The sequence below is a fragment of the Neoaquamicrobium sediminum genome, assembly GCF_013240295.1.
Taxonomy (GTDB): domain Bacteria; phylum Pseudomonadota; class Alphaproteobacteria; order Rhizobiales; family Rhizobiaceae; genus Aerobium; species Aerobium sediminum.
The window spans coordinates 56,889-114,299 of sequence record NZ_JABETK010000006.1 but is presented as its reverse complement, the minus strand read 5'-3'; the positions used below and the strand labels follow the sequence as shown (position 1 = coordinate 114,299).

Genomic DNA, 57,411 nt, shown 5'->3' with positions numbered 1-57,411 from the left:
GTCGGATGAAGGAAAACAGCTTCTCTGTTTCCTTCTCGGTCAGTGAGGCGGTCGGCTCGTCGAGTATCAGCACCCGCGCCTTGGCTTGCAACGCCTTAGCGATCTCCACCATCTGCTGCTGGGCGCGGGAAAGACGCGCAATCGGAGTGCGGACGTCTATTTCGAAGCCGAGTTCGTCGAAGAGCGCCTTCGTGCTCTCCTCCATTGCCCTGCGGTCGACAAAGAGACCGCGTCTGGGTTCCTTGCCGAGATGTACGTTTTCGAACACGGACAACGTGGGAACTAGCGAGAATTCCTGGAAGACAGTGCCGATGCCGGCGGCGCGTGCTTCCTGGACCGAGCTGAGTTCGATCTCTTCTCCATCGATGCGCAGCGTTCCCGCTGTGGGCCGATAAACCCCGGAGAGGATCGAGATCAGGGTCGATTTTCCAGCTCCGTTCTCGCCAAACAGAACATGGACCTCGCCGCGCTCAAGGCGAAAATCGACGTCCGACAGTGCCTTAGCGCCGGGGAACTCCTTGGAAACCCCCGTCATTTCTACCAGCGGTGCTTCGCCCATCGATGTCTCTCGTTTCGGGTGGCCCCGCCACGCTGGCGGGACCACCTTGGTGCCTGAAGCTCAGTTGACGGTGAAGACCGGCCGGTAGTTCTCGGGCGGCAGGATGTCGGTCAGAGATACATCGGCGATGTTGTCGGGATCGACCACGAATATCTTGGGTCCGACATGCTTGATGAAGTCTTCGCCCTCCAGGATGCGCACGGCCTGGTCGATGGCGATGCGTCCCTGGATAACCATGGAGTCGGCCGGCGAGGCGAGGATGAAGCCGCGCTGAATGCCTTCATAAACGCCGGGTGTCATATAGAAGGAGAGCAACTCTACCTGGCCTTGCAGGCCGCGCTCGCGGATCAGGCCCTGTGCCGCCTCTGCGGTGGGAGCGGTGCCGACGATGTATCGAACGCCCGGATTGGCCTGCAGGACGTCCTCGACTAGTTTGAGTTGTACTTCCTTACCGGTGTCGCCGAATTTCGGTTCCAGAACCTTTATGGCTGCGTCAGCGACCGCCTCATTGAACCCGGCATGGGCTGCCTCGACCCACCCCGCACCTGCAGGGCCGGGGAACCAGCCTACCTCGACCTCTTCGCTGCCGGCCGGGTGTCTCTTAGCCAGATATCGACCGGCCTCGTAGCCCATGGTGTGAAATGAAACCAGCGACTTTGCCGATATCTCCGGCGAGGAGATGCCGTTGATGACGTCGATGACGGGAATGTCCTCGCGCCGGAGCTCGGCGACGAGATTGTTGAGGCCGTCGAACGAGATCGCGCCGATGACAACCGCCTGGGCCCCGCCGGCTACGCAGTTCTCGATCTGCGAGATTTGGCGGGCAAGTTCGGTGTAGCCGTCGGCTTCGACGAGGTTCATCCTGACGCCGAGCCGTTTGGCTTCCTCAGCCACGCCGTAGCCAACACCGAGCCAGTAGGCATCCTTCATGTGCGGGAAGGACACGCAGATGTTCCAAGGCTGGGAAGCCTTCTCCAGCGGCACGTAAGAGACGTCGACCGACTCACCGTCGGCGGCGAAGGGCGGCTCTACCGCCGCTGCATCGTAAGGAAACCAGTCCTCAGCGAACGCATGGGACAGTGCTGCCATCGAGACGGCCGTGGCAAGCATCAATGCTGACAGTTTTCTCATCGCAGTTCCCCTTCTTCGTTATTGCCGCCGGGCATCTTGACGGCAGTTCGCCCTGTATTTCAGTCGAGTGCGCTCCTGATATTCTGGAGAAGCCGAGCACGATCCGCGCGCGCCTTGAGAGATTCGTCCATGCCGACGCGGACGAAGCGTGCGGAGGTATTCGGCTGCAACTGACCGATAAGGTCCATGTCGGCCGAGATGACAGTGCCGACGGTAAAGTAGCCGCCGCCCGATACCGCGTCGCGATGCAGGATGATCGGTTCGGTTCCGCCGGGAACCTGTATGGAACCGTAGGGATAGCAGCTGTCGACGATGTTCGACGGGTCGGAACCCGCACCGAAGGATTGCTCACGCGTCATGAAAGTCAGCGGCCGCCCTCCGCGAAAGCGATAGCCCATCCGGTCCGCCTCCGGCGCAACCTTCCATATATCCTCGAAGAAGCCGTTCTGCGCATCCTCGATGATACGGTGCGAATATAAGCCGGGCAGGACGCGCAGCTCGGCCGGATTGCCGGGCCCTCGGCGCAGTTCTTCCGGCAGTCTGCGGCCTTCCTTCACGGCGGAGCCGACGCCGAAAGGTAGTTCGTCGTCCTCCGCGATTGCCCTCCCCTTGAAGCCGCCCAGCGCGCCGATCTGATAGGTCGAGCGACTACCCAGCGCCTCCGGAACATCGACGCCGCCAGCAAACGCGATATAGGCCCGCGCGCCGCTCCTGAGGAAGTTGAAAGAAAGTACCTGGCCCTTCCTGACGGCCATCGAGGTCCAGCTGGGCTTTTCCTCTCCGTCGATCTTGAATGGCATGTCAGCACCGGTGACCGCGATCATCGCGTCGGTCGTGAACTCAAGCTCGGGGCCGATGAACACCGCCTCCAGTCCCGCTGCCGCCTCATCGTTTCCTACAAGCAAATTGGCGACGCGCATGGCGAGCCTGTCCATGGCCCCGCTGATCGGAATGCCGAGATGGAAGTAGCCGGGCCGCCCGAGATCCTGCACGGTGGTCAACAGACCCGGCTTGATGACTCTAGCGCCCATGGATCGCTCCTTCCAGACTCGCGTTGTAGCCGTCGATGTCTTTCTGGAACTCCCGCAGGTCGAAGGTTACGTCGCTCATGGGAGGCGTGAAGCGCCCGGCATCCACATCAGCCACCGTTTGATCGTATTCCTCGCGCCCAATCGACTTGAATTTCACGATGTCGCCGGGGCGGAAAAACACCATGAAATCCTGCAGGTAGCCGACCTTTTGTTCGGGATCGAAGATCGGCATCGGAGTGATGCCGAGCATCTGGTAGCCGCCGGCGCCGCGCACAGAGTAGATGGCTGTGAAGCAGCCGCCATAGCCGACGGTCAGCTTCGGCGTGTCGGTGCGCGGCCTGAGATATTTTGGCACCTGGAGCTGCCGCGCCTATCCACCATCTGGTACATAAACGGCAAGCCCGCGACGAAACCCACCATCGACACGAACCATGGCGCGCCAGAGTGAGCAGCGATGAAGTCGTCTACGGTGGCGAGATTGTTGATGCGCGCGGCGTATTCTATATCCGTTGCATTGGGGTCCTGATGCCGTTCACGAAAACGCATCAGTGTCTCATGCGTCCATGGGTCTTGATAGTAGACAGGCATTTCGATGATGCGCGTGCGGATAACAGGCTCAGCCTTGTCTGCGGCGCGCTCGATGGCCTGCACCTCGCGCAGGAGATCTTCGTGCGCGATCACGTCGGGATCGAACTTGATCTGGAAGGAGGCGTTGCTCGGGCATATCTCGGTAATGCCGCGTATGCCCGCGTCCCTCACTGCGTTGGTCGTCGACAGGCCCTTGAAGAAGGCCTCCAACGACATGCTCTCATCACACTCCACGAACAGGTGTTCGTCGCCTCCGAAGCTATATCGGCACTGCATCAGGCCACCTCTCTCTTGCCGCCCGCCCCGGCGAACTTGCTTTCAAGCCAGCGCTCGAGGAAGCGCGTATGGATATCGCCGCTCGCCACCTGCGGATCGGCGGCCAAAGCGCGGTGGAGCGGGATCGTTGTGGGGATGCCTTCGACCGCGAGAGCCTCAAGCGCGGCGGAAAGCCGGCTCAGGCATTGTTCGCGCGTCCGTCCATGAACGATGAGTTTGCCCAGCAGCGAGTCATAGAAGGGCGGGACTACGTAGCCTTCGTACAGCATGGAGTCGAAGCGCACATGTTCGTCTTGCGGCACCGAGAGCTCCTCCACCGTTCCGGGCCATGGCTGGAAATCCCTGAACGGGTCCTCCGCATTGATACGGCACTCGATGGCGTGGCCGGCGATGGCGATATCTTCCTGCCGCATCGAAAGCGGCGCGCCGCCCGCGATTTTTAGCATCTCCTGCACCAGGTCGATGCCAGTGACCATCTCGGTGACGGGATGCTCGACCTGTATGCGGGTGTTGACCTCGATGAAAAAAAAGTTCTGTGTCGCGTCGTCGTAAAGATATTCGACCGTGCCCGCACCGACATAGCCGACCGACCGAGCGAGGTCGGCGGCGCTTGCGCACAGTCGCTGGCGCACGGACTCCGGCAGGCGGAACGCGGGCGCTTCCTCCCATACCTTCTGGCGTCGCCGCTGGAGCGAGCATTCACGCTCGAAGCAATGGACGAAGTTGCGGCCGTCGCCGAGCACCTGGACCTCCACGTGTCGGGCGGCCGGGATGACCTTCTCGACATAGAGCCCGCCGTCTCCGAATGCGGCCTCGGCCTCCGTCGACGCCTGCAGGAATTGCTTCTCGAAATCGTCAGCGTCGTGGATGATGCGGATGCCGCGCCCGCCACCCCCGCCGCGGCCTTGATCATCACGGGAAAGCCGATATCCGCAGCGATGCTTGCCGCCTCGGCAGCGCTCGACATGCGGCCGTCGCTCCCGGGCACGGTCGGCACGCCGGCCTTGCTAGCCGCCTCCCGCGCCGCTACTTTGTCGCCCAGCAACCGGATAGAGTCTCCGGAAGGGCCGACGAAACGCATGCCCGCCGCCATCACGGAGTCGGCGAAATCGGCGTTCTCGGCCAAGAAACCATAGCCGGGGTGAACCGCATCGGCACCCGTTTGGCGCGCCGCCTCGATGATTGCCGGGATGTTGAGATAGGACTTCTTCGCCGCCGCTGGCCCGATCGCTACCGCCTCGTCGGCGAGCCGGACAGCGAGCGAATCCGCATCGGCCGAACTGTGGACCTGGATAGTACGCAAACCGAGCGCCTTCGCTGCACGAATGATGCGTACGGCGATTTCACCCCGATTTGCGATAAGAACCGATCTAATCATCATGCTTCGATTTCCGCAAGGACATCGCCCGCCATGACTGCGTCCTCGTTGTCGACAAGGAAGCGGATCGCGCTGCCGCTCACGTCAGCCTTGATTTCATGGAACGACTTCATCACCTCAACGAGGCCGATGGTGTCCCCGGCTGCCACCAGATCGCCGTTGTTCTTGTAGGGGGCGTATCGGGCTTTGCACTACGATAGAAAACTCCGGGCAACGGCGACCTTATCTCTTGCTTACTCATACAGTTCTCCTCGATATGTTCCTGTGGCTTTCGGCAATCTGCGATACTGATGCGACGCACCAGGTGTTCAATGCGAGCGCCACACGACTCTCCCTAAGAATGCCGCGAACCGCCTCGTCTTCGACACCTTTCCGGCAATCCAGGACAAGGCAAGTCAACACAGAACCGCACTGGCGGTATCTGCGATCCGCGAAGAATTGTTCCCCGCGAGCACCCAATCTCGACACGAATGGGAACTGCAGCACCGATCCCATCGGCAAGAACCGTCTGGTATGATGGCGCTAGGAGTTGATGGAGTCGCTTCAAAGCTCTTGGTTCGTCGTCGAATACGTATAGCCCGCTGTTTGACCGAAGTGGCCGAGCTACTACCGCAGAGTGAAACGTGAACTCGCGGATCGCTTGCGCATCGAAATCGATCGACGACAGTCCCATGACGGCGTACCCCGTCTCTGCAGCGCAGTTGTGCGCCGGTGTTCCCTTGTTGTTGGCGAACGCTATCAACGGACGGTGGCAATAGAAAATTCTATTCTTTCATATTGCCCATATAAAGTTCAGATACCCTCGACCCGTTGCGTGCACATTCTCCGCGATCTCAGCCGCAAGTGCATTCCGAACGTTCGGACGCGGGCGGTCGCTGCAATCGTCCTGCGGGACGTTGGTTCGGATACACTCAAGGGCGCATCATCAACGCCTACCAACGCCGTCGCGAGAACCAATCGCCCTGCCTACTCGCGATCGGTCGCTCCAATGAACTCGCCTAGGCAGGTGCGAGGCCGATTGAAGCGCGTGTGCCGTCTGCTAACCCGAGACAACTGATCCTCATGCCCTGTGAGCAGGCCCGATGTCTCCGCGGCAGAGGCCGAAATCACCTGGATGGCGCAAAAATGGCAACATCGCGCAGGAACTGATATTGCTTAGCAAAAAGAAAATTGTCTATTCTGATTTTGATGAACTCGACATGAGCGGCTAGCTACGCCGGTGCCGGATCACATGGCTCTCACGGTATTTAAGCATAAGCTGATATACCACGTCAACGGTGTATAAGAGTATGTCTATCTCTTTGAAACAACTCCGTTATTTCGTGGCAGCGGCAGAGGTAGGTCGTATCAGCCAAGCGGCGTCGGAACTCAACATTTCTCAGTCAGCTGTAACGATTGCAATCCAGCAGTTGGAAATGACCGTAGGCACGCGACTGCTCGTGCGCAGTCATGATGGAGTGTCTGTTACTCCGGCGGGAACCCGCTTCCTATCGCGTAGCCGCGATATCCTGTCTGCGGTGGAAGAATGTGTGAACGAGACGCGCAGATCGACAGCGCTTATAGCGCGCACGTTGCGGGTCGGGGTCTCCCCACCGTCGCAGGCTACTTTTTGCCGCGATATCTCGCGAAATTCCAGACGAACGCCCTTGGCATTGGTACCGAGCTTTTCGAGGGCCCACGGTCGATGATTGAACAGCGACTGATCGACGGGGAATTGGATCTGGCGGTGATGCTCATCTCGAATCTGGTGCTTACTGAGCAGTTATCCAGCAAAATGCTGTTGCGCTCGGTTCGTCGATTGTGGGTCGCACCATCTCATCCGATCACCCGGCTTAGATCGATAACCCTTACCGAAGTAGCGAAGTACCCTTACGTCATGCTCACCACCGACGAGTCGAGCAGCACGACGCTCCGCTACTGGACAGCTCAAGGCCTCAAACCAAAAACCGTCTTCCGCACCTCCTCGATTGAAGCCGTGCGATCCATGGTCGGTAGCGGCCTTGGAGTCACGATACTCTCCGAGCTCATCTATCGACCTCGATCGTATGACAATCAGCGTATCGAATTGCTTGACTTGGCCGACACTGTGCCGACGATGGATATCGGCCTAGTTTGGCGAACGGATTCGGATTTACCACCGTTAACCCAGGCTTTCTGCGACTTCCTTCAGTTTTCTTCATCTGGCGACGACCGAGCCGCCATGGAGGTACACAAAGGACAGCGTCATTCGGCGTGAGATATTAAAAAATAGGATAGTGGGCCTATTTTTTTCGAATTTGACGCCAGCTTCGGCTCTCCCTAGAAAAATAGGGCTAATAAATCCTTGGGAGTAGAAACGATATGGCGCAAAGTAAAGGTGTAACTATCAATTGCGATATTGGTGAAGGTTTTGCCCTTTATCGATGTGGCGACGACGCTGGCATAATGCCCAACATCCATATCGCGAACGTTGCTTGTGGTTTCCATGCTTCAGACCCTGTTGTTATGCGCGACACGGTTGAACTCGCAGCCAAGAACAACGTTCCTATCGGCGCCCATCCCTCGTTTCCGGACAAACAGGGCTTTGGGCGGCGCGACATGATCATGGGCCGTGAAGAACTCGCCGCCTGCGTTCGCTACCAGGTCGGCGCTCTGAAGGGCTTCCTCGATGCTGCCGGCCTCAAGCTCAACCATATCAAGCCGCACGGCGCGCTGTTCGGTGCCGCCACGCGCCGTGAAGAGGTGGCGAATGCCATCGCCGATGTCGCGCTTCAATACGGCGTTCCTGTGATCGGAATCACAGGAACGGTTGGCGACCAAGTGTACAAGGCCCGCGGCGTTCCGTTCATTTCCGAGTACTATGCCGACAACGACTATGATGCCTCTGGCGCCCTTATCGTAACGCGTGGCCACGAAGCGCGCGATCCAGTCGAGGTAGCGAACCGCGTCGTGCGCATGCTCAAGGAAGGGAAGGCTCCAACGATCGAAGGCCGTGACTTCGAAGTGCAGGCTGAGACCATTTGCATCCATTCCGATACGCCGAATGTGGTCGAGATAGCTCGCGTACTCAAGGATGCGATTCGGCCTTGGTCTTCTTGACGAAGGTTGAACTGCACGACTGACGCGGTGCCTTCGGCGAAGGTCGTTCTCGCTTGTGTAAGCAAAGAAATACATCGCCGCTGCCGCACCTGAATTGGTGCCCAGCGGTGATCGGTGCAGACAGCGTGCGAGAACGAAGTCGACAAACGAGGCCTCTGAAATGCCGCTCGTGACGATTGATCTTTATCCTGGTCGCTCGCTAGCCCAGAAGCGCGAAGCGGCAGAGGCAATAGTGCGTGTGGTCGTAGAGAAGCTGGGCTCCCAGCCGAAGGACGTGACAATCATATTCAATGATAGACCGGCCCATGATTGGTACGCAGGGTGCGATTCGACGCTTGCCGTGCAAAATGGTGAAACGGCGAAGGCGCCATAGCTCCTTTGGTGAAGGCGTACTTACCCAGGCGGATGTAGACTTTCTCGATGGTCGGCAGCCGAAGCCGGACTTCCGAGATCGACGATTGTCGTCCGATGTGCTTGGCGCAGTGCTATCTCCATGGCGATTACCACTGAGCGTTACGTTCACGCAGGACGCGCGTGGAAGTGCCTGGGTTCAACATTCCGAGCTATCTTAATGACGGTGAGTGGCCTGCAATCGGCCAGCATCGATCGACAATTCTTTCGGATAGAAGCAATCCGAATTATCCGAGCACGGCCGAAAGTGGTTATACCATATGTGGAACGACCCCTTTGGGCCAAGGTAGGGATGGCAATTCTTCCCCCTGGCTGTCCGCCCATATGTCCGGCCTTTCGGTGCGGCACATGTGGCCGCTGGCCTCGATGAAGTCCGCGTCGCGGGCAGCCAAACAACGGCTCGCACTTGAGGGTGCGTTGGTATAATCGGCTTGTCTCGCGTCGGGATTTCGGCCCGTGGGGTCATCGTCGTCATTCTGCACCTTGGTCCTTTCGGCGCGCTGCGGTTGACCGCGCCGGAAGCCTGTTCGTCCTTCCTCATTTCAAGCGGCGGCTGACTCCATTCCTTTGGTCCATTCAGGTTTTCTGTATTCACCGCCCTTGGTCAGAAGCGCGAAGATGATCCTGGCCATCTTGGTGGCCAGCGCCACCGCCACGACCTTGGCCGGGCGCCTTGCAAGCAGCCCGATCAGCCATGCCGGTCCGTTCGCCGCGCTGCGCACGTGGCGCAGCACCGATGTGGCGCCGACGACCAGCAGGGTGCGCAAGGTGGCGTTGCCCATCTTCGATATCGACCCCAGTCGTTCCTTGCCGCCGCTCGAGTTCGGCTTCGGGTCAGTCCTAGCCAGGCGGCGAAGTGGCGGGCGGACGTGAAGCCGGCAATGTCGGGCACCAGAGCCTTGACGGCGGCCGCCGTGATCGGCCCGACACCGGGGACGGTCGTCATCCGGCGCATCTCGTCGTCGCGCCGGACTGCGGCGACGATCTGGCGCTCCAGGCCTTCGACCTCTGCCGTCGGCCTGTCGATCTGGTCGGCCAGGGAGGTAAGCGCAAGCCTGGCCGCCGCCGGTAGCCGATCATCCTGCGGGTTGCGCACGATCGCCACGAGGCCGGCGACCTTCGCCACCCCTGTCCCGGCCACGACGCCCAGTTCGCCGAGATGGGCGCGTAGCGCGTTGATGGTCTGCGAGCGCTGGCGCACCAGCAGATCGCGGGTCTTCAGCACCATCGCACTGGCTTGCTGCCCGGCGCTCTTGACCGGAGCGAACCGCATCGTCGGCCGCGTCACCGCCTCGCAAATGGCCCCCGCATCCGCCGCATCGGTCTTGCCACGCTTCACTAATCACGAGGCCCCCATAATGCGGAGGAGCGCGGCCTGATCGTCGGATTTTCGCCGTTTTCGGGTCGACTTGCTTTGCATTAGAGCATCAGACATTTAACCGGACGCACAGCCGCATTCGCCGCCTGCTCGCCGAGATGCGGGAGGAATGGACCATACTACCGGGGGCAAGCCGAGACTGCTCGGCATCTCCAAGCGCGGCAACAAGTATCTGCGCACCCTTCTGATCCATGGTGCCCGGGCAGCGTTACCTTCACTGGCCAGAAGTTCGACACCGTTGGGAATGTGGCTGCGAAACCTGCTCGCAAGGCGGCATCGAAATACGGTGGTCGTGGCGTTGGCCAACAAGCTCGCCCGCATCGCGTGGGCAGCACTGCGACGTGGCTCTGCCTTCGATGTTGGACGAGCCTCAGCATTGGCGGCCTGAAGCAATCGGTCAGTGACAGCGTTTAACCGACGCCGCCTGACCCATTAGGTCTGCGGGAGGACTTTGAAAGATGGCCTGACGGTCGAGCCGACGTACCGGAAACCTGATTCAAAAGATGGCGCTGCGACGCCGTGAGTTTTATGAGGCCCGGAACGTGCGGATCTCCATCTTGGCGACGGCAATCAGCCGATACGCCGTATACGTTGATGCCGACCATTAGTTGCCATCAGAAATAACCCTCTTGCCGACGGGCGGGCCATACGTTTTTGAATGCCTCGATGATATGGGTATCCTACGCCGGATGCTGCGGGCGCACGCTCAATCTCGCGAAGCCGAGCCTGTCCAGAAGTTTCCCGACATAGAGCGTGTCGTAGTCCACGCCGAAGCGCTCCTTGATGACGCGCTTCTGGTTGACGCGTCGCCAGCGCACCACACCCTCAACCGCGCAGTCCGGACCCTTCTCCACGATCGCAGCCAGTTCGGCCTGCTGCTCGCGCGACAGCCGAGACGGCGGACCAGGCGACCATTGATCGACAAGACCTTCGGGGCCTGCGGCATTGAACCGATGCACCCAGTCGCGCAGCGTCTGGCGATCCATGCCGCCGATCCGCGCCGCATCGGCTCGGCTCATGCCGTCCAGGACCGCCGCGAGTGACAACAACCGGCTGCTCTGACGCACTTCCTTCGAAATCCGAGCCAATCGGCGAAGCTCGCCGGCCGAATAGTCACTCCGCAACTTCACCGCTGATCCCATCGCCGAATCTCCTTCGGCAACACGGAATCACGGACCGCAAACCACGCAAAATCACGAATGAGTCAGCAGCCGAGACCGTTGGTATTACTCACCCGCATCCCGAAGTCGCCATGGCTAGCGTCATGGCAGCAAGCGTGTTAGCCCATGCTGCGGTTCGCGGCTCGATTGTCGTGCTGGATCTTGGATAGCTCGCTCCCTGCTCGTACGATCGGCAATCTTTGGTGGTCCAATCGAACCTGCGGAAAAATGGCAACATGATTTGAACATTTCGGTTGTCCTGCTTAGGTTGTTTTGCTGCACTTAAATGCAATCTGGTTACAAAGGGTGCAGGATGCAGACGCCGTTACAGACCCGGATCTTCGAGCAGCTTCGGTTGCATCTAATTGACAATTTCAATCCGGGGGACCGCATCAACGAAGCAGAAATGGCTGAACGGCTGGGGGTGTCTCGCACCCCCATCCGGCGTGTACTCATGAAGTTGCAGTCTGAAGGAGCACTGACGTTCGAACCACGCCGAGGCTTCGTGGTCAGGGATCCGGCGGTCTTTTCCGGTGACCAGGAAGATTCGACAGACGCTTTCCTCGACGAACGGGTGATGCGCGACATGGCGATTGGCGATCTGAGAGGCGTGATCAGTGAGCGGGCCATGATGCAACGTTATTCAGTTCCGAACGGGGTCCTTGTCTCGACGCTGCGACGTTTGACGCGGGATCGTCTCGTCGAACCCTCTCCCGGAAGAGGCTGGATATTTGCGGATGTCAGTCCGAGGGCTCTGGACGAAAGCTACCGGTTCCGTCAGATCCTTGAACCAGCCAGCCTCTTGTCGGACGGCTACAAGGTCAGTGTCGAGGTCTTGCAGCGGCTCGACGCAGATCATGTCTACGCGATCGAGAACATCGAGGATATGGGACGGCGCCGGCTGTTCGATCTCGATGCGCGGTTTCACCGAGAAATTGCCGAAGGCGCCCAAACCGCGGAGCTGTTGAACGCGGTAGAACGCCAGAACAATATGCGCCGGGTCGCGGAGTATATCGGTTTTATTCGACTTGAAAGGATCCGGCAATCAATGTGCGAGCACAGGGATATCATCAGCGCCCTGATTGACGGGAATCGTCAGTTGGCGCGTCTCTGATGCACATTCATCTTCAGATATCCCGTGACGAGACATTTGCGCACATGGACGAAGACCTGCGTGCCCTGCGGTATGGGGGAAATAGATAATTAGGGCATCCTCGTGCGGAAGAGTAAAACTGTCTGGCTCCAGCGGAAACATCTAAGAGTCTCCTTCTGATTGGGATGATTTACGTCAAGCTGCTCCTGTCCATTATTTCGACCGATGGTAGCGTCCGTCAACGTTCTCTAATCGCACTTGTCAAGCTGGAGAGGTACGTCGTGTCGGGCTCATGGTTCTCTTCGAGGTCGGAGCCTATCCGCCTCAGCATGGCGTCGGATGGGTTGAACCGGCCAATGTGGTGTTCGCGGTCGCCGGAGTGGATCCGGCCCTCGCCTGTTGACAGTCGGCACTCGGTTCTCGCCATCGTCCCGGCCCGACGATCTCGGCAGCTTACATCAGAGCAACTCGATCATGTCGCTTGCAGGTTCACGCAGCAGCCGGCTCTGTGACGCCGCTGGTCCAGCGGAAGGCCTCTCCGCTCCTCCACATGGCGTGAAGCACGACGGCAAGCTTTCGGGCGACCGCTACCTTGGCTCGCTTGAAGCCGCTGCGTTTTGCGATGCGCAGGCCCCAGGCCTTGAGAGACGACGGTCTGGCGACCCGAGTGAGCAACGCGTTGGCCGCTTCGTAGAGGCTGCGCCGCAGGAAGTCGTCGCCCCGGCGGGATATGCGGCCCACTCTCATTGTTTCGCCGGATGCGTATACCTTCGGCGTCAGCCCAAGGTAAGCGCCCGTGCTCGCAGATCGGCGGAACCTGGACGGGTTGTCGATGGTGGCGACGTAGCCGAGCGCGGTCACCGCTCCAACGCCCGGCACCATCATGAGATGCCGCACAGCGGGGGTAGCCCGTGCCATCGAGCGGACTCTTGCGTCGAGCGAGGTGACCTGGGCGGCGATGTCGGCCCTGGCCTTCATGAGCGCGTCTACCACGGCGCGGATCGTAGGCGAGGTGTCCAGTTCGCCCGCAACGATCTCTTCCGCGCGTCGGGCGAAGCCTCCGACGCGCTTGCCGAACACGACACCGAAGGTGCGCAAGACACCCCTGATCTCATTTTCCAGATCACAGCGGATCTGGACGAGTTGACTGCGCGCCGCGAGAAGCGCCCGCGCTTCATGGCTCGGGACCGACTTCACGTGAACACTCTTGCACCACCTGGTGCGAACGATCTGCGCCAAGCCGACCGCGTCGTTCCTGTCGGTCTTAGCTGGCATCATCGACAGAGCCGCGTTCGCATGCCGGGCATCCATGCAAATGATCGGCACGCCGGCCACCTTCAGCTCGTTCCAAAGCCAGACCGACAGCGGCCCCGTTTCCAACCCTGCGCGGGTCAACGGGGATGTGGTCAGTACGGCGGCGATCGCGTCGGGACAGGTCGCGACCTTGCGTTCGGCGATGATGCTGCCTTCGGCATCAACGATGCAGATCGATGTCTTTTCCTGGCTGATGTCCAGTCCGGCATAGTATTGCATAGCGCTTCTCCTCACGGTGGCGGCATGGGTTTGTTCGCCGCTGGTCAGTTTGGAGGGCCTTCACCGTCGAGGGGAGGCCTCTCTGCGATTGACGCTACGTGGTGTAATTTCGGGTGTGGAACCGGGCCGTCATGATCAGGCGGCCTTTGGTGTAATCTGAAGCGGCTTTTCCTCCTCGATTGCTGGTGTGTTCAGGTCGGCCATGGCTTCGACCTGCATGTATCGGTGTTGAAGCTGCCACTCATCGTTGGCCTCGAGCAGGACGGCTCCGATCAGACGGACGATGCTTGACGGTTTGGATAGCTGGCAGTGACTCCGAATTGGTTGTCGAACCTGTTTGTACACTCCGGATGTGGACGCAATCTGCCCGCCAGTACCATAGCCGGGGTACAACCTGGACGCCTCCGGAAACTGGTCAAGCGGGCTGATTTCTGATTCCCTGTCGGCATTGAAGCGGCAGGGAAATTTGGATGCAGGGGCAGCGGGGTTTTTGGGACGTTGAGGATCGGCTGAAGGAGCTGTCTGCGGAAGGCGACCCTCTGGAGAAGCTCTCGTCGACGGTGGATTTCGAGATGTTCCGGCCGTTGCTGGAAAAGGCGGTCCGCCGCAGCGGCACCTCGAAGGGCGGTCGCCCGGCTTCGACGTGGTGCTGAAGTTCAGGATGCTGATGCTGCAGGCGTTGCATGGTCTTTCTTTGCAGCAGACCGATTACCTGGTTCGTGACCGGCTGTGCTGGATGCGGTTCTGCGGTCTCGGCCCTGGAGATGCCGTTCCCGACGCCAACACGCTTTGGGATTTCCGCGAGGCGTTGATCAAGGCCAAAGCGCTCGACAGGACTGTTCGAGCGTCTGGACAGAGCGATCAGCAACGCCGGCTATCTGCCGATGTCGGGCCAGATCGTCGACGCCACGCTGGTGGCCGCACCAAAGCAGAGGGACACCGAGGCCGAGAAGGCGGATATCAAGGCTGGCGCGATCCCGGACGTCTGGAAAGACAAGCCTGCCAAGCTCAGGCAGAAGGACCGGGACGCGCGCTGGACGGTGAAGTTCAGCAAGGCCAAGCCGAAGGAGGACGGCACGAAACAGGTCGACATCGCCATTCCGGCCTTCGGCTATAAAAGCCATGTCTCGATCGATCGCAGGCACAAGATCATCCGCCGGCAGAAGATCACCAATGCAACGGCTGCCGACGGCGCGCGCCTGCGCGAGGGGCTGATCGATCCGAACAACACTGCCGGCGACGTATGGGGCGACAGCGCCTACCGCTCCCGCGCCAACGAGGCGTATCTCGACAAGCATGGCAGGACGAGCCGCATTCATCAAAGGAAGCCGCCAGGCAGGCCGATGCCCGAGGCCATGCAGCGAGCCAACGGCAGGAAATCGAAAGTCCGATCCCACGTCGAGCACGTCTTTGCCGAGCAGAAGCACCGCATGGGCCTGTTCGTCAGGACCATCGGCATCGCCAGAGCCGAGGCCGTCATCACATTCGCCAACATGGCCAACAACATGAAGCGATGGTGCTGGCTGGAGCGAAACCCGCAACAGCATGAGAAGACCAGCCTGAAAGGCCGAATTCTCTCCCAACGACCGCGTCCATGAGCCCGGCGCAGCGTGTATATGGCAGCCCCATGCCGGAAATTACTTCACATCAACCCGTTTCCGGAGGTGTCCACCTGCGTTACGAAACAGAACGAACAATCTCGCCATCGGCAAAGACAGAGCGACCTCGGCGAATATCGTCGCGGAATTTTCTGAAGTGACGCACTCCTTCTTCGCCGGAGCGCGACAAACCAGGATCAAAAATCCAAATCAATAACATCATTCAGAGCGATAGCATCGTAGAGGGTCACGATATTGAAAAATACGATACCCAAGTTCTCTTTATTCAATTTGACGCCAAATGAGGCTCGTCAATATTATTACCCAGAATTTGTGAGGGCAGGCAAGACTCATGCCTCTCGCGAACCAATTTGATTCTGGTTGGAATAACGGGTCTCGAGAAAATCGAGCGAACAGAGTTCGGCGCTACGCTTTGTATATCATTCGAGCGAGCAACATTTACGTGGAAGATGTTCGGGGCGAGCCCCTTCCGAAGTGCTCGCCGTGGTCACCACCAATTCGGCAACAAATCCGGTGCTTGTCGGGCCGACAGCTGAGGTCGTGGACCCTACTGAGCGTGTAGCGTTTCGCAAGGACGACGAAAGAGATCCACTAAAGTTCTGCTTGGTAAGGCATAGAAGTTGTCAACTGGAGAACAAAATATGTCTAAACGCGAATTCCTTGAGATACCAAACTTCGCGCTTCAGAAAGGCGGCGTCCTTCCATTGGCGCGCCTTGCCTATCGCACCATTGGCAAGCTGAACGAAAAAGGGACAATGCTGTTCTTATTCCATCATGGTATACTGGAAGTGATGAAAGCAGTGAACTATATATGTGTGGCCCAGACCGAGCCTTAGATCCTGATAAATACTTTATTTTTTACTAACCTTCTTGGAAATGGTATATCTTCTTCCCCTTCAAATACACCAGCGCCTTTCGACAGGGCTCGCTTTCCAAAAATCACTTACTGGGACAACGTTAGTCTTCAGCATCAGCTAGTAACAAAAATGCTTGGCATAGATTCGCTTCGTCTAGTGACCGGTTGGTCAATGGGTGCGAGCCAAGCATTTCTGTGGGCAGCACGCTATCCGGATTTGGTTCGTGCAGCTGCCCCTATTGCAGGCTCTGCAAGAACAGCATCCTACAACAAAGTTTTCCTACTTTCTCTTCGTAGAACGCTCGAATTGGATCCGTCCTTTAAAAGCGGCTTCTATGAACAGCCGCTACTGCAAGGTCTAAAGGCTTTCGCATCAATTTATGCTGGCTGGGGTTTCTCGGAGGAATTCTTCAGAACTGATGCCTTTAGGGTTTTCGGCGCTAAGGACTATGAGCAGTTTGTAGAATATTTTTGGGAGCCATTTTTTACTAGTTGTGACCCTAACAACCTGCTGAGTCAGCTATGGACGTGGGTGGATGGAGATATAAGTGACAATTCGATCTACAATGGTGACTATGAAGCAGCTTTGCGGGCGATCACGGCAAAAACAGTTATCTTGCCGGTTAATCTTGATCGTTACTTTCCACCAGTTGACTCCCAGTATGAGGCGACGCATATACCGAACGGTCGGTGTCATGTTCTAAAGTCAATTTGGGGACACATGGAGCCTATGAATTTGAGCGATACCACTGACCTCGATGGGGTGCTCAATGAGCTCCTGGTCTAGACCTGCTGTCCCTCATCGTGAATTCTCAACGCCCGCAGCGAGATACATCATAGCTGCGAAGTTTTGATCTGTCTTACCTGCACGCAGAGCGCTCTTTGCCGTTGAGATAGTCCTTGGTTTTGTGAACACCCTTCTTCCTGAGTTTGAAACATAGATGCCATGATATTGTGCGTCAAACTCGATGATAACTCTAAGCGCGGTGCGGTCTGAGTAGATCGCCGCGTTGTCTGATTGTGGTCGGCCGAGTCCGGGAATGAGTGTCCGGTCCATTCTGCCGATGTTGTCCTGCACCTCGCGCAACTTCCGGATCAGGGGAAGGAGGGTGGATCGATCTAGTGATCATGTCGTGATCCTCGTCGTCGATGCGCTTGGCGATATCAAGGCCGGCGGTGCTATTCTGCCGCGAGCGGCTCTTCCTTGTGTGAAGTTTTGACCGCCACAATTTGGCGCGTGGCTATTCCGTAATCAGTGCTGTCCACGACATCACGGAGTATTCCTCCGCGCCTCATGCTGCTCACACAGACCCCGCAATACAGCCGATCCGCTACGACGCCCAGCACGGCGTTCAACGGGTGCTCGACCGGCTCGTGAACCAACTCTTCGCGGCATTCCCTGATCCGTAGTCGATAGGATTACCTGCCCAATCGCTGTCGTTCTACTCGTCCTGCGAGGTGAAACTGCCTCATCTGCTTTATCGCGATTGATATTGAAAAACTATATGAAAGGCATCTTTTTTACAATTTGACAGAACTTGATGAGGGTCGATACTATCGGAACTACGCTACCTGACGGTTGGCAGTGGTTGGCAGTTGGCATATGTAATTCTCTCCGCATATGAAGAATAGCTGCTTTGCGACGCATTTTGATATGTCCGTCACCCTATTCGCGCGCGTGTCTTTAGCTTGGACGACAACGGAAATATGGCGATTATCTCCAGCTGACTGCGAGAATACTTTCGATCGAATTATTCTCAAGCGCTGGAGCATTACTGGCTAATGCCGCTTGCGCCTTGCGCCACTTGGAGGTGAAGCTATGAGAGTATTTTCGAGTTTGTTTGTCTTGACATCGATTATCACAATCACCTCGGCGACAGCGGTACTGTCCGATGACGATGAGGTCTTGATAGGAGCTGCGACCTCGTTCAGCGGATGGATGGCTGTTTTCGATACTTCGACTACCCAGGCTGCCGAACTCGCTGTTCAGGATATTAATGCGAACGGGGAGTGCTAGGCAAGAGGGTGCGGCTTGTTCATATCGATACAAAAACAGATGCTGCACAAACCGCGCGCGCAGCTCAGGACTTGGTGAAGCAAGGGGTCAAGATGATGTTGACGGCTTGCGACTTCGATACGGGGGCGCCGGCAGCGCTCGTGGCTCAGCAAGCCGGTGTACTCGCGATATCGAGTTGTGGTGGTGATATGAAGTCTGGCGATCTCACCATCGGCAACAATGTCTTCACTATGGCCACCGATGCTGAAGCTAGCGGCAGAATCCTAGCCGATTGGGCGACAAATAAGATGGGGTGGAAAACGGCATATGCGTTACTTGACACCTTTATCGAGTACAACAAATCCGTATGCCGCGGCTTTGTGGGACGGTTCAGGGAGTTGAACGGCGACGACTCTGTTCTGCTTGAGGACACCTTCAAGAATGCTGATGTTTCAGTGGCCACTCAAATTTCCCGGTACAACGGATTGGCCGAGAAGCCTCAAGTCATGGCGCTCTGCAGCGTACCGCCAGGCCTTGCCAGTGCTATACGACAGTTCCGTTCAGCAGGAATCGACATTCCAGTTCTAATGGGAACCGGCGGCGACGGCAGCGCTTGGCACTCGGCGGTACCGGGGCTCAGTAACTACTACTATATGAACTATTCCGCGGACGCCGGCGTCGAAGAGCCACGCCCTGAAGTTCGCACCTTCAACGAGAAGTTCGAAGCGCAGTTCGGGGAGCGCCCAGATTCCGGAATGGGTGTTACGGGATACAGCGTGGTAGAAGCTTGGGCTCGTGCTGCCGAGCGAGCCGGGAACTTCGATACAGAAAACGTGCGAGCGGAGCTAGAAAAGTTCACTGATGAACCATTGCTAGCCGGGTTAACGACTTTTACGCCACAGCTGCACACAAATCTCAACCGGCCTATGCTGATGATTGAAATCAAAGATACGAAGCCAAATCCGCTCGGTTTTTACGATATTCGTGAAGGCGAGTATGTTGAGTGGTGGTGATGTAATCGCGGGTTTGCAGAGTGGTTTTGTGAGCCCGTCCAACGTTTCGGCTGAATTCGTGCACAAGCTCGAAACACATGACGTCAGCGTTCTATTTGATGGTTTGAAAGCTCTCAGAATCCATCACGATTTCACTGGAGCAAAATGAAATCCTGGGGCTGCTCGGCCCGAATGGTGCAGGAAAGACCACACTAGTTAACGTGATGAGCGGCTATCTACGACCGACTCATGGATCGTTGCTGCTGGATAACGTGACGGTGAACAGATTACCGCCGGAGGAGTTAGCGCACCGTGGTGTCGCTCGCACGTTCCAATCAGTACGTTTGTTTCGCCGGTTAACGGTCTTTGAGAATGTAGAGGCCGCCGCTCTAACCCGCCACGCTCGTCGGGGGCCGCACGTGATGCGGCGCAGGAGGCGCTCAGTTATGTTGGGCTTGAAGAAGTTGCGCAGAGACGCGCAGACGCTCTGCCTTACGCTCACGAACGGCGGGTCGGTATTGCACGGGCACTTGCTCTTGAGCCCCGCTTTCTTTTGCTTGACGAGCCCGCCGCCGGCATGACCGAACTCGAATGCGACGAACTCGCTCGGCTTATTCAACAGCTTCCAAGCAAATTCGGCTGCGGAGTTCTTCTGATTGAGCACAATATGGGCGTGGTGATGACGGTTTGCCAGCGCCTTCATGTACTTAATAATGGACGAACCTTGGCTACTGGTCCGTCCGAAATTGTAAGGCGCGATCCCGAGGTCATCGATGCATATTTGGGGGCTGCGTGAAATGTTGTTGGAAGTCGAGGGCCTCGAAATCCGTTACGGTCGCGTGCCCGCCGTTCGTGATCTTACATTCGGTATCGCCGAGGGCGAGTTCGTCTGCTTCGTTGGTCCGAATGGCGTAGGAAAGTCGACGACAACGCTTGCGGTTGCCGGAGTTGTGCAACCCGCAAAGGGCTCCATCCGATTTGACGGCCATCCATTGGCGGGGACTTTGATCGAAACGATCGTGTCGAAAGGAATTGCGCTGGTCCCTGAAGGCCGTCGGATCTTCGGACGAATGAGCGTTCGGGAAAACCTGGTTGTGGCGAGCGGTGTGCGTGGTGGACTAGGCCGAAAGCGCGCAGTGCTTGATCGCATACTGGAATTGTTCCCCATCCTACGTCAAAGATTTGAGAGCCCGGCAGGTTTTCTCTCAGGTGGTGAACAACAGCAGTTGGCGATCGCGCGCGCGCTCCTGACCGAGCCCAAGCTGTTGGTCGTCGACGAACCGTCGCTGGGGCTTGCTCCAAAATATGTCGAGCTTGTCTATGAAACGTTCAGCCGCATTCGTTCGGAAGGCGTCACGTTACTGATTGTCGAGCAGAGCGTTCGCCGCGCGCTAAAATATGCCGATCGTATATGTTTTATGCAGTCTGGAAGGATTGTCCTCGAGGGAAACACCCCTGATCTTGCTCAGCGAACGGATCTCGAACTTGTATACTTCGGCGAGGGAAAAAGAGATTGACCACGATCCAACTTCTCGTTGATGCTGTCAGCCTCGGCAGTATCTTTGCGCTTGTCGCACTCGGTATCGGCCTTATATTTGGTGTCATGCGCATGATAAATTTTGCGCATGGCGATCTCATTATGCTTGGCGCATACGCTTTGGTGTTGCCAACCGCGGCGGCGTTTGCACCACCCTTAATTGGCGCCTTGCCCGCGGCGCTGATGATCACTGCAATCATCATACTTGTTGCACTAGCAGCGATGCTCACCGAGCGTTTCGCTTTCCGTCCCTTGCGGCGACGCGAAGTGGACGGGGCAACTTTACTGATTTCTTCATTTGCAATAAGTTACCTGTTGCAAAGTCTTGTCTTGTTCATTCATACTGGACGCCCTAAATCGGTCAGCATCTTTCCGGAGCTTACGAAACAAGTCGAAATAGCTGGTATCCGCCTCAGCCTGGTTGACATTGTCACTGTTACGGCGACCGCTCTACTACTCCTAGGTGTAGTTGTTTTTTCTTAGAAGAGCACGATCAGGACTTGAGGTCCGCGCCGCGCCGAAGATTTCACTATGGCGCGATTGCTGGGAGTGAAAGCTGATCGTGTTATCGCGTTAGCCTTTGCAGTTTCGGGTGGACTGGCCGGCATCGTCGCGCTCCTTTTCGTGTCAAAGACTGGTGTGCTTGATTTCCAGATGGGGGTACCGTTGGCCGTGGCGGGGTTCGTCGGAACTGTAGTGGGCGGTATGGGCAGCTTGTTAGGAGCCGTTCTCGGCGGCTTTGCCCTTGGCGTTGCCTCAATGCTGCTCCAAGCACTTCTCCCCACGGATCTGCAGCCGTCGCGCGATGCATTTCTCTATGGGTTGGTTATCCTCGTTTTATATTTCCGACCACAAGGCTTGTTTGCCCCACGCGCGACAGGAGAACGCATTTGATTTCGCAGTCACTCAAGCTTCTCTTTCCAGGTTTAGGGCTCATCGCGATCCTCGTCTTCGCCGCTGTAGTTGTATTATTCATCGGGAGTGGAGAATTAGAAGGTATTTTAACCGAAGCACTCATCTATATGATCATGGTAATTGCATTATCGATCTTTGTGGGCAACTCCGGCGTAATTTCTTTCGGCCATGTCACTTTTGCCTTGGTTGGAGCATATGCATCCGCTTGGCAAACCTGTTGCTCCAGTATACGCGGCGTGTTCATGCCGGGCTTGCCTGAATTTATTCTGCACGCGGATGTACCTGTGGTTCTAGCTGTTTTGACCGCTGCCTTGATTGCAGCCGTTGTGGCGGTTCTGGCGGGTCTTATCATTATGCGGCTTAGCAGTGTTGCGGCCTCAATCGCTCTACTTTCTTTACTTTTCGTGTTCAAGACGATCTATGAAAACTGGGGTAGCCTGACAGCTGGTCAAAGTTCTGTTGTCGGATTGCCTGTATATGTCAATCTCTGGGTAGCTTTGATATGGGTTGCGCTGACGATTACTGTTGCCCAGACTTACATGCGCTCTGCACACGGTTTGCGCCTGCGTGCAGCCCGCGAAGACGAAGTAGCCGCACGGGCCGCTGGCATTGTCGTGTGGCGGGAGCGCCTTATTGCATTTGTGATTAGCGCGTTTTTTTTTCGCTATCGGTGGCGTTTTGTTCGGGCATTTCCTGGGAACACTGGCTGTAAACATGTTTTGGCTCAACATGACTTTCCTCACGTTGGCAATGCTTGTCGTTGGGGGTTACGCAGCCTAACTGGTGCAGTCATCGGCGCCTTGGCAGTTGCGTCCATCCGTGGCGTTCTGCGAGCCTTCGAACAAGGCGTCCAAATCGGCGGGGGACGCTGCAGATCCCACAGGGGATGCAGGAGATTGCACTTGCTGTCATTCTTTTACTGATCCTCGTTTACCGACCTCAAGGCATTGTCGGAGATCGCGAATTAGGTCTTTCAACCCCAAAATAACTTGTGGCGACATAGCCTGATCATGGTCCTGTGACACGACAGCCAAGGGAGCCTGCTTGTTCTTGAAACGGTTGGAGCGTGGACGCTTCCTTTTAGCCCTCTCCAGCAGACGCTGTCGTCACGATCACTCCGGCGCAGCTTGGCTATCGTCGGGGCGCCGGAACGCTGCGTGCATGTGGCCGACCGCGAGAGCGACATCTATGACCTTTTCTGCCTTTGACGTGCTCCCCTGACTGTCCCCGGCTATAAGCTAGCCCTGTTCACGTTGTGGTCCGATCTGGACCTGATTGCAAATTCGTTTGGGGTGAGCCCGTCGAGGCTCGTGTGCGGACGGTTCAGATTGTAGTCGAGGCCAACTCGCGCAGCCTCTGGCGCAAGGCCGCCCGAGAGGCCGGCGTGATCGAGCTGGAGATCGACGGCGTCGCCATGCGTGTTGGCCGCGGAGCCGATGCCAAGACGGTGGCGGCGGTCATCCGCGCGTTGAAGGCGACGACGTGATCGGGCCGACAGGCGCGGTCAAGGTCATGGTAGCGACCAAGCCGGTCGACTTCCGCAATTATGTAGAGCGCAGGATTATGCCGAGTCCGCAGCGGCAATTCCTTGCCGACTGCGGTGTTTGAGAAGCGGTCACTCGACATAATTTGCCGATCGGCTGATGGACCTCAGCATGGCCAGCAGCTGGACACCCGCATTAACCTACCGCTTTTTCCGATTTAATGATTCACTGGCTCGATCGGCATGAAGGGGGCAGGAAGATGGAGCAGCGGTCGTTCTTCGGGCTTTCGGAGCATCTTCAGAGACTGAGCAAAATCGGCGATCCGCTCGAAGTTCTCGATGCGACGGTGGACTTCGAGTATTTCCGGGGATGGCTGGTCGAGGGGCTTGGATATGGGGACGGCAGCAAGGGCGGGCGTCCGGCTTTCGATCCTGTTTCCATGTTCAAGGCGCTGATCCTGCAGGCCCAGCACAATCTCAGCGATGCGAAGATGGAGTTCATGATCCGGGACCGGCTTTCCTGGATGCGGTTTCTCGGCTTCGACCTCGGAGGCCCGACGCCGGACGAGAACACCATCCGGATGTTCCGCAACAAACTGACCGAGACAGGTACGCTGAAGCGGGTGATGAAAGCCTTCGACTGGCAATTGCAGAAGAAGGGCTACATCCCGATGTCGGGACAGATCGTCGATGCCTCCCTGGTGCCGGCCCCCAAGCAACGCAACACGGAGGGCGAGAAGGCGGCGATCAAAGCCGGCAAGTTGGCAGCGCAGATCTGGCCGGACGAACCCAACAAAGCGGCGCAGAAGGACACCGATGCGCGCTGGACGCTCAAGATCGGCGGCAAGATCCGGCACCGCCCGGACGGCACGCCGCTGCCTCAGATCGCGCTGCCGGTCTTCGGCTACAAATCCCACATCGCTATCGATCGCCGCTATGGGTTCATTCGGGAGAGTGCCGTGACCTCGGCCTCGGAGGCTGACGGGCGGATGCTGAAGCGGCTGGTGACGACAGACAACACCTCGTCGGAGGTCTGGGCCGACAGCGCCTACCGCTCGCGCAAGAACGAGAAGTGGCTGGCCTCAAAGATGCTGGTGAGCCGCATTCACCACCGCAAGCCGCAAGGCCGTTCGATGCCGCAACACGTGGCTCGGGCAAATGCACGCAAATCTTCGATCCGCGCCGCCATCGAGCATGTCTTTGCCCACCAGAAGACCCGCTTCGGCCTGTTCATCCGCACCATCGGCATTGCCCGTGCCGAAGCCAAACTGACGCTGGCCAATATCGCCTACAATTTCGACCGCCTGATTTTCCACCAACGCCGTGCTGCGACAGGATGAGTCCGTCCAAAAACAAAGAAATCACCGTCGGATCGCACCAATCGGCCTCGACCGCTTCGCCAGTGGCGTTTTCGCCATCATCCCCTGCTCAATTCAAGGGGTAAATGCGGGTGTCCAGCTTGTCGGGAGCACGGAAGCGACCCGGCTTGAGCGATGGCGGCGCCATCGCGGCAAGTGCCTCGAGCTTCTCGGTCGGGTCTGCCCGCAGATAGATCTCCGTGCTTTGCAGGCTGGCGTGACCGAGCCAAAGCGACACCTTGCGCACATCGCGGGTCGCCTGGAGCGTGTGCATAGCGCAAGTGTGGCGCAAGACATGCGGAGTGACGCGCTTGTCGGCGATGGACGATTGCTTCAGCGCCGCGGTGGCCACGTGCTTGGCGAGGACATATTCGAATCCGGACCTGGTCATCGCGCGTCCAGTGGCATTGAGGAAGAGCTCGGTATCGCCACTCGCAGGGCGGACCGCTAGCCAGGCCTTCAGCGCCGTCGTGGTCTCCTTCCACAAGGGCAGCACACGCTCGCGGCGTCCTTTGCCCATCACGTGGATGCTGGCAACCGTCTGGCGGTCGATCTGGTCGATGCGGAGGCCGACGAGTTCGGAGACGCGCAACCCCGCGGCGAAGGCCAGATGCAGCATCGCCCGATCGCGGATGCCGGGGACCCGACGCGGGTCCGGCGCATCGAGCAGGGCCTGCATCTCGGCGCGGGTGAGATGGCTGACGAGCGCCTCGTCGACCTTCTTCATTGGGATTGCTCGGACCCGGCGCGCCTGATCCAGACAGGACGGGAGCCGGTACTCGAGGAAGCGGAAGAAGGCTTTGATGGCGGCCAGACGGGCGTTGCGGGTACGCGCCGAGTTGCCACGTTCCTCCTCGATGTGCTCCAGGAAGGCGAGGAGGAGCGGCGGATCGAGCTGTTCGATCTCGATGCCAGACGGGGTGGTCTCTAGTCGGGCAGCCGCGAAGCACAGCAGCAGCTGGACACCTCGAACTACCGGGTTTCGCGGTCCGTGAGGATCGCGACGAGTGCCGTCACGGCGTAGAGCGGCGCGCTGGCTGCTGCTTGGGCTGACGTAGTTTGTCGATTTCAGCGTCGCGGCGGCGGTCTTGGCCGTCTCCACCGTCATGCGGGCGCTGTTCGTCCTTGGTGCCAGACGAAGCGGGTGAAGTTGTAGGCAAGGTTGGCCATGCCAATCTTGGTCCTGGCCCGCGCTATTCCGATCGTGCGCACGAACAGGCCCATTCTGGATTTCTGCTGCGCGAAGACGTGCTCGACGAAGGCGCGGATTTTCGAGCGCCGGCCGTTGGCGCGCGACGTCGCCTCGCTCATCGCCCGGCCCTTCGGCTTCTTGTGGTGGATGTCGGAGACGTAGCCGTTCTTGTCCAGCCACGCCTCGTTCGTCTTCGAGCGGTAGGCCGTGTCGGCCCAGACCGTAGAGCCGGTGTTGCCGCGGTTGAGCACATTGCGGAGTTGCGCCCCGTCATAGGCTGAGGCAGCGGTAACGTTCCAACAGCGGATGAAGCCGTGCCGGCGATCGATCGAGGCGTGGTTCTTGTAGCCGAAGGCGGGAATGGCGATGTCGCGCTGCTGGGCCTTTCCGTCCTCGGCCGCCTTGGCCTTCGAGAACTTCACCGTCCAGCGGGCGTCTCGATCCTTCTGGCGAAGCTTCGCGGGTTTGTCCTTCCATGCGTCCGGAACCTTGCCCGCCTTGATATCGGCCTTCTCCGCGTCGGTGTTGCGCTGCTTCGGCGCCGCCACGATGGTGGCGTCGACGATCTGGCCGCCCATCGCCAGATAGCCCGCCCTGGTGAGGTGCTTGTCGAACCGCGCAAACAGGTTCTCTACGGCATTCGCCTGCGTGAGGTGTTCGCGGAACAGCCAGATCGTCTTGGCGTCCGGCACGCGATCGCCGAGCCCCAGCCCGAGGAAGCGCATGAACGACAGACGGTCCTGGATCTGGAACTCGGCCTGGTCGTCCGACAGGCCGTAGAGCGCCTGCAGAACCATGATCCTGAACATCATCACCGGGTCGTAGGGCGGCCGGCCACCCTTCGCGCCGTCGGACCGCTTCAGCGCCTTGGAAAGCGGCTTTCGGAAAACCTCCCACGGCACCAACGCATTCAGCTTCTCGAGCGGATCGCCGGCTTCGCTCAGCCGCACGTAGCGCTCGTCGATGTCCCAGAACCCAGCCTGTGCCCGCATCGGTCTCCTCCCGCAAATCACCGCAGGAGTGAATCACGAAACGGCTGGGATGGGGAGGTTCTTCGAGGTGTCCAGCTGAAAGCTGTAGGCGTATGCCTCGCAAGTGTTCGGGCTCGCCCGCCGCTCGTGCGGCAGGTGCTCTCGCAGGAAGGCGGTGAGATGAGGAGCCAGCGCGGTCATGTGCCGGCTCCTTGATGCAAGGCCTCTCCGGCCGCCGCGATCTGCCCCATCAGGATTGGCGTTGCCTGCAGATACCAGTACGTGTCGGTGACGTGGGCGTGGCCGAGGTAGGTGCTGAGCGCGACGACATGGCGGCCGACAGCATCGCGATCATGCCGGCATTGCTCCAGAGAGCGCACGGCGAAGGTGTGCCGCAGATCGTGAATGCGCGGCCCCGGTTGACCGGGTTCCCCTCTCAGGCCGGCCGATCGTGCAAGGCGGAGGAAGATGGCGATCACGGTATTATAGGATGGCGGCGTGCCTGTGTTGGAGATGAACAACGCGCTGTCCAAGGTTCCGACCCGTCGGCGCGCCGACAAATATCGGTCCAAGGCATCCCATGTCGTGGGGTGGAGCGGCAGCAAGCGGCTCTTCTGGAACTTGGTCTGTCGGATGATCAGGCCGTCGGTGGCCACGTCATCGAGCTGAAGAGCGAGAGCTTCGGAAATGCGCATTCCGGTGACGGCAAGCAAGCCGAAGAGGGTCTCGTACATCAGCGGTCTGATCGAGGCAGATGGCTTGAGGCAGGCCGCCGCACGCATCAGCGCGGCGATCTCGTCCGCCGGATAGATGTGAGGAATCCGCCGCTCGAACAGGCCGCGGCCCAAGGCGTCGGCGGCCGGGATCTCATGGCGCCGATCCTCTGCAGCGACTGCCTGCGCAAAACGGCGGACAGTCAGCAGCCGATTGCGCCGTTGCTGTGGAGTGGGTGCGAGCGTCGCCCATTCGAGCACGCGAGCAACTTGAACATACTCATCGCCACTAGCCTCGGCGAAAGCGGTGAAGCTCTTCAGCAGCGTGTGCTGGACGCGGAACTTGAAGCCCATTATCCGCTGCAGTTCCGCATGTCGTGCGAGGTCCTGGCTCAGCATGACGCGCTCCCCGGCCAAGGCTGGGCGATCTGAAGCAGCATATTGACGTCCACCTTCGCGTAATGGGCGGTCGTGTCGACCGATCGATGGCGAAGCACGGTTCCGATCGTGTCCAGCGTGGCGCCGGCTCGCAGCATGCCAGTCGCCGCGGAGTGCCGGAGCAGATTGGCGCCTCGGGAAGGAGCGTCGTCGATGCCCGCCCTCTCAAGCGCGAGTCTGACGATGCTTGACACGCTTGAGCTTGCCAGTGGCTGATGCGGTGCAACTGTCCGCAGGAAGATCTGCTCGCAGGCGGCGTGTGGACGCGCTTCTCGCAGGTAGTCGATGATCGCGTCGCCGGCGGCCTGGGGTAGCGGGAGCCGGATCTCGCGGCGTCCTTTGCCGCGGACACGTAAGGTTCCTTCCCGCCAGTTGATGTCGTCGAGGCGCATGTCCCTAACGTCACCGGCCCGTAGGCCAAGACGCGCGAGCAGCAGCAGGATCGCGCGGTCGCGGATGCCTCGCGGCGTCGTGACTTCGCACGATGCGATCACCCGATCGACTTCCGCGGTGGAGATGTAGCGCGGCAATGCCGATAGTCGCCATTGCGGGACCGCCGGGATGGCCTGATCAAGGCCTGGTTGGCATAAGCCCCGGGCAGCCAGATATCTAAGGTAGCCCCTCAGCGCCATCGTCATCGTCTTGAGGTAGGCCGGCGAGCTTCGTTGGGCCTCGTCAAGGATCGCTTGCCGAATGAGACCGGCATCGTACAGCTTTGGATCACGACCGAGGGCGGGAAGCAGCCGCATGACCATACGGCCATGGCGGCGGATGGTGCGTTCGGAAATCCCCGGTGCCGCCTCAGCCAGGTTTGGAATGCAAGGACCTGGTCGTCATGGGCGCGCGACGTATCCTGCCTCAACGGCGTCACCACCCCGCATTCCGCCAGAAAGCTCACGAACCGCCGCGCACGGTTCACGTATTTGGCGGAAAGATAATCGGCTCGGCGGATGCCGGGACAGCGGCATCGATGCCGCGAAAAGCGGCGAATGGCATCGTCATCAACTTCAGCGACGGCGATCTTCGTGCGCCGAAGCCATTGTCCAAAATGGCGGGCCGAGTCCTCGTAGCCTGACACCGTCAGGCGAGCATAGCCCAAGGTCAACAATCGACTCGTGAATGCTTCCACAAACGGACGCAAGGCGCCGGGGTCCATCAGTTGTGAGCATTCCGGCCGGACTTCGTTCGACTTCGGCACGTCTGGTCTCCCTCTCAAGGTCAAAAGAACGTCGAGAGACGACAACAATTATGTCGGGTGAGGAAACCTGTGGGGCAGTCTAAACTATTGTAATAGAAAGAAGGAGTTGCTCGGATCGCTGCGGACTCAGCATAATCCTGCCCTCTACATAATTGCGGTTATGCGGAGCTCCGCATAAGCGCAAGGGCGCGGAGGGTCTTGCCGCACTGGTCGTGAGACGATGGGCGCAAATCCGTTCAGCGGTGCGGTCTATGTTGCGTATTCCGACGAAGCCGGCCGGTGATTCCGATCAATATCCGGCCACCCATTCCGATTTCATTCCGGCCGGGATTCCGATTTGAAGCCGGCCACCTTGGCGATCACCTGGGTCGTTGTTGAGGTTTGGTTGGAGTTTCGTTTCGGGTCAAGTCAGAGTCGTTTCCGAGGCCGGGATGGGCCGCTGTTTTCGCATGCTGTCGCCGTTGAGCTCGATGCGCTAGGCATTGTGCACGAGGCGATCGAGGACGGCGTCGGCGATGGTCGGATTGCCGATGATCTCATACCAGCGCTCAACGGGCACCTGGCTGGTGACGATGGTCGAGCGCCGCTCGTAGCGATCCTCGATGATCTCGAGGAGATCACGGCGCTGCTCGTCATTGAGCTTTTCGGGCCCCCAGTCGTCCAGGATAAGCAGATCGGTTCTGGCGAGCGCCTTGAGCATCCTGGCGTATCGGCCGTCGCCCCTTGCCAGGGCAAGCGCAGCGAAGAGCCGTGGCGCGCGGTGATAGGCAACTGAGAAGTCGTCGCGGCAGGCCTTGTGGCCGAGGGCGCAGGCAAGCCAGCTTTTGCCGACGCCGGCCGGGCCTGTCAGCAAGAGCCCGTGACGCTGCCGGATCCAGTCGCAGCTTGCGAGCTTGAGAAAGAGCGAACGGTCGAGGCCGCGCTCGACGCGGAAGTCGACATCTTCGACCTGCGCGTCATGGCGCAGCCTGGCCGCACGGGCATGCGCCTCGATCAGCCGGTAGAGCGGCATGGCCGCGAACACGCCGGCGCCAACCTGGTCGGCCAGCGTCGAGACGGACAGATCGATGCCCTCGCATTTGAAGCGCTGGCTCTGGCGGTTGCGCATCAAGGCGCGAGCCGCGTTTCCGTCCCTGCCGGCGGGGCGACAACTCGCCGATCTTCGACCGGACGATCCAGCGGATCGCACTCGATACCCCAACACCGAAACGCCGCGCCGCAGAACGGGCCGATGCCCCTTCCGCCGACGCCTTCAAAACACGTGACCGCAAATCATCGCCAAGCGCTCTTGCCATCGTCCACCTCCTTCGAGGCAAACCTTGAATCAATAAAGAGCCAGCGCGTCACTTCACAATCGATTCATCGATCCCCGGACGTGCTCTAGTCGCCACGCCCGCCGACGCAGAGCGGGAGCATGGGGCACAGCGGGTCTTCCATCGCAATGCGTATCATTCGAGCCTCTTGACGGTGGCGGCGAGATCGCCGACCGGCAGATAGGTCACCAGCTTCCAATCGATCGGCGGACGGTCCGCAGGCGAGTCGATCAGGGGCGTGGATGTAGGTGAGAAGCTGAGGACTGTATCGCATCCGCTCGCCGGCGGGCGGCAAGGATTCGATAGCGATGAACTTCACATGCACGCACGCCGCCTAGTCTTGCACGAACTTAACTAGAGGCTGTTATGGACTTGTGAGTCTGAATGGATTCAAAGGCTTGGATGGAATCACATCGCAAGCTTTATCCGTCTGACGTTTCCGATGAGGAATGGTCGCTGCTGGCGCCGTATCTGACGCTGCAGCGTGAGGACGCCGGTCAGCGGGAACACAGTCTTCGCGAGGTTTTCAACGGCCTGCGCTATATCGTGAAGACCGGCGCGCCATGGCGCTGGATGCCGAACGACCTGCCGCCATGGGCGGCGGTTTACCAGCAGACGCAGCGGTGGCTGGCGGCAGGTTGCTTCGAAGCGCTGATCGACGATTTGCGGGCGGTGCTCCGGCTGGCCGCCGGTCGCAAGGCCGAGCCGAGTGCGGCGATCATCGACAGCCGGACGTTGCGGTCCACGCCGGAAAGCGGCGAACGCGCCGGCTATGACGGCGCCAAGCGCAAGAAGGGCTCCAAACTGCACATCGCGGTCGATACGCTTGGCCATCTGCTGGCTTTGCATGTCACGCCTGCCAGCGCAGAGGATCGCGGCGAAATCGAAAATCTGGCCAGAACGATCCAGGCCGTCACAGGTGACAGCATCGAGATCGCATGGGTCGATCAAGGCTATACCGGCGAGCGCGCCGAACTGGCCGCGGACCAGCACGGCATCGACCTCAAGGTCGTCAAACTGCCTGAGGCAAAACGCGGCTTCATCCTGCTGCCGCGCCGATGGGTGGTTGAGCGATCCTTCGCATGGGCGACCCGCTTCCGAAGGCTCGTCAAGGACTACGAGCGTTATGCACAAACCCTCGCCGGCCTCCATCTCGTCGCTTTCGCCACCCTCATGGCAAAGCAGACCGTAACGATCCTGGCAAGTTCATAACAGCCTCTAGATGGTGTCCGGCCCAAAGAGCAGCCGTGAGCTGGGCGAAGGCGGAGGTGTTCCACAAGGTGATGATCATGCCTCGTCCGGACAGTATGATGGGAGGCGATTAACAACCAATCGCACCAATCTTCAAAAGAAAATGTTGGCTCACGGCTCCAGAATTTCGTCCAGTATGCGGCGTAGACGATGGGCCCACTCTGATTGTCCCTCATAATCCGCGATCAGGTCGTTACGGATCTCGATCATCGCGCCCATGCGCCCAAAAGGTACGGTATGCCTTTCAATGGTGTGGTAAACTCCATCAACCGGTGCGTATGGTTCGTTGTCTCCAACGACCAAGTATCGATCGCGCCTCAAGGCCTCAATTAGCGGCGCCGAGAGCTGAGTATCCTCGTTGTGAAGAACGCCCACGTGCCAAGGCCGACGCACGCCCTTGTACACTGGCGTAAAGCTATGGATCGAAACCACGCAGGAAGCGACATGCCGATTTGCAAGAAGTTGGTCGAGCGTGGTGTGGAATGGTTTGTAGATGGCTTCGCCTCGGATTGCTCGCTCGGCTTTCGATATCCCGGCGTTGCCGGGGATTGCAGTGGTTTCGCTGACTGTGACAATCGAGGTGGGGTGGTCAGGCTCTCTATTAATGTCGAGAACCAGCCTTGAGACGTTTGCACGGACGAGCGGCGCATCGAGCAGGTCGGACAGAATTTCAGCAACGCTCAGTGCTCCTGGATCCCATGCGATGTGTTCCGCTAGTTTGTCCTCTGGCAGGCCGAGGTTATCAAGGTGGTCGGGAACGTGGTTCGAGGCGTGCTCGCAAACCAAGGCGATTGGAGACGCGCCGTTCTTGTTCCGCACGGTTGCGGAAGTTCTGTCGCGAAGGAACGCATGCGCGCTCATTTTCAGCGCACCTCGCCTTTGACCTGCTCAAAAACGACATCGAGCACGTCCCTGAGCACTTTGAGCAGGTCCTCGATCTGGGTTCGCGTTGAGATGAAGGGTGGTGCAAGGACCACGGACGAACCGAGCGGCCGAATAATGAACCCGCGGTTTCGTGCTTCCTGTGCGATGCGTTCGCCGACACGCAGGTCCCCTGAGAACGACTGCTTGGTCTGCTTGTTCGCGACTGTTTCGAGGGCGCCCATCAAGCCGAGACCGCGCGCCTCACCGACCATCGGATGGTCTGCGAGCGCCCGCAGTCCAGCCTGGAATGTCTCGCCTACTGCCACGACGTTCTCAAAGACGCCTTCCTCGGTGATGATACGGATGGCCTCGAACGAAACGGCGCATCCGACCGGATGGCCACCAGTGGTGTAGCCGTGCGGAAATTCTTCCCAGGTCGCGCTTGCGGCGGTAGCCCGTTTGTCGATATCGGCCGAGAGCATAACCGCACCCATGGGGAAATATCCGGCCGACATGCTCTTCGAAGCGACAACGATGTCCGGCACCTGACCAACGGCCGTGGCGCCCCACAGGCTTCCTGTGCGGCCGAATCCGCAAATGACCTCGTCTGCCACGAGCGGGATGCCATAACGACTGAGAACGGGCTGGATCTCCGCAAAATAGGTCGCCGGCGGAACGATCACTCCGCCAGCGCCCATGACGGGCTCGGCGAACATCCCAGCTATAGTCTCCGGGCCTTCGGCGAGGATACGCTGTTCAAGGTTTTTGGCTAGGCGTGCGGCAAATTCCTCGTCGCTTTCGCCGGCATTCGCGTTGCGCCAAGCGTGCGGGCATTCGAGCATAACGATCTCGGGACCAGGAAGCCCGAACGCCTTGACGTAATCCTTGCCGGTAAGGGCCGACGCCATCACGGTGGCGCCGTGATAGGCGTTCTTGCGCGTAAGGAGCTTGCGACGCCCAGGCTTGCCCTCGGCAGCCCACATCATCCACAGCAGCTTGATCACCGACTCGTTCGCATCCGATCCCGAATTAGTAAAGAAGACGCGGCTCATAGGTGCTGGAGCCAGCGAAAGCATTTTCTCGGCCAGTTCGACAACGGGCTTGGAATTGCGGCCAAAGAACGTGTGATAGCCGGGAAACTCCAGATACTGTTTGTAGGCAACATCTGCCAGCCGACGCTCGGAAAAGCCCAGCGTCATGTTCCAAAGGCCGGAATTACCTTCGAAGTAGCGATGGCCGGCCGTGTCTACGATAAAGGCGCCATCCCCGTGGTCGATGACCACAGAACCGTTGGCCTGCAAGGATTCCAGGTCGGTGAATGTGTGAAAGAAGCTCGCAACTTCGCGGCTCTCCCAGGATTGAGCGACGACGGTCATAGCGGTCTCCCATTTCGGATAGAGTCTTGTTCGGATGTCGTATGCGTTTTCAGCATATAAAACACTCGATAGTAGCCACCATATCTTGTAGGAAATGTCAATTCGTGTTCAAAACGCAATTCGTAGGCTTTTGCCGTGTTGGCAGCCAGGACGACGCATCGAACCTCGTTGTGCGAGGGTGCGGCTTCCCGCAAGGCGAGCATCGACATGCCGTACAGGTTCCTGAGGAGGACACCATGAGTTACGATTTTTCTCCGACCCCGTACCGAATTTGGGGGCAGATTCCCTGCATCCTAGACCAACGGAATGCCGGCCGCCGGCCGGTCATATGACCTTCGATGAATTGAAGCGCGCGGTCGCAGATGGCAGTATCGACACTGTCGTGGTGGCTATGACGGATATGCAGGGACGCCTGATCGGTAAGCGGCTTACTGCCCGGTTCTTTGTCGAGGGCAACGTCGCGCCGCAACTCTTCTGCGACTACTTCCTCGCCACGGACATGGAGATGGTTCTGGTACCTGGCTATGCGTCAGCATCTTGGGAGCGCGGCTATGGGGACTTCGCACTCGTGCCCGACATGGCGACCCTTCGCGCTGTGCCATGGCTTCCGAAGACCGCCATCGTACTTTCGGACGTGACGACGTCGGACGGAGTGCCGCTCGAGCATTCTCCTCGTCAGGTCCTGCGCAAGCAGCTCAAGCGCCTAGCCGACCTAGGCTTCACTGCCGACATGGCGGCGGAACTGGAATTCTACCTGTTCAACCAGACCTACGAGGGCGCGCGGGCCGCCAAATATGAGGACCTCAAATTCTCGAGCTGGTATCCGGAAGATGGCCATGTCTTCCAGACATCAAAGGACGAGCCGTACATTCGCGCGATCCGAAATCTCATGGAGCGCGCGAGTATTCCGGTGGAAGGCTCCAAGGCCGAATACAGCGCGGGTCAGCAAGAAATAAATCTTCAATATGCTGAAGCGCTGGAGACCTGCGACCGGCTTGTTCTTTACAAGAACGGCTGCAAGGAAATCGCACACCAGATGGGCAAGTGCGTGAGTTTCATGGCGAAGCTTGGCGAGACCCATTCGGGCAATTCCTGCCACATCCATCTGTCCTTGAGAAATCTGGAGACTGGAAAGCCCGGCTTCTATGACGCCTCGCGCGAGAGCGGCATGTCCGAACTGTTCCGGCATTTCCTGGCAGGCTGTATCAAGCATGCGCCGGCAGCGACATATTTTTATGCACCCAACATCAATTCCTACAAACGCTTCACGGCGGGTACGTTCGCGCCCACAAGGCTGGCCTGGTCGGTGGACAACCGGACGACCGCCTTCCGGGTACTGGGCAAGGGGAATGCCTTGCGTTTCGAATGCCGGCTTCCCGGAGCAGACGCCAATCCCTATCTCGCTTCGCAGCGTTGATCGCCAGCGGGCTTCAGGGGCTGGAGGAGAAATTGTTGCTGGAGGAAGCTTACGCTGGAAACGCCTATGAAGCAGACGACGTGCCTCGCATCCCTGGCGCCCTTTACAGGTCGCTTGATCGCCTGGAAGCGTCGTCGACCTTGAAGCTCGCTTTTGGCGAGGAGGTCGTGAACCACTACCTGCATTGCGGCCGCTGGGAACTGGGTGCATTCGAAGGTGCCGTTACAGACTGGGAAAAACCAGGCTTTTCGAGCGCTGCTGACTGCTCTGGAGAAGAAGAATGGCAACTTTCGAAATCATCACGCCGGCCGATGACTCTGTTCTCGCCGTTCGCAGCCGTCCGACGGACGAAGACATAGATGCCGCCCTGAACCTGGCAGGCCGGAGTTTCAAGTCGTGGCGGGAGAATTCCCTTGAGCATAGGATTGAACTCCTCGGGCGAGCAGTCGACGCGCTCGTGAGTCTGAAGGAAGAAATCATTGTCGAGATCTCCAGCCAGATGGGCCGTCCGATCGCCTATTGCGGCGGCGAGGTGAACGGGTTTGAGTCGCGGGCTCGGACCATGCTCCGCCTCGCACCCGAGGCTCTCACCCCCATTCCCCCTCCCCTCTTGAAGGGTTCGAGCGCGCCATTGAGCGCGTACCGCTCGGGACGGTGGTCGTCCTTGCACCGTGGAACTACCCGTTCCTCACCGCTGTGAACGCGGTCATTCCGGCGCTTGCGGCTGGGAATGTAGTCGTTTTGAAGCATTCGGATCAAACGCCGCTAGCGGCAGAACGTATGTATGAGGCCTTTAGAGCCGCAGGTCTGCCCGAAGGCGTTTTCCAGTATCTGCATATGAACCATGAACAGGTAGGGAGGACCATCGCCGATCCGCGAGTTGCGTATGTATGCTTCACCGGTTCCGTCACTGGAGGGCGTGCCGTTCAGCGAGCCCTTTCGGGCACCTTCACCTCTTCCGGTCTGGAACTCGGCGGCAAGGATCCGGCCTACATCCGCGAGGATGCCGACATCGAGCATGCCGTTGCCAACATCGCGGATGGCATTTTCTTCAACTCCGGCCAGAGCTGCTGCGGTATCGAGCGCGTCTACGTTCACGAGCGTCATTTTGGTCATGTCGTCGATGGCCTGGTGGCCTTCGCCGAGCAGTTGAAGCTAGGTGATCCTCGTGATGCGACGTCTACGCTCGGACCGATGGTGAAGGCCTCGGCCGCCAACGCCGTGCGCAATCAGGTTGACAACGCGGTGAGGCAAGGTGCGCGCGCCCTTATCAATCCTCAGTGGTTCGCAGCAGACAAAAATGACACCGCGTATCTTGCTCCCCAGATCCTGATCGATTGCGATCACTCAATGGAGATCATGAACGAGGAAACCTTCGGGCCGGTGGCTGGCGTGATGCCAGTAGGATCAGACGATGAAGCCGTCAGGCTTATGAACGATAGCCGCTATGGGCTTACCGCCTCGATCTGGACGCACGACCGGAACGCCGCCCGCGCCGTTGGTATGCGATTGGAAACCGGCACCGTGTTCATGAACCGCTGTGACTACCTGGATCCCGACCTCGCTTGGACGGGCGTCAAGGAGTCAGGCCGTGGGGCAACCCTGTCACGATTTGGCTTCGACTATCTAACGCGGCCGAAATCATTCCACTTCAGATTGTGCTGGTGAGTTGGAGGCTCTATTGAACTGACAAGCCGTCGGAACGGTGGTCGCGGTCCGCGACCAGCGTTGACCAAATGACCGAGGTCCTCGTTACGAAGAAACAAGTCAGTGTATAATCCAGAGGACGAGGATAAGAGAAAGACCTGCTGCAACTGTAAGCCAAAATGCCCTCAGTATTTTTCTTTCTTCATGCACTGGGACGCCGACGTTAGAAAGAAGGCCTATCGCCTTGTCAAACGACGTAAGATCTATTGGCTGGAAGGAGCACTCCTCACCGTTGATGATCAGGCCTATGTAGTGAGATCTCCGATCAACCACGGCGCCGGAGGCCTTTTCGGCAAGATCTCTAGAGAGATGGCGATCCATATTTGAAGCCCGCATCAGATTGGACTCATACCTGTCATGCAGTCGCATCTGGCGGGTTCACCGCAGTAGACGCGGATCAAGAGTTTTGCGTTGATCTAAATTGGAAACAGAGCTTCGGAGACGAGCAACCCATCTGAAGCTAGTTCACCGGTTTTGCTGCCTATGGCCAGATAGCCTCGGACCGTACCTTACTCCTTCTAACGATTTCCATAAGCGCCGAGACAGTGTGTTGTACCCTTGCAAAATACACGCCACACTGCGATGTTGAGATTTACATATTTTCTGAAGATGTCAATGTGGATTGGAGGTAGGGAGTTGAGGGATGGCGGCCGAACGATTATCTGATCTGCTGTTTCGTGGGCTCGCACTCGCAGGCTTTTGTCACCGGCAACGCTGGTGCACGGATGGCTTGGAGATATCAAACGGATTGGTCCTATTCGATTCTAGTGCTGAACACTCAAACGGGGAGCATGACTCTTGCCTGCGCAAAAAGACGGAGTAGGGACGAAACCGATACACCCCACCCGGCATCTGGTTCTTCCCCACTGATCGCGCCCGAAAACAACGCCAGCAATCCTCATCGTTGACAGATTTGGCGCGCTGATCGAGGTGAGCCTATCGTGGATGTCTGATTGTTTCTCAGGCAGCCAACACTGTATTAACCTCGGTCATCTCGTAACCGAGCGTTTCGGCAACGGGGCGTTTATGATCCGGTCCTTGTGGACGTTGAGGCCGTTGCGCAGATGCCTGTCGTCGAGGATCGCCTTCTGGCCACGATCGGCAAGCAGCAGACCGTAGTGGAGCGTGGCATTGTTGAGCGCGTGCGCGGAGGTGACGGGCACCGCGCAGGGCATGTTCGCGACGCAGTAAATGGATGACGCCGTCGACCTAGTAGGTGGGCTCAGCATGCGTGGTGGCGTGCGAGGTTTCGAAACAGCCGCCCTGATCGATCGCAACGTCCACCAAGACGGAACCTTTCTTCAAGCCCAACAGCATTTCGCGACTGACGAGCTTCGGCGCCGCAGCACCTGGAATGAGCACCGAAAGTGTTGGTGAATGATGATCGAGAATGACTGGCACTTGGTGGATTCTTGCGTTTTGGTAAAATTTCTTCGCAGGAAATACGACTAGTATCTTTGCACAGAATAGATGTAGCGTTTTTTCGAGGCGTTTTAGACAGAACGCGGTATCTGGAATAAACGCTCGCTGATAAGATGTGCCTGTCGTATTTGCCGCCATCTGACGTCGGGCAGTACGGTTACATATCGCGGATCGCTGCGCGACCGCGAAGATTGTGAGGGCATCTACAAGGAATGGCCGACGGCGATACTGCTTGGCACTAAGATTGTCACATTCGCAATTTGCGGAATCCAAGCCAGGCCGTGATAGTTGAATAGCCGCGGGGGTATTGGCACTAGCACTCAGGAAGATTGACCGCCAGCCCGCCCATGCTTGTCTCTTTAAACTTCACGCTCATTTCCTCGCCGGTCTGGCGCATGGCCTCGATGCAGTTGTCGAGCGGCATAAAGTGCGAGCCGTCGCCACGCAGCGCTAGCGAGGCCGCCGCCACCGCCTTGGTGGCTCCGATTCCGTTGCGCTCGATGCAGGGCACCTGCACCAGACCCGCGACGGGATCGCAGGTCATGCCAAGATGATGTTCCAGAGCGATCTCCGCGGCGTTCTCCACCTGTTCGGGAGTGCCGCCAAGCACGGCGCAGAACCCAGCCGCCGCCATGGCGGCGGCCGACCCTACTTCTCCCTGGCATCCGGCTTCAGCCCCCGAGATCGAGGCGTTGTGCTTGATCAGGCCGCCGATCGCCGCTGCAGTCAGAAGGAAGTCGGACACCTTCTCCGGATGGGCGCCGACGCAATGGTCGAGATAGTAGCGCAGCACCGCCGGCACGACGCCTGCCGCCCCGTTTGTGGGGGCCGTGACCACCTTGCCGCCCGCCGCGTTCTCCTCGTTGACGGCCATGGCGTAGACGCTGAGCCAGTCGGAGGCCGCATGCGGCTGGCTGGCGTTCTTCAGCCGCTCGGCAAGAAGCTGCTGGTGGATCCTCCTTGCCCTGCGGCGCACATGCAGGCCGCCGGGAAGTTCGCCGTCCTGCGCAAGTCCCCGGTCGATGCAGCCGGTCATGACCGACCAGATGTGCGCGATGCCCCGCTCGACTTGGAGCGCAGGCCGCACGGCCGCCTCGTTCTCGCGTTTCATAGCGGCAATCGAAAGCCCACTATCATGCGCCATGCGCAGCATCGACGCAGCGCTGTCGAACGGAAAGGGCCATGCAGCGGGTTCACCGGACGACGTTGCCTTGGGCGGCGCCTCGCGCTCGGCGGCCGTGACCACAAATCCGCCGCCGATCGAGTAGTAGGTTTCTACCACCAGAACGGTGTCCTCGCGATCGAGAGCTACGAAGACCAGACCGTTGGCGTGCCCGGGCAGAGGCGGTCCGTAGTCGAACACGATGTCGGCGTCGGGATCGAACACTAGCGGCGGCAGATCTTGCGGTCGGAGCACCCGCGCCTGGCGCAGTTCGGCAAGCTCGCGCTCCGCCTGGTCCAGATCGAGATCGGCCGGCAGGTAGCCGAGCAGGCCGAGCGCCACAGCGCGGTCGGTGGCGTGGCCCTCGCCCGTGAAGGCGAGCGAACCATGCAGCGTCGCCCGAATCCGGGCGACGCGCGAGCCATCCGGCAGGCTCCGCAGTAGATCAAGGAACCGTACAGCCGCCGTCATCGGCCCCATGGTGTGAGATGACGACGGGCCGATGCCAATCTTGAAAACGTCTAAGACGGAGAGAAACATGCCTTGCCTCATCGGATCGCAGAATCAGATGACCGTGTCGGGCAACTGCGTGCCTGAACGACCTCTCCTGGAGTTCCCTAACAGTAAATGGGAAAGCGCCGGCAAAGGCTCCTCACCTCCCTAAGCACCTCCCGCTCGATTGCCGCGTCTCCCTCCGCGCCCTTTTCGGCCAGCGCGTCGATCACTTTTAGCATCAGCTCGCCGACGCGGCGGAACTCCACCTCGCCAAAACCGCGCGTCGTGCCCGCCGAGGTGCCAAGGCGGACGCCCGACGTCACCGCCGGCTTCTCTGGGTCGAAGGGGATCGCGTTCTTGTTGCAGGTCAGGCCGGCCCGTTCCAGCGCGTGTTCAGCGTCGCGCCCTTTCACGCCCTTCGGGCGCAGGTCGACAAGAACCATGTGGCAGTCGGTGCCGCCCGAGACGATGTCCAGCCCGCCGGCGATCAGCGTGTCGCTGAGCGCCTTCGCATTCGCGATCACCTGCGCAGCATAGGTCCTAAACTCCGGCCGCAGCGCTTCGCCGAAGGCGACCGCCTTAGCGGCGACGACGTGCATCAGCGGGCCGCCCTGGTTGCCGGGGAACACCGCCGAATTGAATTTCTTCGCCAGCACCTCGTCATTGGTGAGGATGATGCCGCCGCGCGGGCCGCGCAGGGTCTTGTGCGTGGTCGAGGTGACGACATGCGCATGCGGCAGCGGGTCGGGATATAGTCCGGCCGCCACCAGCCCGGCGTAATGAGCCATGTCGACCATCAAATAGGCCCCGATCTCGTCGGCGATTTCGTGGAAGACGGCGAAGTCGATGGCGCGCGGATAAGCCGAAGCGCCGGCGACGATCAGCTTCGGCCTCGTTTCCAGCGCGCGGGCGCGCAAGGCCTCGTAGTCGATCAACTGGTCGGCTTCGCACACCTCGTAGCTGACGACGTCGAACCATTTGCCCGACATCGTCACGGGCGAGCCGTGGGTCAGATGGCCGCCATGGGCGAGCGACATGCCCATGATGCGGTCGCCCGGCTGAAGCAATGCCAGGAACACGGCCTGGTTGGCCTGCGCACCCGAATGCGGCTGGACGTTGGCGAACGCGGCGCCGAACAGCTCTTTCGCGCGCTCGATGGCGAGCGTCTCAACCTCGTCGACGAACTCGCAGCCCCCATAGTAACGTTTGCCCGGATAGCCCTCCGCATACTTGTTGGTCAGCACCGACCCTTGCGCCTTGAGCACGTCGGCGGAGACGATGTTCTCCGAAGCGATCAGCTCGATCTGGTTCTTCTGGCGGTCGAGTTCGCGGTCGATGGCTGCGGCGATCGCCGTGTCGCTCATAAGTGCGTACGAATCCATTTTTCCATCTCTCTAGAATAGACATCGGGAACCGGCGCCGCAGGCAACGCGTGAACCGGCCGAGCGGTGCGGCCTATTCGGCCGCGTCGCTGTATTCCGAAACGGGAGGGCACGAGCACACCAGATTCCGGTCGCCCGCCGCATTGTCGATGCGCGACACGGGCGGCCAGTACTTCACCATCGTGTCGGCCCCCCGCCGGATAGGCGGCTTCCATGCGCGAATAGGGGTGAGCCCATTCATCGGACAGCACAACCGACGCCGTGTGCGGCGCGTTAACCAGCGGGTTGTCATCGGCCGGCCAAACGCCCCTTTCGACCTTGGCCGCCTCATCGGCGATGGCGATCAGAGCCTCGCAGAGGCGATCGACCTCGCTCCTAGGCTCGGATTCCGTCGGCTCCACCATCAGCGTGCCGGCAACAGGAAACGACATGGTGGGCGCATGGAAACCGTAGTCGATCAGCCGCTTGGCGATATCATCCACAGAGATGCCCGAACGGTCCTTGAACACGCGAGTATCGAGGATGCATTCATGCGCCACGCGACCTCCTCTGCCCCGATAGAGGACCGAGTAGTGGTTACCCAGCCGCGCGACGAGATAATTGGCCGACACGATGGCGATTTCCGTAGCCCTCTTCAGCCCGTCCGCACCCATCATCCGGATGTACATCCAGGTGATCGGGAGGATCGAGGCGCTGCCAAAGGGCGCGGCCGAGACCGCATGATTTGAGCCTTCTACGACATGGCCCGGCAGATGGGGCTGCAAATGTGCCTTGACACCGATCGGACCGACACCCGGACCACCACCTCCATGCGGGATACAGAAGGTCTTGTGCAGATTCATGTGGCACACGTCCGCACCGATGTCGCCAGGGCGTGCCAGGCCCACCAGCGCATTCAGGTTGGCGCCGTCGAAATAGACCTGCCCGCCATGTTCATGCACGATCGCGCAGATGTCTTTCGCGCCCTCCTCGAACACGCCGTGTGTGGAGGGGTAGGTGAACATCAGCGCAGCCAGATTGGCCCCGTGCTGCTCGGCTTTGGTCTTCAGGTCGTCGATGTCGATATTGCCGTCGTCGGTGCAGCGCACCACCACCACGCTCATTCCCGCCATGGCCGCGCTGGCAGGATTGGTGCCGTGCGCCGAGGAGGGGATCAGGCAGATGTTCCGATGCCCTTCGCCCCGCGCCTTGTGATAGCCGCGGATCGCCAGCAGTCCCGCATATTCGCCCTGGCTGCCCGCGTTCGGCTGCAGCGTCACCGCATCGAAGCCGGTGATCTCGGCGAGCCAGCCCTCGAGCTGGTCGAACATGGCGCGGATGCCCGCCGAATGAGCCCTGGGCGCGAAGGGATGCAGGTTGGCGACGTTCGGCCAACTCACCGGCATCATCTCGGCGGCGGCGTTCAGCTTCATGGTGCAGGAACCCAACGGGATCATCGCGCGGTCCAGAGCCAGGTCCTTGTCCGCCAGCCTGCGCAGGAAGCGCATCATGTCGGTCTCGGAGCGGTTCTGGTGGAATACCGGCTGGGATAAGAACTCCCTGCCGCGCGGCTTTCCGGGCAGGCTACCGATTGCCGAAGGCCCGGCCTCCGCACCGAACAGCGCGGCGATGGCCTCGAGATCTGCCCAGGTCGAGGTCTCGTCGAATGCGATTCCAACACGGTCGGCGTCCACAACGCGCAGCAGCCGACCATCTTTTTCCGCCTCGTCAGCAATCGCCTCGGCCCTGCCTTTCGCCTCCACCGTGACGGTGTCGAAGCGGCTTGAACCGAGAACCGTAAAGCCGGCAGCACTCAGACCCTCGGCCAGCCCATTTGCGAGCGCGTGGATGCGCGAGGCGATGGCCTGAAGTCCGGCCGGCCCATGCCAGATCGCGTAAGCCGCCGCCATGTTGGCGAGCAGCGCCTGCGCGGTGCAAATGTTGGAGGTGGCCTTGTCGCGACGGATGTGCTGCTCGCGCGTCTGGAGTGCAAGGCGGTAGCCGGGAAGGCCATGCCGGTCCACCGACTGGCCGACGAGGCGTCCGGGCATCAGGCGGGTGAGTTTTTCAGATACGGCGCAATAGGCCGCATGCGGCCCCCGAAACCCATCGGCACCCCAAAACGCTGCATGGAACCGACGGCGATGTCGGCGCCGAGCCTCGCCGGAGCCTCTGTGACCGTTAGCGAGAGCGGATCGCAGACGAAGATGACCAGCGCGCCGGCAGCCTTGGCCTTCTCGATCGCCGCCTGATGATCGCCATAAATGCCGTTGGCGTCCGGCCACGATACGATGAGCGCGGCCGTACCTTCCCCTATGGTCTCTGCGTCGATGTCTATGCCGAGCGGATCTGCACGCGTGCGAAGCACGTCAAGGGTCTGCGGCAGCAGCGCACCGGCAAGAGCTACTTTGCTGCGCTTGTCCCGATGGTGGCGAACAGCGATGCCGACGGCTTCGGCGACCGCTGTTGCCTCGTCGAGAAGGGAGGAAGAGGCAACCGGGAGGCCGGTCAATTCCGCCACAAGCGTCTGGAAATGGAACAGCATCTCCAGGCGGCCCTGACTGATCTCCGCCTGATAGGGCGTGTAGGCAGTGTACCAGGCCGGGTTTTCGAACAGGTTGCGCTGGATGACGGGCGGCACCTCAACACCGTGGTAGCCTGCACCGATGAAGCTCTTCATGACGATGTTGCGCGACATGATGGCCGAGAGCGCAGCAAGCGCTTCAGCCTCGCTGGCCGCAGCCGGCAGGTCGAGCGCGCGATCCAGTCGGATCGATTTCGGAACCGCCTGGTCGATGAGCGCTTCTACAGAGGGAACGCCGATCCGGGCGAGCATGGCGTCGATATCGCCCGTATCCGGGCCGATATGGCGATCATGAAATGCATGGGATGTGGTGATCATTATCATACCTCAGGACGTGTGCGCGTTGTAGGCTGTCTCATCCATGAGGCCGTCGAGCTGGCTCTTGTCTGAAAGCTTCATTTTCCACAGCCAGCCGTCGCCGGCAGGAGCTGAGTTGACGAGCGTCGGGTCGCTGGCCAGGGCCGTGTTGGCTTCGGTGACGTCACCATCGATCGGCGCATAGACGTCTGAGGCAGCCTTGACCGACTCAACCACAACGGCCGTGTCACCTTTCTTCAGGCTCTTGCCAACCTCGGGAAGCTCCACGAAGACCAGTTCGCCGAGCTGTTGCTGCGCGTAGTCTGTGATGCCCACGGTGGCGATTTCTCCTTCGACATGGAGCCATTCGTGGTCCTCGGTGTAGTAGATCGTAGCCATGAGAAATCATCCTTTGCGATAGCGATGTGGTGTGAAAGGCAGGGAGTGCACGTCGACCGGCAGTTTGGTGCCGCGAACGTCGGCGTACAGCCGTGTTGCGACAGCCGCGAACTCGGCGGCCACATAACCCATCGCGACCGGATGGCCGGCAGATGGGCCGAAGCCGCCGGAGGTGACGCGGCCGACTGAGTTGCCGTCCGCGTCGAAAAGGGACGAGCCTGCTCGGACGGGCTGGCGGCCTTCGGGCTTGAGCCCGACGCGCTTCTCGACCGCGCCGCGGGCGGCAAAATCGCGAAGTGCGGCGGCGCCCACGAAACGGCCTTCGGAGCGCACGCTCTTCGGCACCGCCCACATCAGGCCGGCGTCGACAGGATTGGTGTCAGGCGTGATGTCGCTGCCATGCAGGCACAATCCCGCTTCGAGGCGCAGGCTGTCACGGGCGGCCAGTCCCACCCACATCACGCGATCGTTGGAGAACAACTCATCAAGCAGAACACGCGCGTCCGTCTCCGACAGGCTGATCTCGAAGCCGTCCTCGCCGGTATAGCCTGAACGGGTCAGGAACCATCCATTGCGCGGCTCGATGCCGTGCATGAAGGTGAGGCCGGCCGTTTCGTTACCGATCCTGCCGAGCGCGGCTTCGGCTTCAGGCCCCTGAATGGCCAGGAAGACCCGATCGAGCGGGTCGATGACGACGTCGAGTCCGTTCGCCAGCATGCGCAGGTGCGCCTCATCCGCCACTGCGTTGCCGGCATTGGCGACCATCATGAACCGCGTGTCTGCCAGCCGCGTCACGATCACGTCGTCGAGAATTCCCGCCTGCTCGTTGAGTAAAAGCGAGTACTTGGACTGACGCAAAGGCAGCGCCGCCGATGTGAGCGGGCAGGCACGATCGAGCAGTGCGCCTGTGTCGGGACCGGAAAGCTCGATCAGCTTCATGTGAGAGATGTCGAACACACCGGCATGCTCGCGGGTGTGCAGGTGTTCCTGCATGACGCCCGCCGGATAGGTTAGCGGCATTGACCATCCGGCAAAGGCGCCAAAGCGCGCTCCTGCCTTTCGATGCAGATCTGCCAAGGGTAGGTTTTTCGCTTCATCGCCCGTCATGACTTCTCCAGAGCAACACGTGATAGGCCGCATCGTGCGGCCTTTCCGTGCCCCTCTGTCTGAAGCCTGAGAGACTCGCGCTGCCGAAAACTCCTCGGCGGCACTTACACCTTCGGCGCAGGGCACCAAGGCCCCAACTTTCCAGAGTGTCTTTCCCGTTTACGGTTCTTTTGCCTGAGAGATTTCGGGCGATTTCCCCTTCGGCGACAGCCTTGTGCTGTTCTCTCCCGCAAACGGTAGGGCAAAGCCCAACTTTAAGTATCTCATCTTGCAGACGCTGTCATCGGATTTCATAGCCGTCTGCGAGATTAATCCAATCGTGATGATCACCTATCCACTTGCCACTCGATCGTGCAGGTGGTCATTCGTTGTTCCTCTTCAGCGACGGTTACACCATCGGAGCGACGGTGCAACAATGCGCCTTCCTTTGCCTGTCGCGTCGAAGCCGCTGTTCCAACGGTTCATCGCGGTCTCCCGACCTGGCACGCAAGCGCAAGTGTTTGAGGACTTGGGTTGCCCATCGGTTCATTAATGGCCGAGATACGCTGCAAGCAGAGACTTGTCGCGCAACAGTTCATTTGCCGGACGATGGAGTGCGATTGCTCCAGCTTTCAGCACAACAGCCTCGGAAGCGACATGCACCGCGACGCCGACATTCTGTTCGACCAGCAAGACGGTAAGCCCATCTTCCCCGAGCTTTCGGATCGTATCTATCAACGTGTCGACCAACGCGGGTGAGAGTCCCGCAGAAGGTTCGTCCATCATCACCACTTTCGGGTTGGTCATCAGGGCACGGCCGATAGCGACTTGCTGCTGTTCTCCGCCTGACAGCTGACTGGCGGCTAATCGCAGCTTAGCGCCAAGAACTGGATAGGTGTCGAGGACACGCTCCAATCGTTCATTTCGCAGCTTACGACTTTTCACAGTTGCCGCGCCTGCCAGAAGATTATCTCGCACGCTCATGGTCGGAAAGACCTCGCGCCCTTGCGGAACATGAGCGATCCCGGCGGCCACTGCACGACGCGGGCCCACACCAGTGAGCTGGGTATCACCCGCCCATATCTGACCTGCTTTCAACGGGACCAGTCCGGACAGTGCATATAGTGTTGTTGATTTGCCCGACCCGTTGCCACCGAGCATGGCCGTTATGACGCCGGGGGTGAGTTCAAGACTGAAATCCTTCAGCACTTGCGTCTGACCGCGCCAAACCTCGATGTTGTCAGCTTTCAGCATAGTAACCGCGCCCCAGATAGCTTTCGACAACCTTTGGATCGACTGTAACGACAGTTGGATCGCCGTCCGCAATCACCTCACCGGCACTCATGACCACCACCCGATCGCAGGCCGTGAGTACCAACTGCATTACATGTTCGATGAGCAGGATCGAGGTTCCGAATTCAGAGCGAATGCTCTTAATTTTTTCTGCAAGTTCTTCAACACGCGGCGCTGTGAGGCCGACGGCCGGCTCATCGAGCAGCAATACGGCAGGACGGCTCACTAGAGCACGTGCGATCTCTACGAGCCGCTGTTGACCGAAGGACAACCCACCGCCAGGCCTCCCGGCGAACCTGGCCATGCCCATCCAGTCCAACATTTCCATCGACTTGCGACGAGCCTGGTTTTCCCATTGACGGGCGCTGGGATTTCCTAAGCACGCCCCCCAGAAGCCATATTCCCGCTGAGGTTCGAGTCCAAGCATGACGTTCTCGACAACACTTAGGCCAGGGCACAGAAGACTGGTCTGGAACGTACGGCGCAGGCCCCGCGCTGCTATCTGATGGGATTTGAGATCAGAGATACCTTTGCCACATAGGCGGATTTCACCGGATATTGCACGGTGGATCCCAGTGATGGTGTTCATCATTGTAGTCTTGCCCGCGCCGTTCGGGCCGATCAGTCCGAGAATCTCTCCTCCCCCAAGGGAAAAGGTAACGTCATTCAGTACGGTGATTGCGCCGAAGCTTAGTGACACGTTGCGAATGTCCAGCATCTCAGTTCCCCGGTGCTTCAGGTCGTAGCTTGGGCGTTCGCCCGTCGCGTCTGCGAGTTAACCTCGACAGTCTCGACTTGCGGCCCGTGGCCGAGCAGTCGCAGAAGCAGCGGAGCAATACCCTTGGGTACGAATAGTACAAACGCGATCAGCGTCGCACCGAAGATGATTTCGAGCCAACCTTGGCTCTCACGCAATTGCTCCTGGAGCACAATCACCAACGTGGGACCAATGACCGAACCTAACATTGTGCCCAGTCCGCCGACGACTGCCATAATCTTCATCAATACCATCTGTTCCAGATTGAAACTTTCTGGTGCGACGAAACCCAATAGAGCCGAGTAAAGGCCGCCCGCCAAGCCCGCTATAGCCGCACTTAGTGCAAACGCTACCGTCTTTATATGGGTGATATTCACGCCGTTGGCGCGGCGGCGATTGGATTGTCGCGAACGGCCACAAACCGGCGACCAAAGCTGGTATGAGTCAGTTGCCTTACTAGCAAATAGGAAATCGTTGTCAGAGACAGCGATACAAGAAATACGGTTTCTGTCTTGTCCAGGCCAAACAGCCGTATAGTCGGCGCGCGAAAGCCGCCAGCGCCGAAGGTTACAGGCGTCCAGTTAATCAGTACCCAGTGCACTGCCTGCGCAATAGCTAGAGTTGCGACCGCAAGATGGATTCCCGACAACCGCAGCGCAGGCAATGCGAGAAGCGTCCCGAGAGCTGTCACCATCACAGTAGCTGCAATGATCGCCACAACAAAGGGCACGCCCAGATGCACCTGCAGCAGCCCGGTCGCGTAGGCCCCAACACCAAATAGCGCTGCATGAGCGAAAGACAGCTGTCCGGAATAGCCCATCAGCACGTTCAAACCGATGATCAGCATCACGAAAATAACGATACGCGCCAGCAAGAACAGTAGATACGAGTTGAGGCTCAGGCCCACCACGGCAACAATGCAGGCAATAGCAACCGGCATCATCCAGGAAGCGGTCACCACAGAAAGAAGAGGAAGCGGTTGCCTTAAGAACATCAAACACTCCGTGACTTGCGGCCGCCAAACAGACCACGTGGAAAGAATATCAGGGCAATGAAGATTAAAATGAAGGCGGACAATTCCTGCGCTTGGGAAGCAACGTAGCCGGACACTAAAACTTCTGTCACGCCCAATAGGATACCGCCCACTACCGCCCCTGGAAGACTCGTCATCCCTCCGATAATCGCCGCGGCGAATCCCTTGAGGAATAACGCGAAACCCATGTCTGGAAAGATGATTGTGGCTGGGGCTAGCAGGAATCCAGCGATCGCCGATACGGTGAGGCTCAGCACCATAGCGCTGCACAACACGAGTTGTGTTGGAATACCTACGATCTGTGCGGCTCGCGGATTGTCGGCTACCGAGCGCATGAAGAGGCCTAGCCTTGTAAAGCGGAAGAATAGCGCAAACAGAAGAATGATGAACACGGCCCCAGCCATCATCACCAAATACTGAAGCGGCACAATGATGGCACCGTCAAACAGAATTAATGGTGGCCCGGTGATCAAGGGCGGCACGGCTAGGTAGTCGCCGCGCCCGCCCCAAGTTAAACGTATCAGACCCTTGATGAGGAATGAAAGACCAATGGTCGCGATTAGCACAGCGACCGCGTGCTCTGTCTTTAACAACGGCCGCAACAACAGATAACTGAGCAACCCTACGAACAACGCCGCAATCACAACAAATAGTACCGCCGCGACAGGCCCGTCCCCGATCACGACAATGACCGAGTAAGACACGAAGCATCCGAGCGCCATTACGTCGCCTTGTGAAAAGTTGATTGCGTTGGCGGCTTTGGATAGTACCACCACACCTAGGGCTATCAAACCGTAGAGGAGCCCATTGGCCACTCCGCTTGCAAGGAGGACGGAAAGCATCGTTACCTCATCGATCCTGAAGTGACCTGATCAAATGTCATTTAAGCTCTGTAATTCCGACCGTCTCTGTCTTTCCGTCATCGGTTCGCCTGTACCAGGCGGCGGACTGAAGGCATTGATGCGTGTCGCAATTCAATGGAGCAGGCGCGAAGGTGACCTCGAGAGATTTGGTGCTGCTCAAAACATTGATGAAAGCCTCTCGCGTCAGATCGCTTCCGACTTCTTCCAGCACCGCCACCGCGAGTTGGCCGGCTGTGATCCCGAATAGATTGTAGCTATGAGGAGTATCGTCTGGGAACTTTGCGATCAGCTTTTCGCGCCACTCACCCGCCTCTTCGGAGTCAATCGGATAGCGCGACGGGGAGATCGTTACAAAATTCTTGGTCGCTCCCGGTATCGCGACGAGCTCGTCGAAAGCCACAGGATCAGGAATTACCGTAGTTCCAAGAAAGGTCGCGTCAAAGCCCAGACGCGCCGAATCCCGGAGAAAGATCGAAGCCGGCTTCGGGTAAGTCAGGAGGACGACGGCTTCTGCGCCGGACGATTGAACGCGTAAGACCTGCGCGGTCGCATCATTCGACTCCATCGACAGTTCTTCATCGGCAACCAGTTCGATTCCGCGAGCTTCGAGTGCAGGAAGAAGACCGTCGTAGCGGTCACGACCCCAAGCGTCGTGTTGGGCCACTACGGCCGCCTTCGTCACGCCCTTATCAGCCAAGTATTGGGCCTGAAGTTGGCCTTCTAGGTTCGATGTCAGCATGGACGTGAATATGTTGTCGACTTTCGGCGCTGATATCAAGTTCGAGGCGGCAGTAAAGTTCACATAGGGAATCCCTGCCTCCTCGATATCTTCCTTGGCCGCCAAAACCCCGTTCGAACACGAACCACCGACAATGGCGAAAACCTGCTCGTTGAAGACCAGCCTGCGTACGGCGGCTATCGCGCCGGCAGGGTCGCACTGGTCGTCTACGCGAACCAGCTGCAGCCTGCGGCCGTGAATGCCGCCTGCGGCATTCACGTCGTCAATGACGGTTTCCAGCCCGTTCATAGGTAACCGGCCGAGCGCATAGTGTGGTCCTGTGATCGGCCCAAACGTCCCGATTTTAATCACGTCGTCCGTGACGCCCGGAGTATCTGCCATTGCCGGCAGTACTACAGCCGTTGAGACCAACAGCCCGGTTACTCTCATCAGAGTCTTCATAACTTCTACCTCCTTCTCTCTTCGTTTGTTTCCCCTCGTTGATTTCCCCATTCGAAACCAACACAGTGCTTCCATATTTTTTCCCAACTCCTTTCTCGGGAAGTCCCGGTCCTGATTTCCACTACAATTGCCGATCCGGCGACCTTTCAGGTGGAATAAACGTTAAATTGGTAACCTTTGCTGAAACTCATTTGCCGCCTCTTCCAGCGACAGAAATACGGCATTCATGTTCTTAAGCTCACAAATGAGCTTCTCTAAGAAAATCATGCGGTGTCCGCGGCCAATGACATATGGATGGAAAGTATAGGTCAGCACACCCCACTCCTCCGTATCGTGCATATATTTGAAGTCGTCGACCCAGTTCTGCAGTACGCCGTTTGCAGCCATCAAGCCTGGCATCAGCTGGGCTTGCGTCCGCAAGAATTCGAAGTGCGGGAAGTCATCCAGATTCCAGCTCACCGGCATTTCGATAAGCGGCGTCTCGGATCCAAAAATGACGGGGCCCTCGAGTTGAACGTTGTCACCGGTTCGAACACGATAGGGGCTGTGATCGTGACCCATCATGCTGCTTTCGTAGAGGAAACCGTGCTTGATTAGCAGATCGGCCGTCACTGGACTCAGATCGAAAGAGGGCGAGCGATAGCCGACAGGCTTCTTTCCTGTAACCTTCTCGATCAGTTCGCTGGCACGACGGAGATCATTCTCTTCCTTCTCCGCGCTCAGGTTCGCCGGCGGCACATGCGTATAGCTGTGATTGCCAATTTCGTGTCCAGCAGCGTGAACCGCCTTGGAAAGCTCTGGATAGGTCTCGATCACAACGCCAGGTATGAAAAACGTTGCGTGAACATCGTATTTTTCAAGAAGAGCCAAGATCCGCGGCACGGCTACGCGGCTGAATTCTCCTCGAGAAACCGGAGTTGGAGTAGTTAGACCTCGGGAGATAAGGCCCGACATCGCATCCGCATCAAAGGTGAGACACGCAATGTGTCGCGGCATAATCTTACTCCCTGCTTTGTTTAGGCTGCCTCAGTGGCGAGCCGACGCCCGCTGTCGCTGGCAAGAATTCTGCAGATAGCGATGGACAGAACTTTTGCTCTTTCAAGAAGCGTATTGATCAGTATGTATTCGTCAGGCGTGTGGGACTTGTCGCCGACTGCGCCAGTACCGCATAAGGTGGGAACCCCCTGAGCGCTGGCAAATCCGGAATCCGCGCAGCTACCCGTGTACTCTCCATCCACCGCGATGCCGAGAGTCGCTGCCGCCTGACGATAGATGTCGAACAACGCCTGAGTCTGAGGGGTCGTCACTAGCGGCAGAAACTCCCCTTTTATGGTCAACTTAGACGAAAGGGCAGGATGGCTATTTCGGGATACGATCTCTTCGATCTGGCGCATCGCAACATCACTCGCGTCGGCGTCAACAAATCGGAGATCCAACTCTGCAGCAGCATAAGCTGCGACTGTGTTGACGGTTTGCCCGCCATTTACCAAGCCGACATTAAGTGTCGTCCCTGTCATGACATTAGTGACAGCGTTGAACGCAACTATTTTGTCTGCCAGTTCATTTACTGCAGAGACGCCGTCGAAGAAGTTCACTCCTGAGTGCGCAGGTTTCCCGAACACTTCAACAAGCATGAAGCGTCCACCCTTACGGCCAATGACGACATTGCCACTCACGCGAGCCGGCTCGGAATTAAAAACTGCGCCGGCATCTCGTGCCAGAGTTTCAATCAGTGGACGGGAAAACGGCGAAGCAAGCTCTTCGTCCCCGGTGAATAATCCCATCAATGGAGGCGGGTTCTCAAAACAGCTCTTAAACGCCGCTAGTAGTACCGCATTTATGGCGACCCCGGCCTTCATATCGTTGACGCCCGGCCCGTACGCCCTCCCTTCGACGATCTTGAAACTACGTCGTAGCGCCTCACCTTTGGGAAAAACCGTGTCGCGGTGGCCCATGAGAAGTACCGGCTTGGCGCCGGAGCCAACTTTCGCCAGCAGAGCGTTGCCGTAAGTCGCGTCCGCGTGGACCTCTACGCCAATACTATGGGCCTCCAGGTAATCCTGAATAACGCGGCCGGCTGCGTCGACGCCCGCCTTGTCTGTTGAGAACGAGTCAATATTCACCAGACGCTCAAGCAGTCCGGTCAAGGCAGAGGCATTGTCTTCGAGCCAACCGGTTATGCGGTCTTCGCGCGTGCGCCGCGACATTCTGGCCTCTCCCTTTTCTACTCGCCGGCCCACCTTGCACAGCGTTGCGCGAGCACACGTAAATGAATGGAAGGTGTTCTCAGCGATACGAAGTATGGCATACTATCCGACCAGCGGCAAGCAAACGATTCATAATATTGCATACGATTTCCTGAAGCGCATTTTCGATCGCCAAAAATCGCCCAACCGTTTCGCCGGAAGCGCCGATCTCAACAACCTTTGGGAAGCACGAAGTTCGCAAGGAACCGGAGAGGGAGGATTGAACGCGCCGTCGCTGAGAGCGCTGGCCTAGTTGTCGTTTCCAAGAAGGTTGTTCAGTCTTTGGAAGGGTGAGTTTCCTGCGATTCCGGCATGGGGTCTTGTGAGGTTGTACAACTCGACGACAGAACGCCCACGGGACTGGTGTTGAGCGCGAAGTTCTTTATCCGTGGCATCCTTGGACCGGGCGGCAGGTCCATATCCATGAAGTAATCGAGAAGGGTGATACAGCGGTTTTCCGCTGTAGCCTTTCCGGCCGCTTGTTGGACCGATGGCTGGAGGTTCCGGCGTGGATGTTCGACAGCGTGACCAGCGCGAGCTGGCACATCACGACTGCACCGCAGGTCGATTTTGCCGCGCTTGGCACCCTGGCTGAACTTCTCCGTGGCACAGGCGCGCCATCGCAATCTCAAGGGATCGGCGCAGCATCGGGTTCTCACGACACGAATCGGGGAGAAGCCCATGCCGCGCCAGCCCAAAACACATCAGCTCGATCTGTTCTCCAGTCCCGTTGCGGAGACAGCACAGATTCCGCCATGGCAAGCACTGCCGGAAGAGACCCGCCGACGACTGACCGGACTGATGGTGCGCCTGATCCTCGACCATGTCGACGGCGATCGCGCCGGGCAACAGGAGGGCGCGGATCATGATGCATGAGAAGATCAGGCCGCACCATCTTGAGCGCAAGGCGATCCTGTACGTGCGGCAGTCGTCGGCTCATCAGGTCCTGCACAATCGCGAGAGCAGTAACCTGCAATATGCGATGCGCGACCGCCTGACGGCGCTTGGCTGGTCTCGCGTAGAGACCGTCGATGACGATCTCGGTCGGTCCGCCGCTGGCGGTGTGGCGCGCGCCGGTTTCGACCGGATGGTCGCGGAAGTCTGCCTCGGCAAGGTGGGTGCGGTCGCGGCGCGGGAGGTGTCGCGCTTTGCCCGCAACAGCCGCCACTGGCAGCAGCTTATCGAGATGTGCCGCGTCGTCGACACGGTGCTGATCGACCAGGAGACAGTCTATGCGCCACGGCAAGGCAACGATCGTCTGCTACTGGGACTGAAGGGAAGCCTCAACGAGTACGAGCTCGATCTGCTGCGTCAGCGATCGCTCTCGGCCCGCTACGAGAAGGCCCGACGTGGCGAACTCGTGATCGCAGCTCCGGTCGGCTTCGTGAAGGTTGGTGATCGGCTCGAGAAGGATCCCGATCGCCGCGTGCAGGAGGCGACCACTCTGGTGTTCAGCAAAGTGCTGGAACTCGGGAGCGCCCGGCAGGCCCTGATGTGGTTCCTCGAGCATGGACTGGATTTGCCCGCCAGGCGTAACAATGGCGAGGTCATCTGGCGCAGACCCTGCTATGCGACCATCCACCGGATGATCGAGAACCCGATCTACGGCGGTGCCTATGTCTATGGTAGGACTCGTGTTGCGCCGGGCTTTGGCGCGTCAGCAGTTCGACGCAAGGCGCGCGAGGAATGGCTGGCGCTGATCCCGGGCAGCCATGAAGGCTATGTCAGCTGGGAGCGGGCGGAGGCGCTCCGCAAGATGGTGAGCGACAACGTGCCGACGGGGTCAGCATCACGGAGCGGCCAAACATGGCGATGCGTTGCTCGCCGGGCTTGTCCGATGCCGACGCTGCGGCCGCAAGCTCACGGTGCGATATACGGGCACAAAGCACAACATCCCGCGCTATCCCTGCTGGCGGGGTCTTCTCGACAATGGAGAGGCGCGATGCATTGCCTTCGGCGGGCTGCGCGTCGATGACGCCATTGAAGAAGCTCTTCTGCAGATCGTCGAACCCGCCGCGATCGCTGCCGCCGCCGAGACCGAGGTGCAGGTGGCCCATCGCCGCGATCAGGTCCGTGACGCCCTCGGTCGCGATCTGGAGGCTGCCCGCTATGCCGCAGACCGGGCTTTCCGGCAATATGATGCCGCCGATCCCGAGAACCGGCTGGTCACTGCGGAACTGGAGATGCGATGGAACCGCGCCCTCGCGTATGTCGGCGAGATTGAGGGCAAGATCGCCGCACATGACGCCGCAACACCGAAGTCATCGCCTGCACTGACGATGGATTTCACGGCCTTGGCGGCGGACCTTCCGACTGTCTGGTCGGCGCCGACGACAGATGCCAGGCTCAAGAAGCGTGTCGTGCGCACCGTCATTCAGGAGGTGGTCGCCGATATCGACGATGAAGCCTCCGAGATCGTGCTGATGATCCATTGGATCGGCGGGGTCCATTCCGAACTGCGCCTGCCGAAGCGGCGGCGCGGGCAGCGCAACAGCACCTCAGCCGACATCATCGCGGCCATCCGGCAGCTGGGTGCTGATCGCCAGCGATGATCTGATTGCCGGCATTCTCAACCGCAACGGCATGGTGACCGGGCATGGCAATCGCTGGACACGGGAGCGGGTCACGGCACACAGGTCGCATCACAAGATCCCGGTCTTTCGGCCAGCGCCGGACGGGAACGAGCCGTGGCTCAACCTGAACAAGGCGGCGCGTTTCATCGGCGTCGCGCCGAAGACCCTCAGGCTCGCCGCCGAGGCAGGCGAGATCAAGGGCGTTCACCCCCTGCCGGATGGTCCGTGGATCTTCAGCCGGTCAGAACTGGGAAAGCCGCATGCTCAGCAGATTGTTCAACGCGCGCGGCAGAACCCCAAATACCCCGCAGGATCGCCTTCGGATCAGTAAAGCCTATTCACTTCAACGGCATAGACAGATGGGTGTTATGAAGCAGGATTGTAGGCGTCGGTCCACGGGCCGATGGCCTGGTTGCGGGCGTTCGATGTCGCGTAGGGCCTGGCGTAGGCCCATTCACGCAGTGAGGTCTGGATAAAGCGCTCGGCCTTTCCGTTGGTTCGCGGCGTATAGGGTCGTGTGCGTATGTGGCGGATGCCAGCCTGCTGCAGGATGCTGGCGAAGAGCTTTGAGCGATAGGCCGAGCCGTTGTCGGTCATCACGCGCTCCACCCGGACGCCCTGCCGGGCGAACCAGTCGAGTGCGCGGGCGAGGAAGGCGGTGGCATCTTCCCGTCCGAGGCTGGGCAGCACCTCGGTATAGGCCAGCCGGCTGGGGTCATCGACGGCGACGTGCAGGTGGTCCCAACCGATGCCGCGGCTCTTGCTCTGGCCGGTTCGATCGCCGCTGATGCGGTGGCCGATGCGCTCGAAGCGTCCCAGGCTCTTGATGTCGAGATGGATCAGTTCGCCGGGTCGTTGCCGTTCATAGCGGATCACCGGCGGCCTGGACTCAAGCAGAGCGAGGCGGTTGAGACCCAGCCGCCTCAGAACCAGTCCCACTGTGGAGCGGGCGAGGCCGAGAGCCCTCGCAATCGCCGGTCCCGTAAGCCGTTGCCGGCGAAGCTGGTCGATTCGCTCGACCTGCTCCGCAGCCAGCCGGTGTGGGCAATGCACGGGCGCAGAGCTGCGATCGCAAAGAACCCGGTCACCAGAACGCCAGCGCTTGAGCCACCGATGCGCCGTGCGTTCCGAGACCCCGGCATCCACCGCAGCCTGCCGAACCGACGCTCCCCTCTCTATCTTCTCCACCATCAGGACTCGACCGCGCGGCGTCTGGCGCGCATTCTCGTGAACGTTCATTCGGGGAACTCCGCTGAGGATTGGTCGGTGTCGCAACCCCAGCTTCTCAGTCCCTCCCCGAATGAACAACCTTCATAGCTTCGACACCTAGAGCGCGTCCGGGGATCGATGAATCGATTGTGATGTGACGTGTTGGCTTCGTGCTGATTCAACGTTGACCTTGGTGGAGGTGAACGATGGCGAGAGCGCTCAGTGAGGATCTTCGGTCACGTGTTTTGAAGGCGTCGGATGATGGCATGTCGGCTCGGCAAGCAGCAGCCCGGTTCGGTGTCGGGGTATCGAGCGCGATCCGCTGGATCGCCCGGGCGAAGATCGGCGAACTGGCTCCCCGGCCACAGGGACGACGGCGCGGCTCGCGCCTTGACGATTATGCGGACTTCATCGTCGGGATGATCGAGGAGCGAAAGGACATCACGCTGAACGAGATGGTGGAGCGTCTTGAGGCAGAGCGCTCGATGCGCATCGGCCGGAGCGCTTCGAGCGACTGGCTTCGCGGGCATGGCTGGACGTTCAAAACGTATGGCCCGCCCCGTTGGCAAGTCGGTTGCGTCAGGCTTTGTTCGGTCGTGCACAAACGTATCCGGCGTAGCGTGTCAATGACCGCGGAAT

At 59.2% G+C, this 57,411-nt stretch carries 45 protein-coding genes, 17 pseudogenes and 1 riboswitch (1 of these 63 cut by a window edge); of the genes and pseudogenes, 27 read left to right on the top strand and 35 right to left on the bottom strand.

Annotated elements, in window-relative coordinates; genetic code table 11:
- From HK436_RS29485 to HK436_RS29460, 6 genes and pseudogenes are all read right to left on the bottom strand, one after another.
- Positions 1-559 carry the beginning of a sugar ABC transporter ATP-binding protein gene (locus tag HK436_RS29485; protein WP_173195124.1) on the bottom strand. 953 nt of this gene lie to the left of the window's left edge, so only the first 559 of its 1,512 coding nucleotides appear in the window; it begins with the start codon at positions 557-559; its stop codon lies beyond the left edge, outside the window.
- A 60-nt stretch (positions 560-619) separates the two neighbouring features.
- Positions 620-1,690, bottom strand: a complete 1,071-nt coding sequence (torT, locus tag HK436_RS29480) for a TMAO reductase system periplasmic protein TorT (protein WP_173195123.1) — start codon at positions 1,688-1,690, stop codon at positions 620-622.
- Between the two features lie 59 nt (positions 1,691-1,749).
- On the bottom strand, positions 1,750-2,721 hold the full coding sequence (locus tag HK436_RS29475; RefSeq protein ID WP_173195122.1) for a 5-oxoprolinase subunit C family protein: 972 nt from the start codon (positions 2,719-2,721) through the stop codon (positions 1,750-1,752).
- Positions 2,711-3,585, bottom strand: a pseudogene (locus HK436_RS29470) (5-oxoprolinase subunit B family protein). The gene HK436_RS29475 and the pseudogene HK436_RS29470 overlap by 11 nt, the downstream one beginning before the upstream one ends.
- Positions 3,585-4,966, bottom strand: a pseudogene (locus HK436_RS29465) (acetyl-CoA carboxylase biotin carboxylase subunit). The pseudogenes HK436_RS29470 and HK436_RS29465 overlap by 1 nt, the downstream one beginning before the upstream one ends.
- A pseudogene (locus HK436_RS29460) lies at positions 4,963-5,204 on the bottom strand (acetyl-CoA carboxylase). The pseudogenes HK436_RS29465 and HK436_RS29460 overlap by 4 nt, the downstream one beginning before the upstream one ends.
- A gap of 1,048 nt (positions 5,205-6,252) precedes the next feature.
- Here HK436_RS29460 and HK436_RS33925 point away from each other — a divergent pair.
- From HK436_RS33925 to HK436_RS29440, 4 genes are all read left to right on the top strand, one after another.
- Positions 6,253-6,651, top strand: coding sequence for a LysR family transcriptional regulator (locus HK436_RS33925; protein ID WP_173195121.1), 399 nt, complete (start codon positions 6,253-6,255; stop codon positions 6,649-6,651).
- On the top strand, positions 6,573-7,199 hold the full coding sequence (locus HK436_RS29450; RefSeq protein WP_173195120.1) for a LysR substrate-binding domain-containing protein: 627 nt from the start codon (positions 6,573-6,575) through the stop codon (positions 7,197-7,199). Before HK436_RS33925 ends, HK436_RS29450 begins: the two co-directional genes overlap by 79 nt.
- A gap of 104 nt (positions 7,200-7,303) precedes the next feature.
- On the top strand, positions 7,304-8,041 hold the full coding sequence (pxpA, locus tag HK436_RS29445) for a 5-oxoprolinase subunit PxpA (RefSeq protein ID WP_173195119.1): 738 nt from the start codon (positions 7,304-7,306) through the stop codon (positions 8,039-8,041).
- A 160-nt stretch (positions 8,042-8,201) separates the two neighbouring features.
- A complete protein-coding gene (locus tag HK436_RS29440; protein WP_173195118.1) occupies positions 8,202-8,414 on the top strand; it encodes a tautomerase family protein in 213 nt (70 codons plus the stop codon).
- A gap of 580 nt (positions 8,415-8,994) precedes the next feature.
- On the opposite strand, the gene HK436_RS33920 is transcribed toward HK436_RS29440, so the two are convergent.
- Both HK436_RS33920 and HK436_RS33915 read right to left on the bottom strand, forming a co-directional pair.
- Positions 8,995-9,186: a hypothetical protein gene (locus tag HK436_RS33920; protein WP_376769235.1), complete on the bottom strand. Its 192-nt coding sequence runs from the start codon at positions 9,184-9,186 to the stop codon at positions 8,995-8,997.
- A gap of 45 nt (positions 9,187-9,231) precedes the next feature.
- Positions 9,232-9,398, bottom strand: a pseudogene (locus HK436_RS33915) (transposase); the annotation flags it as partial.
- 550 nt (positions 9,399-9,948) lie between these two features.
- Between HK436_RS33915 and HK436_RS29430 the strand changes: the two are divergent.
- Positions 9,949-10,218: pseudogene (locus tag HK436_RS29430) on the top strand (transposase); the annotation flags it as partial.
- Between the two features lie 295 nt (positions 10,219-10,513).
- On the opposite strand, the pseudogene HK436_RS29425 reads toward HK436_RS29430, so the two are convergent.
- A pseudogene (locus HK436_RS29425) lies at positions 10,514-10,972 on the bottom strand (helix-turn-helix domain-containing protein); the annotation flags it as partial.
- A gap of 331 nt (positions 10,973-11,303) precedes the next feature.
- Here HK436_RS29425 and HK436_RS29420 point away from each other — a divergent pair.
- Positions 11,304-12,104, top strand: coding sequence for a GntR family transcriptional regulator (locus tag HK436_RS29420; RefSeq protein WP_173195116.1), 801 nt, complete (start codon positions 11,304-11,306; stop codon positions 12,102-12,104).
- Positions 12,105-12,572: 468 nt separating this feature from the next.
- Here HK436_RS29420 and HK436_RS29415 read toward each other — a convergent pair whose 3' ends face one another.
- Positions 12,573-13,616 (bottom strand): IS110 family RNA-guided transposase, encoded by a 1,044-nt coding sequence (locus HK436_RS29415; RefSeq protein WP_173195115.1) that lies wholly within the window; start codon positions 13,614-13,616, stop codon positions 12,573-12,575.
- A 135-nt stretch (positions 13,617-13,751) separates the two neighbouring features.
- A pseudogene (locus HK436_RS29410) lies at positions 13,752-13,904 on the bottom strand (IS256 family transposase); the annotation flags it as partial.
- A 182-nt stretch (positions 13,905-14,086) separates the two neighbouring features.
- Between HK436_RS29410 and HK436_RS29405 the strand changes: the two are divergent.
- From HK436_RS29405 to HK436_RS29360, 11 genes and pseudogenes are all read left to right on the top strand, one after another.
- A pseudogene (locus tag HK436_RS29405) lies at positions 14,087-15,214 on the top strand (IS5 family transposase).
- 662 nt (positions 15,215-15,876) lie between these two features.
- Positions 15,877-16,071, top strand: coding sequence for a hypothetical protein (locus tag HK436_RS29400; RefSeq protein WP_173195114.1), 195 nt, complete (start codon positions 15,877-15,879; stop codon positions 16,069-16,071).
- A complete protein-coding gene (locus tag HK436_RS29395) occupies positions 16,072-16,878 on the top strand; it encodes an alpha/beta fold hydrolase (protein ID WP_173195221.1) in 807 nt (268 codons plus the stop codon).
- 1,223 nt (positions 16,879-18,101) lie between these two features.
- Complete coding sequence (locus tag HK436_RS29390) at positions 18,102-19,100, top strand: ABC transporter substrate-binding protein (protein WP_312860804.1); 999 nt, start codon at positions 18,102-18,104, stop codon at positions 19,098-19,100.
- A 122-nt stretch (positions 19,101-19,222) separates the two neighbouring features.
- A pseudogene (locus tag HK436_RS32140) lies at positions 19,223-19,590 on the top strand (ATP-binding cassette domain-containing protein); the annotation flags it as partial.
- Positions 19,591-19,656: 66 nt separating this feature from the next.
- Complete coding sequence (locus HK436_RS32135) at positions 19,657-19,875, top strand: ABC transporter ATP-binding protein C-terminal domain-containing protein (protein ID WP_244649566.1); 219 nt, start codon at positions 19,657-19,659, stop codon at positions 19,873-19,875.
- On the top strand, positions 19,853-20,596 hold the full coding sequence (locus HK436_RS29380) for an ABC transporter ATP-binding protein (protein ID WP_173195112.1): 744 nt from the start codon (positions 19,853-19,855) through the stop codon (positions 20,594-20,596). Before HK436_RS32135 ends, HK436_RS29380 begins: the two co-directional genes overlap by 23 nt.
- Positions 20,593-21,510: pseudogene (locus HK436_RS29375) on the top strand (branched-chain amino acid ABC transporter permease). Before HK436_RS29380 ends, HK436_RS29375 begins: the two are co-directional and overlap by 4 nt.
- Entirely contained in the window at positions 21,507-22,454 is a 948-nt protein-coding gene (locus HK436_RS29370; protein ID WP_173195111.1) for a branched-chain amino acid ABC transporter permease, read from the top strand. The pseudogene HK436_RS29375 and the gene HK436_RS29370 overlap by 4 nt, the downstream one beginning before the upstream one ends.
- Before the next feature lie 389 nt (positions 22,455-22,843).
- Complete coding sequence (locus tag HK436_RS29365) at positions 22,844-23,017, top strand: hypothetical protein (RefSeq protein ID WP_173195110.1); 174 nt, start codon at positions 22,844-22,846, stop codon at positions 23,015-23,017.
- A gap of 257 nt (positions 23,018-23,274) precedes the next feature.
- Positions 23,275-24,354 (top strand): transposase, encoded by a 1,080-nt coding sequence (locus HK436_RS29360; RefSeq protein WP_173195109.1) that lies wholly within the window; start codon positions 23,275-23,277, stop codon positions 24,352-24,354.
- 88 nt (positions 24,355-24,442) lie between these two features.
- On the opposite strand, the gene HK436_RS29355 is transcribed toward HK436_RS29360, so the two are convergent.
- The 7 genes and pseudogenes from HK436_RS29355 to HK436_RS29325 all read right to left on the bottom strand — a co-directional run.
- Positions 24,443-25,480 carry a tyrosine-type recombinase/integrase gene (locus HK436_RS29355; RefSeq protein ID WP_244649545.1) on the bottom strand — a complete coding sequence of 346 codons (1,038 nt, stop codon included), beginning with the start codon at positions 25,478-25,480 and terminating at the stop codon, positions 24,443-24,445.
- Positions 25,477-26,556 (bottom strand): IS5 family transposase, encoded by a 1,080-nt coding sequence (locus tag HK436_RS29350; RefSeq protein ID WP_173195068.1) that lies wholly within the window; start codon positions 26,554-26,556, stop codon positions 25,477-25,479. The genes HK436_RS29355 and HK436_RS29350 overlap by 4 nt, the downstream gene beginning before the upstream one ends.
- 33 nt (positions 26,557-26,589) lie before the next feature.
- On the bottom strand, positions 26,590-26,736 hold the full coding sequence (locus HK436_RS29345) for a hypothetical protein (protein WP_446685696.1): 147 nt from the start codon (positions 26,734-26,736) through the stop codon (positions 26,590-26,592).
- Complete coding sequence (locus HK436_RS29340) at positions 26,733-27,647, bottom strand: tyrosine-type recombinase/integrase (protein ID WP_173195108.1); 915 nt, start codon at positions 27,645-27,647, stop codon at positions 26,733-26,735. The genes HK436_RS29345 and HK436_RS29340 overlap by 4 nt, the downstream gene beginning before the upstream one ends.
- Complete coding sequence (locus tag HK436_RS29335; RefSeq protein WP_206680657.1) at positions 27,641-28,441, bottom strand: tyrosine-type recombinase/integrase; 801 nt, start codon at positions 28,439-28,441, stop codon at positions 27,641-27,643. Before HK436_RS29335 ends, HK436_RS29340 begins: the two co-directional genes overlap by 7 nt.
- Positions 28,442-29,359: 918 nt before the next feature.
- Positions 29,360-29,875: pseudogene (gene istB, locus HK436_RS29330) on the bottom strand (IS21-like element helper ATPase IstB); the annotation flags it as partial.
- Positions 29,876-29,987: 112 nt separating this feature from the next.
- A pseudogene (locus tag HK436_RS29325) lies at positions 29,988-30,179 on the bottom strand (IS630 family transposase); the annotation flags it as partial.
- A 420-nt stretch (positions 30,180-30,599) separates the two neighbouring features.
- Here HK436_RS29325 and HK436_RS29320 point away from each other — a divergent pair.
- A complete protein-coding gene (locus tag HK436_RS29320) occupies positions 30,600-31,409 on the top strand; it encodes an IS5 family transposase (RefSeq protein WP_173195107.1) in 810 nt (269 codons plus the stop codon).
- A 150-nt stretch (positions 31,410-31,559) separates the two neighbouring features.
- Here HK436_RS29320 and HK436_RS29315 read toward each other — a convergent pair whose 3' ends face one another.
- Both HK436_RS29315 and HK436_RS29310 read right to left on the bottom strand, forming a co-directional pair.
- Positions 31,560-32,309: an N-formylglutamate amidohydrolase gene (locus tag HK436_RS29315; protein ID WP_173195106.1), complete on the bottom strand. Its 750-nt coding sequence runs from the start codon at positions 32,307-32,309 to the stop codon at positions 31,560-31,562.
- A gap of 2 nt (positions 32,310-32,311) precedes the next feature.
- Positions 32,312-33,688, bottom strand: a complete 1,377-nt coding sequence (locus HK436_RS29310; RefSeq protein WP_173195105.1) for an aminotransferase — start codon at positions 33,686-33,688, stop codon at positions 32,312-32,314.
- Positions 33,689-34,016: 328 nt separating this feature from the next.
- Here HK436_RS29310 and HK436_RS29305 point away from each other — a divergent pair.
- The 3 genes and pseudogenes from HK436_RS29305 to HK436_RS29300 all read left to right on the top strand — a co-directional run.
- Positions 34,017-35,341 (top strand): annotated as a pseudogene (locus tag HK436_RS29305) (glutamine synthetase family protein); the annotation flags it as partial.
- A 44-nt stretch (positions 35,342-35,385) separates the two neighbouring features.
- Positions 35,386-35,805, top strand: coding sequence for an aldehyde dehydrogenase family protein (locus HK436_RS33310; RefSeq protein ID WP_312860803.1), 420 nt, complete (start codon positions 35,386-35,388; stop codon positions 35,803-35,805).
- Positions 35,760-36,773 (top strand): aldehyde dehydrogenase family protein, encoded by a 1,014-nt coding sequence (locus tag HK436_RS29300; RefSeq protein ID WP_312860802.1) that lies wholly within the window; start codon positions 35,760-35,762, stop codon positions 36,771-36,773. Before HK436_RS33310 ends, HK436_RS29300 begins: the two co-directional genes overlap by 46 nt.
- 99 nt (positions 36,774-36,872) lie before the next feature.
- On the opposite strand, the gene HK436_RS29295 is transcribed toward HK436_RS29300, so the two are convergent.
- From HK436_RS29295 to HK436_RS29225, 14 genes and pseudogenes are all read right to left on the bottom strand, one after another.
- Positions 36,873-37,133 (bottom strand): hypothetical protein, encoded by a 261-nt coding sequence (locus tag HK436_RS29295; protein ID WP_173195104.1) that lies wholly within the window; start codon positions 37,131-37,133, stop codon positions 36,873-36,875.
- Positions 37,134-37,772: 639 nt separating this feature from the next.
- Positions 37,773-38,177, bottom strand: a pseudogene (locus tag HK436_RS29290) (alanine dehydrogenase); the annotation flags it as partial.
- Positions 38,178-38,547: 370 nt separating this feature from the next.
- Positions 38,548-39,936, bottom strand: a complete 1,389-nt coding sequence (locus HK436_RS29285) for an L-serine ammonia-lyase (RefSeq protein WP_173195103.1) — start codon at positions 39,934-39,936, stop codon at positions 38,548-38,550.
- A gap of 77 nt (positions 39,937-40,013) precedes the next feature.
- Entirely contained in the window at positions 40,014-41,273 is a 1,260-nt protein-coding gene (gene glyA, locus HK436_RS29280) for a serine hydroxymethyltransferase (RefSeq protein ID WP_173195102.1), read from the bottom strand.
- A gap of 73 nt (positions 41,274-41,346) precedes the next feature.
- Positions 41,347-44,154: pseudogene (gcvP, locus tag HK436_RS29275) on the bottom strand (aminomethyl-transferring glycine dehydrogenase).
- A 9-nt stretch (positions 44,155-44,163) separates the two neighbouring features.
- Positions 44,164-44,532 (bottom strand): glycine cleavage system protein GcvH, encoded by a 369-nt coding sequence (gcvH, locus tag HK436_RS29270; RefSeq protein ID WP_173195101.1) that lies wholly within the window; start codon positions 44,530-44,532, stop codon positions 44,164-44,166.
- 6 nt (positions 44,533-44,538) lie between these two features.
- The gene (gcvT, locus tag HK436_RS29265; RefSeq protein ID WP_173195100.1) at positions 44,539-45,639 is read right to left on the bottom strand and encodes a glycine cleavage system aminomethyltransferase GcvT; all 1,101 of its coding nucleotides are present in this window, start codon (positions 45,637-45,639) and stop codon (positions 44,539-44,541) included.
- A gap of 152 nt (positions 45,640-45,791) precedes the next feature.
- Positions 45,792-45,879, bottom strand: a riboswitch (glycine riboswitch).
- 288 nt (positions 45,880-46,167) lie between these two features.
- Complete coding sequence (locus tag HK436_RS29260) at positions 46,168-46,872, bottom strand: ABC transporter ATP-binding protein (protein ID WP_173195099.1); 705 nt, start codon at positions 46,870-46,872, stop codon at positions 46,168-46,170.
- On the bottom strand, positions 46,859-47,629 hold the full coding sequence (locus HK436_RS29255) for an ABC transporter ATP-binding protein (protein ID WP_173195098.1): 771 nt from the start codon (positions 47,627-47,629) through the stop codon (positions 46,859-46,861). The genes HK436_RS29260 and HK436_RS29255 overlap by 14 nt, the downstream gene beginning before the upstream one ends.
- Before the next feature lie 17 nt (positions 47,630-47,646).
- Positions 47,647-48,515, bottom strand: a pseudogene (locus tag HK436_RS32130) (branched-chain amino acid ABC transporter permease).
- A gap of 146 nt (positions 48,516-48,661) precedes the next feature.
- Positions 48,662-49,543: a branched-chain amino acid ABC transporter permease gene (locus HK436_RS29240; RefSeq protein WP_173195095.1), complete on the bottom strand. Its 882-nt coding sequence runs from the start codon at positions 49,541-49,543 to the stop codon at positions 48,662-48,664.
- 37 nt (positions 49,544-49,580) lie between these two features.
- Positions 49,581-50,744 (bottom strand): ABC transporter substrate-binding protein, encoded by a 1,164-nt coding sequence (locus HK436_RS29235; protein WP_173195094.1) that lies wholly within the window; start codon positions 50,742-50,744, stop codon positions 49,581-49,583.
- Between the two features lie 162 nt (positions 50,745-50,906).
- A complete protein-coding gene (locus tag HK436_RS29230; protein ID WP_173195093.1) occupies positions 50,907-51,740 on the bottom strand; it encodes a polysaccharide deacetylase family protein in 834 nt (277 codons plus the stop codon).
- A 20-nt stretch (positions 51,741-51,760) separates the two neighbouring features.
- Positions 51,761-52,951: a M20 family metallopeptidase gene (locus HK436_RS29225; protein ID WP_173195092.1), complete on the bottom strand. Its 1,191-nt coding sequence runs from the start codon at positions 52,949-52,951 to the stop codon at positions 51,761-51,763.
- Positions 52,952-53,045: 94 nt separating this feature from the next.
- Here HK436_RS29225 and HK436_RS29220 point away from each other — a divergent pair, with 94 nt between their 5' ends.
- The 5 genes from HK436_RS29220 (at position 53,046) to HK436_RS32115 (ending at position 55,894) form a co-directional block, all read left to right on the top strand.
- The gene (locus tag HK436_RS29220; RefSeq protein WP_173195091.1) at positions 53,046-53,243 is read left to right on the top strand and encodes a hypothetical protein; all 198 of its coding nucleotides are present in this window, start codon (positions 53,046-53,048) and stop codon (positions 53,241-53,243) included.
- Between the two features lie 428 nt (positions 53,244-53,671).
- Positions 53,672-53,866 (top strand): hypothetical protein, encoded by a 195-nt coding sequence (locus tag HK436_RS29215; protein WP_173195090.1) that lies wholly within the window; start codon positions 53,672-53,674, stop codon positions 53,864-53,866.
- A complete protein-coding gene (locus tag HK436_RS32125) occupies positions 53,814-54,965 on the top strand; it encodes a recombinase family protein (protein WP_512770966.1) in 1,152 nt (383 codons plus the stop codon). The genes HK436_RS29215 and HK436_RS32125 overlap by 53 nt, the downstream gene beginning before the upstream one ends.
- The gene (locus HK436_RS32120; protein WP_312860801.1) at positions 54,856-55,542 is read left to right on the top strand and encodes a hypothetical protein; all 687 of its coding nucleotides are present in this window, start codon (positions 54,856-54,858) and stop codon (positions 55,540-55,542) included. Before HK436_RS32125 ends, HK436_RS32120 begins: the two co-directional genes overlap by 110 nt.
- Entirely contained in the window at positions 55,523-55,894 is a 372-nt protein-coding gene (locus HK436_RS32115; protein ID WP_244649543.1) for a MerR family transcriptional regulator, read from the top strand. The genes HK436_RS32120 and HK436_RS32115 overlap by 20 nt, the downstream gene beginning before the upstream one ends.
- 35 nt (positions 55,895-55,929) lie before the next feature.
- Here HK436_RS32115 and HK436_RS29205 read toward each other — a convergent pair whose 3' ends face one another.
- Positions 55,930-56,802, bottom strand: a complete 873-nt coding sequence (locus HK436_RS29205) for an IS481 family transposase (protein WP_173195089.1) — start codon at positions 56,800-56,802, stop codon at positions 55,930-55,932.
- A gap of 176 nt (positions 56,803-56,978) precedes the next feature.
- Between HK436_RS29205 and HK436_RS29200 the strand changes: the two are divergent.
- A pseudogene (locus HK436_RS29200) lies at positions 56,979-57,323 on the top strand (helix-turn-helix domain-containing protein); the annotation flags it as partial.
- Positions 57,324-57,411 lie beyond the last annotated feature (88 nt).

Excerpts from the sequence above, each read along its gene's own strand:
- HK436_RS29310 (WP_173195105.1), bottom strand. The coding sequence starts at position 33,688 with ATGACCGTCGTCGCTCAATCCTGGGAGAGCCGCGAAGTTGCGAGCTTC.
- HK436_RS29230 (WP_173195093.1), bottom strand. The coding sequence starts at position 51,740 with ATGCCGCGACACATTGCGTGTCTCACCTTTGATGCGGATGCGATGTCG.
- HK436_RS29440 (WP_173195118.1), top strand. The coding sequence starts at position 8,202 with ATGCCGCTCGTGACGATTGATCTTTATCCTGGTCGCTCGCTAGCCCAG.
- HK436_RS29475 (WP_173195122.1), bottom strand. The coding sequence starts at position 2,721 with ATGGGCGCTAGAGTCATCAAGCCGGGTCTGTTGACCACCGTGCAGGAT.
- HK436_RS29285 (WP_173195103.1), bottom strand. The coding sequence starts at position 39,936 with ATGTTTCTCTCCGTCTTAGACGTTTTCAAGATTGGCATCGGCCCGTCG.
- gcvH (WP_173195101.1), bottom strand. The coding sequence starts at position 44,532 with ATGGCTACGATCTACTACACCGAGGACCACGAATGGCTCCATGTCGAA.
- HK436_RS29215 (WP_173195090.1), top strand. The coding sequence starts at position 53,672 with ATGCCGCGCCAGCCCAAAACACATCAGCTCGATCTGTTCTCCAGTCCC.
- glyA (WP_173195102.1), bottom strand. The coding sequence starts at position 41,273 with ATGGATTCGTACGCACTTATGAGCGACACGGCGATCGCCGCAGCCATC.
- HK436_RS29320 (WP_173195107.1), top strand. The coding sequence starts at position 30,600 with ATGGAATCACATCGCAAGCTTTATCCGTCTGACGTTTCCGATGAGGAA.
- HK436_RS29350 (WP_173195068.1), bottom strand. The coding sequence starts at position 26,556 with ATGCGGGCACAGGCTGGGTTCTGGGACATCGACGAGCGCTACGTGCGG.
- gcvT (WP_173195100.1), bottom strand. The coding sequence starts at position 45,639 with ATGACGGGCGATGAAGCGAAAAACCTACCCTTGGCAGATCTGCATCGA.
- HK436_RS29205 (WP_173195089.1), bottom strand. The coding sequence starts at position 56,802 with ATGAACGTTCACGAGAATGCGCGCCAGACGCCGCGCGGTCGAGTCCTG.
- HK436_RS29255 (WP_173195098.1), bottom strand. The coding sequence starts at position 47,629 with ATGCTGGACATTCGCAACGTGTCACTAAGCTTCGGCGCAATCACCGTA.
- HK436_RS29400 (WP_173195114.1), top strand. The coding sequence starts at position 15,877 with ATGTCTAAACGCGAATTCCTTGAGATACCAAACTTCGCGCTTCAGAAA.
- HK436_RS29420 (WP_173195116.1), top strand. The coding sequence starts at position 11,304 with ATGCAGACGCCGTTACAGACCCGGATCTTCGAGCAGCTTCGGTTGCAT.
- HK436_RS29295 (WP_173195104.1), bottom strand. The coding sequence starts at position 37,133 with ATGGATCGCCATCTCTCTAGAGATCTTGCCGAAAAGGCCTCCGGCGCC.
- HK436_RS29380 (WP_173195112.1), top strand. The coding sequence starts at position 19,853 with ATGCATATTTGGGGGCTGCGTGAAATGTTGTTGGAAGTCGAGGGCCTC.
- HK436_RS29360 (WP_173195109.1), top strand. The coding sequence starts at position 23,275 with ATGGAGCAGCGGTCGTTCTTCGGGCTTTCGGAGCATCTTCAGAGACTG.
- HK436_RS32135 (WP_244649566.1), top strand. The coding sequence starts at position 19,657 with ATGACCGAACTCGAATGCGACGAACTCGCTCGGCTTATTCAACAGCTT.
- HK436_RS29355 (WP_244649545.1), bottom strand. The coding sequence starts at position 25,480 with ATGACGGTGGAGACGGCCAAGACCGCCGCCGCGACGCTGAAATCGACA.
- HK436_RS29315 (WP_173195106.1), bottom strand. The coding sequence starts at position 32,309 with ATGAGCGCGCATGCGTTCCTTCGCGACAGAACTTCCGCAACCGTGCGG.
- HK436_RS29235 (WP_173195094.1), bottom strand. The coding sequence starts at position 50,744 with ATGAAGACTCTGATGAGAGTAACCGGGCTGTTGGTCTCAACGGCTGTA.
- torT (WP_173195123.1), bottom strand. The coding sequence starts at position 1,690 with ATGAGAAAACTGTCAGCATTGATGCTTGCCACGGCCGTCTCGATGGCA.
- HK436_RS32125 (WP_512770966.1), top strand. The coding sequence starts at position 53,814 with ATGTCGACGGCGATCGCGCCGGGCAACAGGAGGGCGCGGATCATGATG.
- pxpA (WP_173195119.1), top strand. The coding sequence starts at position 7,304 with ATGGCGCAAAGTAAAGGTGTAACTATCAATTGCGATATTGGTGAAGGT.
- HK436_RS29260 (WP_173195099.1), bottom strand. The coding sequence starts at position 46,872 with ATGCTGAAAGCTGACAACATCGAGGTTTGGCGCGGTCAGACGCAAGTG.
- HK436_RS29240 (WP_173195095.1), bottom strand. The coding sequence starts at position 49,543 with ATGCTTTCCGTCCTCCTTGCAAGCGGAGTGGCCAATGGGCTCCTCTAC.
- HK436_RS29335 (WP_206680657.1), bottom strand. The coding sequence starts at position 28,441 with ATGGTCATGCGGCTGCTTCCCGCCCTCGGTCGTGATCCAAAGCTGTAC.
- HK436_RS29345 (WP_446685696.1), bottom strand. The coding sequence starts at position 26,736 with ATGACCGCGCTGGCTCCTCATCTCACCGCCTTCCTGCGAGAGCACCTG.
- HK436_RS33310 (WP_312860803.1), top strand. The coding sequence starts at position 35,386 with ATGGCAACTTTCGAAATCATCACGCCGGCCGATGACTCTGTTCTCGCC.
- HK436_RS29220 (WP_173195091.1), top strand. The coding sequence starts at position 53,046 with ATGGCATACTATCCGACCAGCGGCAAGCAAACGATTCATAATATTGCA.
- HK436_RS29415 (WP_173195115.1), bottom strand. The coding sequence starts at position 13,616 with ATGCAATACTATGCCGGACTGGACATCAGCCAGGAAAAGACATCGATC.
- HK436_RS29225 (WP_173195092.1), bottom strand. The coding sequence starts at position 52,951 with ATGTCGCGGCGCACGCGCGAAGACCGCATAACCGGTTGGCTCGAAGAC.
- HK436_RS29340 (WP_173195108.1), bottom strand. The coding sequence starts at position 27,647 with ATGCTGAGCCAGGACCTCGCACGACATGCGGAACTGCAGCGGATAATG.
- HK436_RS33925 (WP_173195121.1), top strand. The coding sequence starts at position 6,253 with ATGTCTATCTCTTTGAAACAACTCCGTTATTTCGTGGCAGCGGCAGAG.